Origin of the sequence: Enterovibrio norvegicus FF-33 (genome assembly GCF_000286835.2) — a bacterium.
Lineage (GTDB): Bacteria > Pseudomonadota > Gammaproteobacteria > Enterobacterales > Vibrionaceae > Enterovibrio > Enterovibrio norvegicus_A.
The window spans coordinates 2543735-2585060 of the sequence record NZ_AJYD02000038.1; the positions used below are offsets into that span (position 1 = coordinate 2543735).

The 41326-nt window shown below is 47.4% G+C and carries 39 protein-coding genes, 1 tRNA gene, 1 pseudogene and 1 other annotated feature (1 of these 42 only partly in view); of the genes and pseudogenes, 24 read left to right on the plus strand and 17 right to left on the minus strand.

Annotated features, from left to right (window positions below; genetic code table 11):
- The 4 genes from A1OO_RS19270 to A1OO_RS19285 form a co-directional block, all read left to right on the plus strand.
- A protein-coding gene (locus A1OO_RS19270; protein WP_017004132.1) for a class II fructose-bisphosphate aldolase crosses the window boundary here: on the plus strand, positions 1-100 show its 3' end. Its footprint begins 752 nt before the window's first position; the window shows 100 of its 852 coding nt (coding positions 753-852); its start codon lies beyond the left edge, outside the window; it ends in the stop codon at positions 98-100.
- 52 nt (positions 101-152) lie between these two features.
- The gene (locus tag A1OO_RS19275; protein WP_017004133.1) at positions 153-1322 is read left to right on the plus strand and encodes a Gfo/Idh/MocA family protein; all 1170 of its coding nucleotides are present in this window, start codon (positions 153-155) and stop codon (positions 1320-1322) included.
- A gap of 237 nt (positions 1323-1559) precedes the next feature.
- Positions 1560-1931 (plus strand): hypothetical protein, encoded by a 372-nt coding sequence (locus A1OO_RS19280; protein ID WP_016961337.1) that lies wholly within the window; start codon positions 1560-1562, stop codon positions 1929-1931.
- Positions 1932-2008: 77 nt separating this feature from the next.
- The gene (locus tag A1OO_RS19285; protein WP_017004134.1) at positions 2009-2350 is read left to right on the plus strand and encodes a thioredoxin family protein; all 342 of its coding nucleotides are present in this window, start codon (positions 2009-2011) and stop codon (positions 2348-2350) included.
- Between the two features lie 30 nt (positions 2351-2380).
- Here A1OO_RS19285 and A1OO_RS19290 read toward each other — a convergent pair whose 3' ends face one another.
- The gene (locus A1OO_RS19290; protein ID WP_017004135.1) at positions 2381-2815 is read right to left on the minus strand and encodes a VOC family protein; all 435 of its coding nucleotides are present in this window, start codon (positions 2813-2815) and stop codon (positions 2381-2383) included.
- 262 nt (positions 2816-3077) lie between these two features.
- Here A1OO_RS19290 and A1OO_RS19295 point away from each other — a divergent pair, with 262 nt between their 5' ends.
- Positions 3078-3698: a LysE family translocator gene (locus tag A1OO_RS19295; protein WP_016961334.1), complete on the plus strand. Its 621-nt coding sequence runs from the start codon at positions 3078-3080 to the stop codon at positions 3696-3698.
- Between the two features lie 40 nt (positions 3699-3738).
- Here A1OO_RS19295 and A1OO_RS19300 read toward each other — a convergent pair whose 3' ends face one another.
- From A1OO_RS19300 to cobA, 5 genes are all read right to left on the minus strand, one after another.
- A complete protein-coding gene (locus A1OO_RS19300) occupies positions 3739-5538 on the minus strand; it encodes a bifunctional protein-serine/threonine kinase/phosphatase (RefSeq protein ID WP_017004136.1) in 1800 nt (599 codons plus the stop codon).
- A gap of 3 nt (positions 5539-5541) precedes the next feature.
- Entirely contained in the window at positions 5542-7017 is a 1476-nt protein-coding gene (locus A1OO_RS19305; protein WP_016961332.1) for a NarK family nitrate/nitrite MFS transporter, read from the minus strand.
- Between the two features lie 182 nt (positions 7018-7199).
- A complete protein-coding gene (gene nirD, locus A1OO_RS19310) occupies positions 7200-7532 on the minus strand; it encodes a nitrite reductase small subunit NirD (protein ID WP_016961331.1) in 333 nt (110 codons plus the stop codon).
- 10 nt (positions 7533-7542) lie between these two features.
- Positions 7543-10128, minus strand: a complete 2586-nt coding sequence (nirB, locus tag A1OO_RS19315; protein ID WP_017004137.1) for a nitrite reductase large subunit NirB — start codon at positions 10126-10128, stop codon at positions 7543-7545.
- A 10-nt stretch (positions 10129-10138) separates the two neighbouring features.
- Positions 10139-10927: a uroporphyrinogen-III C-methyltransferase gene (gene cobA, locus A1OO_RS19320; RefSeq protein WP_083248053.1), complete on the minus strand. Its 789-nt coding sequence runs from the start codon at positions 10925-10927 to the stop codon at positions 10139-10141.
- A 471-nt stretch (positions 10928-11398) separates the two neighbouring features.
- Between cobA and A1OO_RS19325 the strand changes: the two genes are divergently transcribed.
- A complete protein-coding gene (locus A1OO_RS19325) occupies positions 11399-14092 on the plus strand; it encodes a nitrate reductase (RefSeq protein WP_017004139.1) in 2694 nt (897 codons plus the stop codon).
- A gap of 58 nt (positions 14093-14150) precedes the next feature.
- Here the strand turns inward: A1OO_RS19325 and topA are convergent, their stop codons facing one another.
- Positions 14151-16772, minus strand: a complete 2622-nt coding sequence (gene topA, locus A1OO_RS19330) for a type I DNA topoisomerase (RefSeq protein WP_016961327.1) — start codon at positions 16770-16772, stop codon at positions 14151-14153.
- A 404-nt stretch (positions 16773-17176) separates the two neighbouring features.
- On the opposite strand from topA, the gene A1OO_RS19335 reads away from it, so the two are divergent.
- Positions 17177-17422 (plus strand): YciN family protein, encoded by a 246-nt coding sequence (locus tag A1OO_RS19335; protein WP_017004140.1) that lies wholly within the window; start codon positions 17177-17179, stop codon positions 17420-17422.
- Positions 17423-17492: 70 nt separating this feature from the next.
- Here A1OO_RS19335 and A1OO_RS19340 read toward each other — a convergent pair whose 3' ends face one another.
- Both A1OO_RS19340 and sohB read right to left on the minus strand, forming a co-directional pair.
- A complete protein-coding gene (locus A1OO_RS19340; RefSeq protein ID WP_016961324.1) occupies positions 17493-17906 on the minus strand; it encodes a DUF805 domain-containing protein in 414 nt (137 codons plus the stop codon).
- 8 nt (positions 17907-17914) lie between these two features.
- On the minus strand, positions 17915-18973 hold the full coding sequence (gene sohB / locus A1OO_RS19345; protein ID WP_016961323.1) for a protease SohB: 1059 nt from the start codon (positions 18971-18973) through the stop codon (positions 17915-17917).
- Between the two features lie 217 nt (positions 18974-19190).
- Between sohB and A1OO_RS19350 the strand changes: the two genes are divergently transcribed.
- A complete protein-coding gene (locus tag A1OO_RS19350; RefSeq protein ID WP_017004141.1) occupies positions 19191-19931 on the plus strand; it encodes a YciK family oxidoreductase in 741 nt (246 codons plus the stop codon).
- A gap of 68 nt (positions 19932-19999) precedes the next feature.
- Here the strand turns inward: A1OO_RS19350 and rluB are convergent, their stop codons facing one another.
- The 3 genes from rluB to rnm form a co-directional block, all read right to left on the minus strand.
- Complete coding sequence (rluB, locus tag A1OO_RS19355) at positions 20000-21097, minus strand: 23S rRNA pseudouridine(2605) synthase RluB (RefSeq protein ID WP_016961321.1); 1098 nt, start codon at positions 21095-21097, stop codon at positions 20000-20002.
- Between the two features lie 195 nt (positions 21098-21292).
- Positions 21293-21913, minus strand: a complete 621-nt coding sequence (locus A1OO_RS19360; protein ID WP_017004142.1) for an L-threonylcarbamoyladenylate synthase — start codon at positions 21911-21913, stop codon at positions 21293-21295.
- Positions 21910-22776 carry an RNase RNM gene (gene rnm, locus A1OO_RS19365; protein WP_016961319.1) on the minus strand — a complete coding sequence of 289 codons (867 nt, stop codon included), beginning with the start codon at positions 22774-22776 and terminating at the stop codon, positions 21910-21912. Before rnm ends, A1OO_RS19360 begins: the two co-directional genes overlap by 4 nt.
- Positions 22777-22898: 122 nt before the next feature.
- Positions 22899-22993 (plus strand) — a sequence feature (Trp leader region).
- 70 nt (positions 22994-23063) lie between these two features.
- On the opposite strand from rnm, the gene A1OO_RS23905 reads away from it, so the two are divergent.
- The 12 genes and pseudogenes from A1OO_RS23905 to gspS2 all read left to right on the plus strand — a co-directional run bounded on the left by A1OO_RS23905 (position 23064) and on the right by gspS2 (position 32107).
- On the plus strand, positions 23064-23192 hold the full coding sequence (locus tag A1OO_RS23905) for a hypothetical protein (RefSeq protein WP_017004143.1): 129 nt from the start codon (positions 23064-23066) through the stop codon (positions 23190-23192).
- A 31-nt stretch (positions 23193-23223) separates the two neighbouring features.
- A pseudogene (locus A1OO_RS19370) lies at positions 23224-23499 on the plus strand (3-deoxy-7-phosphoheptulonate synthase); the annotation flags it as partial.
- A complete protein-coding gene (locus A1OO_RS19375) occupies positions 23496-25079 on the plus strand; it encodes an anthranilate synthase component 1 (protein ID WP_016961316.1) in 1584 nt (527 codons plus the stop codon). The pseudogene A1OO_RS19370 and the gene A1OO_RS19375, both read left to right, overlap by 4 nt.
- A complete protein-coding gene (locus tag A1OO_RS19380) occupies positions 25076-25675 on the plus strand; it encodes an aminodeoxychorismate/anthranilate synthase component II (RefSeq protein ID WP_017004145.1) in 600 nt (199 codons plus the stop codon). Before A1OO_RS19375 ends, A1OO_RS19380 begins: the two co-directional genes overlap by 4 nt.
- Before the next feature lie 26 nt (positions 25676-25701).
- Positions 25702-26703, plus strand: a complete 1002-nt coding sequence (trpD, locus tag A1OO_RS19385) for an anthranilate phosphoribosyltransferase (RefSeq protein WP_017004146.1) — start codon at positions 25702-25704, stop codon at positions 26701-26703.
- Positions 26703-28070 carry a bifunctional indole-3-glycerol-phosphate synthase TrpC/phosphoribosylanthranilate isomerase TrpF gene (trpCF, locus tag A1OO_RS19390; protein WP_017004147.1) on the plus strand — a complete coding sequence of 456 codons (1368 nt, stop codon included), beginning with the start codon at positions 26703-26705 and terminating at the stop codon, positions 28068-28070. The genes trpD and trpCF overlap by 1 nt, the downstream gene beginning before the upstream one ends.
- A 9-nt stretch (positions 28071-28079) precedes the next feature.
- Positions 28080-29270 (plus strand): tryptophan synthase subunit beta, encoded by a 1191-nt coding sequence (gene trpB / locus A1OO_RS19395; RefSeq protein WP_016961312.1) that lies wholly within the window; start codon positions 28080-28082, stop codon positions 29268-29270.
- Positions 29270-30091, plus strand: a complete 822-nt coding sequence (gene trpA / locus A1OO_RS19400; RefSeq protein ID WP_016961311.1) for a tryptophan synthase subunit alpha — start codon at positions 29270-29272, stop codon at positions 30089-30091. Before trpB ends, trpA begins: the two co-directional genes overlap by 1 nt.
- A 178-nt stretch (positions 30092-30269) precedes the next feature.
- Complete coding sequence (locus A1OO_RS19405; RefSeq protein ID WP_016961310.1) at positions 30270-30818, plus strand: septation protein A; 549 nt, start codon at positions 30270-30272, stop codon at positions 30816-30818.
- A gap of 64 nt (positions 30819-30882) precedes the next feature.
- Positions 30883-31281 (plus strand): acyl-CoA thioester hydrolase YciA, encoded by a 399-nt coding sequence (yciA, locus tag A1OO_RS19410; protein ID WP_016961309.1) that lies wholly within the window; start codon positions 30883-30885, stop codon positions 31279-31281.
- 90 nt (positions 31282-31371) lie between these two features.
- Positions 31372-31674, plus strand: coding sequence for a YciI family protein (locus A1OO_RS19415; RefSeq protein WP_016961308.1), 303 nt, complete (start codon positions 31372-31374; stop codon positions 31672-31674).
- A 31-nt stretch (positions 31675-31705) separates the two neighbouring features.
- The gene (gspS2, locus tag A1OO_RS19420) at positions 31706-32107 is read left to right on the plus strand and encodes a type II secretion system pilot lipoprotein GspS-beta (RefSeq protein ID WP_016961307.1); all 402 of its coding nucleotides are present in this window, start codon (positions 31706-31708) and stop codon (positions 32105-32107) included.
- Between the two features lie 242 nt (positions 32108-32349).
- Here gspS2 and A1OO_RS19425 read toward each other — a convergent pair whose 3' ends face one another.
- The 4 genes from A1OO_RS19425 to A1OO_RS19445 form a co-directional block, all read right to left on the minus strand.
- Entirely contained in the window at positions 32350-32607 is a 258-nt protein-coding gene (locus A1OO_RS19425) for a hypothetical protein (protein WP_016961306.1), read from the minus strand.
- A 16-nt stretch (positions 32608-32623) separates the two neighbouring features.
- Positions 32624-33571: a class I SAM-dependent methyltransferase gene (locus tag A1OO_RS19430; RefSeq protein ID WP_016961305.1), complete on the minus strand. Its 948-nt coding sequence runs from the start codon at positions 33569-33571 to the stop codon at positions 32624-32626.
- A gap of 258 nt (positions 33572-33829) precedes the next feature.
- Positions 33830-34501, minus strand: a complete 672-nt coding sequence (locus A1OO_RS19440) for a TIGR01621 family pseudouridine synthase (RefSeq protein WP_017004148.1) — start codon at positions 34499-34501, stop codon at positions 33830-33832.
- Between the two features lie 157 nt (positions 34502-34658).
- Positions 34659-36005, minus strand: coding sequence for a sodium-dependent transporter (locus A1OO_RS19445; protein ID WP_026023958.1), 1347 nt, complete (start codon positions 36003-36005; stop codon positions 34659-34661).
- A 389-nt stretch (positions 36006-36394) separates the two neighbouring features.
- On the opposite strand from A1OO_RS19445, the gene cls reads away from it, so the two are divergent.
- The 4 genes from cls to A1OO_RS19465 all read left to right on the plus strand — a co-directional run bounded on the left by cls (position 36395) and on the right by A1OO_RS19465 (position 40413).
- Positions 36395-37855, plus strand: a complete 1461-nt coding sequence (cls, locus tag A1OO_RS19450) for a cardiolipin synthase (RefSeq protein ID WP_016961301.1) — start codon at positions 36395-36397, stop codon at positions 37853-37855.
- A 379-nt stretch (positions 37856-38234) separates the two neighbouring features.
- The gene (locus A1OO_RS19455; RefSeq protein ID WP_017004149.1) at positions 38235-38663 is read left to right on the plus strand and encodes a MarR family winged helix-turn-helix transcriptional regulator; all 429 of its coding nucleotides are present in this window, start codon (positions 38235-38237) and stop codon (positions 38661-38663) included.
- A gap of 335 nt (positions 38664-38998) precedes the next feature.
- On the plus strand, positions 38999-39301 hold the full coding sequence (locus A1OO_RS19460) for a hypothetical protein (protein WP_017004150.1): 303 nt from the start codon (positions 38999-39001) through the stop codon (positions 39299-39301).
- Positions 39302-39492: 191 nt separating this feature from the next.
- Positions 39493-40413, plus strand: a complete 921-nt coding sequence (locus A1OO_RS19465) for a manganese-dependent inorganic pyrophosphatase (protein ID WP_017004151.1) — start codon at positions 39493-39495, stop codon at positions 40411-40413.
- A 537-nt stretch (positions 40414-40950) separates the two neighbouring features.
- Here A1OO_RS19465 and A1OO_RS19470 read toward each other — a convergent pair.
- Positions 40951-41038 (minus strand) — tRNA-Ser (locus tag A1OO_RS19470).
- Positions 41039-41326 lie beyond the last annotated feature (288 nt).

Below are 41326 nucleotides of genomic sequence, written 5' to 3' on the forward strand. Positions count from 1 at the left end.
CCGTCAGTATTTCGCAGGAAAAGCCATGCCAGCGCTGCAGAACGAAGCAGCCAGAGTGATCGCATTATTGGCTTCCTCTCGCCAGCCACTACTCAAATAACAAACGCTATCGATTAACCATCGCGGTGATACCCATTCAAAAGGACGTAAGAATGAGCAAGGCATATCAGAAGTTGGGAAGAAAGTTGAGATTAGGCGTGATTGGCGGTGGGCCGGATTCATTTATCGGCTCCATTCACCGATCAGCCGCCACCATGCATGAAGAATTTGAAGTTGTCGCTGGGGTATTTTCATCCAATCCTGAACGCTCCTTGCTCGCGGGCAAAGAAATGGGTATCGCTCGCCCTTATGCCGATCCCGACGCTTTATTCGCGGGTGAAGCAAATGCAGATGATCCCATTGATGCACTGGCGATCATGACGCCCAATAACAGCCACTATGACCTTTCTTGTCGTGCGCTGGATGCTGGTTTCAACGTATTTTGTGAAAAGCCACTGACCATGACCGAAGAAGAATCTGCGGATTTGGTCAAGCGAGTCAATGCGGCTGGAAAGCGCTACTGCGTGGCCTATGGTTACAGTGGCTACGCGATGGTAAGACAAGCCAGAGACCTTGTCGCGCAAGGTGTTATTGGTAACATCACCATGGTGCAAAGTAACTATGTGCAGGGGCATCTTGCCACGCTAACCGAATCGGAGCTGTCGGGTGCGAACTGGCACATGAAACCGGACCTCGCAGGCCCATCGTTGATCCTTGGCGATATTGCGACCCACAGTTATCACCTCGCCAGTTATGTGATGAGCATGGAGGCGGCCTCTTTAAGTGCCGACGTCACCGCTTTGGTTGATGGACGTGATGCCGATGACTACTGCGGAATTTTGCTGCGTTATCCCAACAAGGCGCGTGGCGTGTTTTGGGTCACCCAAGCTGCCGCCGGTGGCGTACATGGTCTGAATCTCACCCTTTACGGCACCAAAGGCGGCCTGGAGTGGCATCAAGAACAGCCAAACGAATTGCTCGTTCGCCCTATCGACAAGCCCGCTTATATTCTCACTAAAGGTGGAACAGGACTGACTGGCGCAGGCTCGCGCGTGTCTCATGTGGCGATTGGTCACCCTGAAGGCTACCGAGAAGCGTTTGCCAACCTGTACTACGATTTCGCTTCCAATATCGTGGATGATTTACGTAACGAGACCCCCGATCCGTTGAGCCTCTGGAACCCAACCGTTGAGGAAGGCGCACAAGGTATGGCTTTTGTTTACGCCGCCGTCCGCTCTCGTGATAACGACGGCAAGTGGGAACCCGTAAAAGATCTCACCTAACCTTCTAGTTTATCGATTTACATGCTTGCGAGCAGGTAGCCCGTCGTCGGTCTGCTCGCCTTTTTCTCCTCACCTTGCTGCCTATTCATTCCGTTCTCTCTTTCCTCTCCCGCTCCCACATGCGCTTTTCCTCACTTTGCTCCTCAAAAGAATTAATATTCAGGCTTATAACTCAGACAACCTCATCGTCGCCACCAGTCTATATTAACAAGCAATATTGAATGCTCAGGAGGAGCTATGTCAGACAAAAAAATCGCACTTTTTGGTTGGCACCCAGATGTGGTGAACTACGAAAAATGGCCAGGAATGAGCGCAGAAAAGCTTCGCGCCATGCTTGAAGGTGACAGAGATAAGCTTGTTGCCCTTGGATACGCGGTTACATTGCACTATATCCGAGATGGTGAAACCGCCTATGACGCTGCAACAGAGGCACTTCAAGGTCAACCCTATGATTGCGTGCTGATCGGCGCAGGCGTGCGTCGTGATGACGACCATTTTCTTGTGTTTGAAAAACTGGTTAACGCGGTACACAAAGCCGCACCGCAAGCGACCATTTGCTTCAACACCAATCCCAGCGACACGGCCGATGCAATTAAGCGTTGGACCTAATAAACATTAAAGGCGACCAAGGTCGCCTTTAATGTTTAGCATTTAGACATTCGAATCACTGTCACGGAGGACACCCGATGATCCAAGCTGCCACAACGGGCTTCAACCCAGACTATGCAGAAGACGGCCCGACGATCGAAGAGGTTCAAGCCTTGCAAGGTATTGCCATTATCGAGTTTGGCGCACCTTGGTGTGGATACTGCCAAGCGGCAGAGCCTGCGGTGAAGGAAGCCTTAGCTGGGCTTTCAATTCCACACATTAAAGTTTATGACGGCAAGGGAAAACGACTGGGGCGATACTTTAACGTTAAGCTGTGGCCTACGTTGATACTGCTTAACGACGGTGTCGACATTGAGCGCGTCGTGCGCCCCATTCACCCCGATGAAATCGGAGATTTACTCACCGACGTTGATACCTAACTCGCGTTTAGGCGGTTGGCGACCCATCACCTATTTCGCAAACAATTGACCATCAATATCTTTGAACGATTTAAATTCCAACGCATTGCCGGTCGGATCGAGAAAAAACATGGTGGCTTGTTCGCCCGGTTGACCAACAAAACGAATATAAGGTTCGATGACAAACTCAACCCCTTTTTCTTTTAACCTGCCAGCCAGTAATTGCCAATCTTCCATCTCAAGCACAACACCAATGTGTGGAACCGGAACGGCTTTGGCATCGACAGCATTGTGATGCAGATTTAGCGTATTGTTTTCGCCTATATTGGGGTCGCAATGAATGACAAGTTGATGCCCATAGAGGTTGAAATCAACCCAATCGTCACTGCTTCGCCCTTCCCCACAATTCAACACATCAGCATAAAATCGGCGTGACTCTTCTAGATTTCTTACCGGAATCGCGACGTGAAAAGGTGTCAATGTCATGGGCTCTCTCCCTAGAGGCTTAGTTTCGTGATTGAGTATCCTGATTGAATTTGCTGACTAAATCATAGTTTGCCCGTCACTAAAGGTTGAATGATTTATAAGAATGGTACGTTGGCATGCCACGGCATTGACGATAAAACTGTGTTTGTCTCAGTTATAAATAAACATAACAACACGTCACTATTTCAATTTCTCCCGAACAATGATGTGATGGATTAACAGCGCATCTCACGCTCAGAAAATATAACAAGGATGGAACAAAATGACGGTTGAAACCTGGCTCGCGTTTCTCTCTATTGCCTTCCTCGCAGCCCTTTCTCCAGGCCCTGCTATCTTATTGGTGATGACGCATTCGCTGCGTTCTGGGCTAGGAAAAGCCTTGTTCACTGTCGCTGGTAATATTACTGGTTTGTTTATCATGTCGTCATTTTCAGTGCTGGGCTTGAGCGCACTCGTTCTCAGTTCTGCCACCGCGTTTATGGTCATCAAACTGCTGGGCGCCTGCTACTTGGTTTACCTTGGCATCAAAGTTTGGCGAAATGGCATCGAGATTTCACTCTCCGATGCGCCTGACACAAACAAGACACGCAGCTATTATCTCCAAGGCGTGTTGGTTGCATTAACGAACCCTAAAGCTATCGTGTTTACCACGGCACTCTTTCCGCAGTTCATTGAAATAAGCCAGCCTTTGATCCCACAGTTTTCAATTTTGGTGGTGACCTTGATGTGTTGTTCAATCACCTGTTTATCTGGCTACGGATATTGGGGAGTAAAAGCCTTAAAACGATCGAAAAGCCTTACCACATCTAAGTGGTTACCGAGAACATTTGGAGGCACTTTCATCGGCATTGGCGCGATGCTCGCGCTGACAGCACAGCGTTAATGCGTGAGAAGATTTGACGATAAGTATTGGATGTTATGTGTTAACTGATCAATAGACCAAATTGCAGTAACACCAGCACAAACAACATCACCGATAACCCTTTCCAAAATCGGAGCGGGTTTTTCTCCAACAAAGACCGCGATTGGTTAGCCTTTTCCAATTTGCGGTTTGGCTTCAACAGATCTTGCTCAAACTCAGACAGCACCTGATAACGAGCCGCAGGGATCGGATGACACGCTTTTTTTAACGCGGCATCAAACCAATCAGGAATATCAGGCCGGTATACTGTCGCTGGCACATAGTCGTTCTGCTGCGCCGCACGAGGGTTTGCCGCATTAACAGGCTTGTATGGCAAATGTCCAGTGAGCAGTTCATAAATCGTCATTCCAAGCGAGAACACATCAGACGCTAATGTCGCATTCTGTCCTTTGATATATTCCGGCGCTGCGTAATTTAGATCGCCGACTGGATAGCCTTCTTCGATGTTCTCACCCAATTCGTTTAACCCATCAGCCTGCGCGGTGCCGTAATCAATTAGCGTCACATTCATGTCTTTGTCGACCATGAGGTTATCTGGCTTGATATCACGATGCACCACCGACATTCTCTGCAACACACGCATGGCACGAATTGCTCCTTTCGCCAAAGTGCGCACCTGAGACAACGTGGGTGATGGGAAATCTACCATCCACTCTCGAAACGTCATGCCATCAAGGTATTGGCAAACATGGTAGAGAAACGGTGAGTGTTGAGATGGCGGATGGATTTTCATCACACCGGGTTGCTTGATTTGCTCACCAATCCATCCTTCTCGGATAAATCCAGCGAGATAAACCGCATCATCGGCAAAGTTTTGCGACGGCATTTTCAACACGTACTGTTTACCATCCAGATCACTGCGTGCCAGATAAATGTGGCTTCGACTGCCGCTGTAAAGTACACGGACAACCTCATAGTGATCGATCTTCACTCCTTCACGCAAAACAGGCGGAATGACGCGTTCCGACAACTCTCTTATTGCTTCATCAAATGTCGCAGAAGGCAAAGCATCAATGGTCAGCACTAAGCAGGTAACGTTGTCATCACTGCCTGCTGCCAGCGCATCTGAGACTAAATTTTCCGCGACTAACTGAAGATCACTATTTTCTTCGATACCCTCTAAGCGATCAGCGATCTGCTTATCAGGCAACACATCATGCAGGCCATCACTCGACATCATCACAATATCGCCCCGCTCAACCGCTACTGACCGATAATCGACGTTGAGATGGCTATCGATGCCTAACGCGCGGGTCAAATGATGTTGTGTCTTTCCAGTGTAATGGCGATGATCTTGTGTCAGAGGAGTAAGCGTGTGATGACGAAACAGATAGGCGCGACAATCTCCCACATGAAAAACATGGGCAGTGTTAGATTTCACCACAGCGCCGCAAAATGCGGCAACCATGGCACTGGAGGATGTTCCAGCTTGTTGAGCATGATGATATAACCAATGGTTGAGCGATTTGAGCACCTTGCTCGCAGAGGCTTTTGCCGTCCATGTCACCGGCGTGCCGAGGTAATCATCAATAAATTCCGTCACGCTCATTTCGCTGGCTTTTTGGCTGATATCGCTACAACTCACGCCATCTGCAATCGCTGCAACCACACCTTTATGTTTAAGCTCACTGAGTTTGTTAGGGATGCTAACCGCAAAGGCATCTTGATTAGGTACTTTGATGCCCGCGACTGAACAACCACCCGCGCGAACCACAAGCTGGGAAGCAGGCTGACCCTGCTTCCCAGCGAGTGAAATGGCAGCACTGCAATCCGCTGCCGTTGAATGACTTTCTGGTTTCATCGCTTACGCTTTTGCTACGTCGATCATGGTAATACTGCCATCGTCATTCACTTCTGCAATTTGCCCTGACGGCTCTTCCATAAAGAGTAGCGTGATAAATCCAACCACTGCTGTACCAGCAATAATCAGGAAGAAGGTGCTGTAGTCCACCAGCGATAAAACGGTTAGATATACCACTGCACCAACGTTACCGTAAGCGCCTGTCATACCCGCGATTTGGCCTGTCATTCGACGCTTGATCAAAGGCACAGCGGCAAACACGGCACCTTCGCCAGATTGAACAAAGAAAGAACACCCCATCGCCGCAACCACGGCCAACCAGACAGGCCATGTACCGTCAACCTGTCCCATCACTAAGTAGCCTAACGCTAAGCCCGCAGTAAGAATAAGCAGTGTTGGTTTGCGTCCAAATTTATCAGATAGCCACCCGCCACCCGGGCGCGACATCAAATTCATAAAGGCGTAAGCAGAAGCCACCATGCCAGCGATCACAGGTGTGAGCTCAAACGTTTCTAAGAAGAACAGGGGCAGCATTGATACCACCGCAAGCTCTGAACCAAACGTCGCAAAGTACAAGATGTTCAAGACTGCGACTTGTTTGAATTTGTATTGATGAATTTCAGGCACGGCCTCTTTGAAAATATGCTTGTTTACCTTCCACACTTGCAGTGAATCGAACACATAGATCAGCGCGAGACCGACGTAAATCATGGTGACGACTGTCGTAGAGAACATACCAATACCTGATGGCGAAAGCTTCCATGCAAGTAGCGCTAGCGCGCCATACATCGGCATTTTCATCAACAGCAACAAGTAGAAGTCAGCTTTTGATGTGACTTCCATTGCACCCGCGTTCTTCGGTTTGTAATAGGTCGCACCTTTTGGTGTATCCGTTACGCTGCGATAAAACACAAAGGAAAACAGCAGACTCATCAAGCCTGTGATACCCATGGCATAGCGCCAACCATCTTCGCCACCAAACATTAGAGCGACAGTCGGCAACGTGAAGGCTGCTGCGGCAGAACCAAAGTTACCCCAGCCCCCATAAATACCCTCAGCGGTACCAAGTTCATTGTGCGGGAACCACTCAGACACAAGACGAATACCAACAACAAAACCGGCGCCGATTAAGCCAAGTGCAAAACGTGCAATCGCCGCTTGTACGAAGTTGTCGGATAGGGCAAAAACGAAGCAGGGAATCGAACAAATGGCGAGTAAAAGTGAATAAACAATACGAGGGCCATATTTATCCGTTAGCATACCAACGACCACCCGAGCCGGAATAGTAAATGCCACGTTTAAAATAAGCAGGGTTTTGATCTCGGCGGTGGTGAGTCCCAATGATTCTTTTACAGACTGAAGCAATGGTGCGAAATTAAACCACACCATAAACGTAATAAAAAATGCAAACCAACTTAAATGGAGTATTTTCATTTTCCCTGTAAATGAAAATAGGTTGAATTTCTCACTTCCTGACATTTCGACATCCTCATCAATTAATAATCCCTGGCATTGCGGAATTTAATTTCCGCAATCAAAATCTCTATTCCTATTTCTGGGACACAGTTAGCCCGTCGCGATAAGGCGCTGATTGAACAACGCCATCACGGCAATATTTTTTATTCCTTGATTAATCGGCTAAGTGGTCACGTTTTCAGCTATTAACCCATCGCAGCCAGCTGCACATCTCCTTCATGGCATCTCACTGAATACGTACCAACGGAGATCGAGTCATCTTCAATGCACACACCGCTTTCGAGGCAGAAATGCTGTTTATAAAGCGGTGACGCAATCACGGTTTTATCACCCGATGAGCCAAGCATTCCTCGAGACAAAACATTGGCTTTACCAATTGGGTCGAAATTGTCGATGGCGTACAAGGTATCTGTTTGACCGCAGAGAAAAATCGCCACTTGTTTTTCATCAAATAACGCGCAAACACCCGTGTTTTTAACCAAATCTTGCTTACGACAAATCGTTTGCCATTGTGTCATTTCCGTCTCCCTAACCTTGTATCTCAACAACATCAATACGTTGGACTTTCTCAGCCTGTTGAACGCCGACGCCATCTGCCAATGTTTCTTTTTCAGCTGGCGCGGGTACTCTTTGCCCCCGCTCAGTGATGTATTTCAACCCACTGTCGGCTTGCTCGCTATTAATGAAGTGCTTAAAGCGTTTGAGCCTTTCTGGCGATTCAATGGTGGTTTTCCACTCGCATTGATATTGCCCGAGGCTTTCAGCCATTTCTTTTTCTAGCTCGTCGGCAATCGAAAGTTTGTCTTCAATGACCACCTGCTTGAGGTAATCCAACCCACCTTCGAGGTTTTCGAGCCAAACGGACGTGCGCTGTAAACGGTCAGCGGTGCGGATGTAGAACATCAAAATGCGGTCGATGTATTTGATCAAATCAACACGATCAAGATCGGAGGCAAATAAATCACCATGGCGAGGACGCATGCCGCCGTTTCCGCAGACATAGAGGTTCCAGCCATTTTCAGTGGCGATGATACCGATGTCTTTTGATTGCGCTTCCGCACACTCACGCGTACAGCCTGACACAGCGAATTTGAGCTTGTGCGGCGATCTGAGGCCTTTGTAGCGGTCTTCGATGTTGATGGCGAAACCGACACTGTCATCGATGCCATAGCGACACCAAGTCGAGCCCACACATGATTTCACTGTTCGTACGGATTTACCGTAGGCGTGACCAGTTTCAAACCCCGCATCAACCAAAATTTTCCAAATGTCAGGCAATTCGTGCAATTGCGCACCAAACAAGTCGATACGCTGACCGCCCGTGACTTTGGTATACAGATCATATTGTTTGGCGACCTGTCCCAATACAATCAGCTTGTCTGGTGTAATTTCGCCACCCGCAACACGTGGCACGACGGAATATGTACCGTCTTTTTGCATATTACCGAGGTAGTTATCATTGGTGTCTTGCAAACCGATGTGCTCGTCTTTTAGCACATAGTCATTCCAAAATGACGCCAGAATCGACCCTACGGTGGGTTTACAAATGTCACAACCAAGACCTGACCCGTGACTTTCAAGCAAGTCATCGAAAGTTTTCACTTTCTTGATGCGAACAATGTCCGCCAATTCTTGGCGTGTGTAGTGAAAATGCTCACAAAGGTCGTTGTTCACTTCATGGCCTAACGCGGCCAGTTCTGTGTCCATGACTTGCTTGGTTAACGCTGCACAGCCGCCGCAACCGGTAGATGCTTTGGTTTCTGCTTTCAATTCCGCCATGGACGAACAACCTGCAGCCACAGCCGCTTTTATGGTCCCTTTGGTAACGTCATAACATGAACATATCTGCGCAGTATCCGGCAAGCTTGCAAGCCCTGCCGACCCAGTATCAGAGTCAGCGGCTCCGTCGGAAAGCAAAAGTACTGATGGGAATTCAGGTAACGGCAAATCGTTGAGCATGGTTTGCAATAAGTGGGAATAGCTCTCTACATCGCCAACCAGCACCGCACCCAACAGTTTGGTTCCATCTTCAGACACAATCACACGCTTGTAGACTTGCTCAATGCCGTCAGAGAAGGTGTAAGACTGTGCTCCCGGCGTATTGCCATGCGCGTCACCAATACTGGCAACATCAACACCCAATAACTTCAACTTAGTGCTCATGTCAGCGCCTTTAAACGCAGCCTCTTCTCCGCACAGTTTCGCTGCAACAACCCTCGCCATTTGATAACCCGGGGCGACCAATCCGAAAATGCGTCCTTCCCATAAGGCACACTCACCAATGGCATAAATATCACTGTCACTGGTTTGGCAGCTATCGTTGACGACAATGCCGCCACGTTCACCAAGCGCTAGGTCATGAGCCTTAGCCAATGCATCTTGAGGACGAATACCGGCCGAAAACACAACGACATCGGTTTCCAATTCACTGCCATCGGCAAATTCCAGTTTGTAGCGAGACGCATTGCCAGCCGAGATTGCCTTAGTCGCCTTTTCCGTGTGAATAGTCACGCCAAGCGAGGTGATTTTTTGCTTAAGTAATTCACCGCCGCCATCATCAAGCTGTACCGCCATTAGACGCGGTGCGAACTCAACCACATGGGTTTCAAGACCCATATTCTGTATCGCGTTCGCGGCCTCTAGGCCTAACAATCCCCCGCCCACAACCACACCAACCTGACTTGTGTCACCGGATGCTCGGATGGCTTCCAAGTCTTCTATCGTTCGGTAAACATGGCAATGCGCTTGATCGTTACCTTGGATTGGCGGAACAAATGGATATGAGCCCGTTGCAAGCACGAGTTTGTCGTAAACAACTTCGCGCCCTTTGTCAGTCACTACACATTTATTTTCTCGTTGAATGGCGACCACTTTTTCATTCAAGTAATAGTGGACGCCTTTGTCGTCATACGCTTCTTCACTGGTTAGCATCAGATCATTGGCTGTTTTACCGCTAAAAAAGCTGCTTAGCTGCACCCTGTCGTAAGCAAGACGAGGTTCTTCCGAAAACGTGATGATCTCAAATTCGTTGTTATTGTTTCTGTCGCACAGTTCCTCGATGAACCTGTGCCCTACCATGCCATTCCCAACAACGACAATGCGTTTCTTGTCCATAATCCTTTCCCTATGCTGAAAGCTTTTCAATGTGTTCTTGCGATTGGACGACAAACCAATCCAGTTCGGAGGCAAGCGATACCACATGACCGACCACGATGAGTGCCGGTGACTGAACACCTTTATTTGCGATATAAGCGTGAATGTCTGAAAGTGTTTTGATGAAAACACGCTGATCTGAGGTGCAGCCTTTTTCGATAACGGCGACAGGTGTTGTGGCGGAGAGACCCTCGGCAAGAAGCTCATGACAGATGAATTCAAGCTTGGATAGACCCATGTAAAACACCAATGTTTGGTTGAGTGATGCGAGGGCAGACCAATTCACTTCGAGGTCATGTTCTGAATGTGCGGTGACAAATGTGCAACCCTGTGAAACGCCCCGATGTGTTAAAGGAATACCCGCATAGCTAGTACAACCGCTCGCCGCGGTAATACCCGGAACGACTTCAACAGAGATACCTTCTCGATGAAGTACCTGCATCTCCTCTCCGCCACGACCAAATACAAAGACGTCGCCGCCTTTAAGTCGGCAGACGGTTTTCCCTTTTTTTGCTTCTTCAACCAAAATGCAATTAATGTCAGCCTGAGAAACGCTGTGCTTATCTTTCGCTTTACCGACAAAAATATGTTTTTTCCCGAATGGGATTAATGCGATTATTTCGTCGCTAACCAAACGGTCATACACAATGACGTCTGATTGTTGAATACACCGAAGCGCCTTCACTGTCATGAGATCGGGATCGCCAGGCCCTGCGCCCACAAGATATACCTTGCCACTATTCTGATGTTTAGCGGTCATTAAAGAAGCTCGCCGTTTATCTGTTGAATTGTCGGACATCCTTGCCTCTCACTTTCTTTGCTAAAAGCCATCTTTTCAAAAAGACCTGCCGAATATATCTAGCTATCAGCAATTTAAGTGCCAGTAATTAAAATAGACATCATCACACCTTTCAATTTAATGATTTTACTAATGAATTAATAACACTCATAACACCCATGAGGGATATGAAAAATAAAAAACACTCACACACTCAACATCACTGCTCGTTAATAGTGCGCAATAGAAATATTCCGCACCAAAAAGAGAACCTTATATTGCACCAATACAAAGCATTTTATTCTCATTAAATGGAATGACGTTAAATATCATCATAAGAAACAATAAAAACACCGTTTAATCGATGTGAAAAAATAAAAACAAAGAGATGGTATTAATGGCGTGGTGATTGCTTATAGAGATCATTCAGAGGAAAAAAGGAATGAACTCGTCATGTCAAAGAATCAATCAGAATGGACAAAATCAACCTGCCCTTATTGTGGCGTAGGTTGTGGCATCGAGGCGAAAATACACACCTCTGGAAAGCTTGAAGTCAGGGGAGATAGCCAACACCCTGCCAACTATGGCCGATTGTGTTCAAAAGGATTGGCGCTAGGTGACACTGTCGCAACAGAAGGCCGAATGCTCTCCCCGTCCATTGAAGGACAAAATTGCAGTTGGGATGATGCCTTAAGCCATGTCGCTTCATCACTTTCATCAATCATTGAACAACATGGCCCAGATGCCGTGGCGTTTTATGTCTCTGGACAATTACTCACAGAAGATTACTACGTAGCAAATAAGTTGATGAAAGGGTTTATCGGTAGCGGAAACATCGACACCAATTCTCGCTTGTGTATGGCCTCTGCCGTAGCGGGTCACAAACGTGCATTTGGAGAAGACATTGTTCCCGGTAATTATGAAGATATTGAGTTAGCCGATCTCGTTGTACTCACGGGCTCTAACCTTGCTTGGTGTCACCCAGTGATATACCAACGATTGAAAGCAGCCAAAGAAAAACGCGGAACCAAAATCGTGGTTATTGACCCAAGAGAAACCCGTAGTTGCGAGATAGCCGACCTACATCTCCCCCTATTTTCTGGCAGCGATATTGCTTTGTTTAACGGCTTACTGGCATACCTTGTCAAACATCAGCATATCAACCAAACCTACATCGATTCTCATACTGTCGGATTTGAACAAACCCTTACCCAAGCACAACGTTTTTCCACAATAACGTCGGTGGCGTTAGAGACGGGCTTAAAAACAACGGACATAGAAACCTTCTATCAATGGTTTTGTTCAACACCGCTCACCACCACTGTGTTTTCTCAAGGCATCAACCAATCCACGAGTGGCACTGACAAAGCAAACAGTATCATTAATTGCCACCTAGCCACTGGCCGTATTGGGCTACCCGGTAGTACACCGTTTTCAATTACCGGCCAACCAAACGCCATGGGTGGGCGGGAAGTGGGTGGGCTGGCAAACACACTGGCCGCGCATCTTGAATTTGGTAACGACGAGCACTTTTCGCTGGTGAAAATTTTTTGGAAAGCGCCCACTCTAGCAACCAAACCAGGGCTAAAAGCCATCGATATGTTCGATGCGATTGAAAAAGGAAACGTGAAAGCCATTTGGGTGATGGCGACCAACCCAGCGGTAAGCCTACCTGACAGCGACAGGATCAATCGCATTTTATCTGACTGCCCACTCGTGATTGTTTCAGACTGTGTTGCTGATACAGAAACGCTTCGTCACGCAAACGTCTGCTTACCCGCTCAAGGCTGGAGCGAAAAATCAGGCACAGTGACTAACTCAGAGCGTCGCATCTCTCGACAGCGTCGATTGCTACCTACACCAGGCGAAGGCAAACCTGATTGGTGGATAGTCAGCGAGGTCGCCAAACGAATGGGTTTCCATGACGCCTTTAATTACCAGACAGAGGCCGATATTTTCAGGGAGTATGTTGCACAGACCAACATAGGAAATCGTCACGAAGACAGAAGTAAAAGAATGCTGAACCTGTCAGGGCTAAACGGCATGACCAATGAGGCGTATAACGACCTGTCTCCAATTCAATGGCCTGTTAACAGCACGACGGGCGAAAGTGAACGCTTGTTTAGTGATGGACAGTTTTCGACGCCGGATGGAAAAGCAAAGTTCATCACTGTTGATCATCAGCCTCCAGCCAATGCCATTAGCGAACGCTATGGACTTATCTTAAATACAGGTCGAATTAGGGATCAATGGCACACCATGACTCGCACAGGTTTATCGAGCATTCTCAACACTCATGACAGTGAACCCATGCTAGAGATCCACCCTTTTAATGCATCCGATCGGGGCATTAGAGATGGTCAGTTGGTAAAAGTCAGTAGCAATATCAGTACGCAAGTATTTCGAGCAAGCGTCACTCGTCACGTTCCGGTAGGACAATGCTTTGCTCCCATTCACTGGAGTCAAACTCACTGCTCAGGAGGTAAAACAGACGCACTCATTCCGGCGATTACCGATCCAATTTCAGGGCAACCTGAGTTGAAAGCTACACCGGTGATGGTTCAGCCAATGTTTGTAAAAACCAGCCTTCAAATCTGCCGTTCATCACCGTTTTCACAGAGGCAATTGAGTCAGTTTTGTGCCGAATATTGGGTAAAGCAGAAAGTCTCAGGGGGCTACGTTTATCAACTTCAATTTTTTAACGAAACCGACGAGGTATATGCCACGCTTTTGGACTCATTCGTAGGTGATGAGGATGCCATCATTCAAGGTGGACAGCCCGCGCAGAGAAGAGCGGTTGTTTTTCAGCAATTGAAACCAACAATGGCATTTTCCCTTTGCAATATTGATAGCGAGCTGCGTCAACCCGATATTGCACAGCTTTTAGCATCTCACTTTACGCATCAGGATATTCACGCTTTCTTAGCTGATTCCCTTGCAACGCGTTCTCCCATTATCTGCACCTGCAAGCAAGTCACGCAAAGTGATATCGAGAATCTCATTGCTGAAAATCCATCCATTGATACACAGACAATCAGCGAGTTAACGTTGGCGGGTACAGGCTGTGGCAGTTGTGCATCCGACATCGAACAATGCCTTTTGCGTGCTTGTACGAGTGCATTGTCAATGGTTCAGAAAGCGGGATAACAAAAAGGCAGCCTAGGCTGCCTTCTCAATTTTCACATTCAACGCTTAAACGCGAATACTACTTCTTCTTACGTTTATCCGTCACTTCCCACTTACCGTCTATCAGCAGACCGGTCCAACCTGATGGTTTACCCTCTTCTTCGGTTCGGACGTAGTTCTCTTTGCTCTTACGGCTAAAGCGAACAACGGCTTTGCGTCCATCTGGATCTTCAGCTGGGGCATCGGCCAGATACTGATATTTTTCTGGAATGCGATCTTTAAAGCGTGCAAGTTCTTCAACTAATGGCGCTCGAGTTTCACGCGATTTAGGGAAGTTACTTGCCGCGAAGAACAAACCTGATGCACCGTCACGAAGCACAAAGTATGCGTCTGAGTTTTCACACGGCAGTTCAGGGAAATGCACCGGATCTTCTTTCGGTGGTGCGATTTCGCCGTTCTTCAAAATCTTACGGGTATTCTTACAGGTCTCGTTGGTACAACCCATGTACTTACCGAAGCGGCCGTTTTTCAGCACCATGTCGGAACCACACTTGTCACACTCAACCAGTGGGCCTTCATAACCCTTGAGCTTAAACTCACCCTTCTCGACAATGTAGCCATCACAGCTTGGGTTGTTACCACAAACATGTAACTTGCGATCTTTGTCAATCAAGTACGCGTCCATCGCCGTTTCGCACTTAGGGCAACGTTTTTTGGCGCGAAGCGCAGCGGTTTCAACGTCTTCTTCCAGTACGTTAACAATGCCTTCTTCATCCATCAGGTTGATGGTGGTTTTGCAACGCTCTTTCGGAGGCAACTGATAGCCTGAACAACCAAGGAATACGCCTGTCGATGCGGTACGAATACCCATCTTGCGACCACAGGTTGGACAATCGATGTCAGTCATGACGATGCTGTTAGGCTTCATGCCGCCTTCAGCTTCTTCCAATTCTGCTTTACCCAAATCATCCGTAAATGCTTTGAAGAAGTTGTTCAGTACCTGTTTCCAGTCTTCACTGCCCATGGCGATTTTATCGAGGTTCCCCTCCATTCGCGCAGTGAAGTCGTAATCCATCAAATCAGCAAAGCTGTCATCAAGACGGTCGGTAACAATCTCACCCATCTTTTCAGCATAGAAACGACGTTGTTCAGTACGCACGTAACCACGGTCTTGAATGGTTGAAATGATCGATGCATAAGTAGAAGGACGACCAATGCCACGCTTCTCAAGCTCTTTAACCAATGCGGCTTCTGTAAAGCGTGCAGGCGGCTTGGTGAAGTGTTGCTTAGGGTCAACCTTATCTAGCGTCAAGATCTCGCCTACATCAACGTGTGGAAGCGTTGTATCTTCGGTTTTACCCATAGGACGCTGTACACGTGTCCAACCATCAAAACGTAAGGTGCGACCTTTCGCTTTTAGGGTAAATTCGCCTGCTTGAACGCTAATGGTGCCCGAATCATATTTTGCTGGTGTCATTTGGCACGCAACGAACTGTCGCCAGATCAAGTCATACAGACGATGAGCATCTGGGTCCATGCCCTGCAAATCATCGGCATTCACGTCAACGCTTGAAGGACGAATCGCTTCGTGCGCTTCCTGAGCATTACCTTTAGAACCATATTTAAGTGGTGCGGATGGCAGATACTTATCGCCGTATTCGCTACCAATAAATTCACGTGCTGATTCAACAGCCTCTTGGCTCAAGTTGGTCGAGTCGGTACGCATGTAGGTAATATAACCCCCTTCGTACAGACGTTGAGCCAACATCATGGTCTTCTTAACGCCAAAGCCCATGCGGGTACTTGCCGCTTGTTGCAGCGTCGAAGTAATAAACGGCGCAGACGGCTTACTGCTGGTTGGACGGTCTTCACGGTCCACCACTTTGTACGTCGCTTTTTGCAATGCGTCTGTTGCCGCCATCGCTTGCGCTTCGTTCAATGGCTTGAACGCTTCACGGTTTTGCTGAGCAACAACTAGGCGCAACACATTTTGGCTAGCGGTTGTGGTATCGGCGTGAATATCCCAATACTCTTGCGGCACAAATGCTTTGATTTCGTGCTCACGCTCAACGAGCAGCTTAACCGCTACCGATTGAACACGGCCTGCAGACAAACCACGTGCCACTTTCTTCCAAAGAAGCGGCGACACCATAAAGCCCACAACGCGATCCAGGAAGCGGCGTGCTTGCTGTGCATTCACGCCATCCATGTTCAGTTCACCAGGCGCTTGGAACGCTTGCTGGATAGCATTTTGGGTAATTTCGTTGAAGACAACGCGTTTAAAACGGCTTTCATCACCACCGATCAGTTCCCGCAGGTGCCAAGCAATGGCCTCCCCTTCGCGGTCCAAATCCGTCGCGAGATAAACAAAATCTGCTTTTTCAGCCAACGCTTGAAGTTCAGAAACCACTTTTTCCTTACCTGGAAGCACTTGATAGTTCGCTTTCCAATTGCGGTAAGGATCAACACCCATTTTGTTGATCAGCGAATTCTTCTCTTTGTCTTTCTTAATTCGCTCTTTTTCTTCCGGACTCAACCCTTTGGTTGAGATAGGCGTCGCTTTTTTGCCGCCTTGAGCAGCACCGGTAGGCAGATCCCGAACATGACCTACACTCGATTTAACGATGAAGTCTTTGCCCAGGTATTTATTAATCGTTTTTGCCTTTGCCGGGGACTCCACGATAACGAGAGATTTACCCATAGTGACCAATACGCCCTCGCGTTAAAAATTCAATCTATCAGTCCAAATCGCATGAAAACCTTGATGCCATGCTGACTGACGCTATTTACAATATTGAGCGAGTCGATCTGAATATCAACCAGTTTCTTTCTAAAATCCCCCGATTGGTCGCAGCTTCCGCACTTGTTACCGACTTGTAACCAATAAACCTACTTTATCGGAGGGTTAGCGTAGTCTCACTTTTGCAAGCGCGCTAATCATTACCATTGACGCCAACCCATTTACCATTTCACTTCGAATTTTTCTGGCTTGGCTCACACAATGCGTTCTAGAAACATATCAATTCGACGCTTTCGTAAGCATGTCCTCTTTTAAGACTGCTCACGCTATAATAGGCGCTCTTTTTCCCTTTACTCGAGAAAATTATGTCTGAGAAAACACCGATTAGCACTGAAGATCTGCTAATCATGGCAAACAAGATGATCCGAGAACACGATGCTTACCTGGATGGTATGCACACCAATTCAGTGGAAGAAAAAGCAGGTGTAATGGTTTTTAAAGGCGAATATTTTTTGGACGACAACGGATTGCCTACGCCTAAAACCACTGCAGTTTTCAACATGTTCAAATATCTCGCTCACCAACTATCAAAACAGTACACGCTGCAATAAGTTAGCGCGTTTGAGCTTGACCAGAAAAATGCCACCTATCAGGTGGCATTTTTTCGTCTAGACGATGAGGTTAACCCTCAAATACCGCCGTATCTTTTTCTTTGTCTTCTCGGACAGAATTACCGCCCTGATCGGATTTATCACCGCGACCTTTCGGATCGGGACCGAACTGATTCGGGCCCGGAGTGCCATCTAGAATACCCAGTTCGACCAAGGCGAAGATAGGACCAATTAACGGCAAAAAAGTCACAACAAGCCACCAAGGACTTTTATTTCTGTCTTTCAAGCGTTTGATATTGAGCGCAACTGATGCATAAATCGCAAATAACGAAATCGCGATTGAAAGTGCATCTAGCACTACATGACCGCCTTGATAAAAGAAAGTTGGCAACACCATGACAAGTACAGGCACACTGTATAGCCAATAATCACGGCGTCTCATTCGGCCTTCGAACGAAAACAACGCCCACTTTTGGTTGTTCATTTCAACTCCTAAACGATTGGTCGCTGACCACGACTGATCCACTTCAGCAGCAGACGATCTGCCGCTTCTGCTGAGGCTCCAGCCAGTTTCTCAGCGAGCTTTTTACGTTGAACGTAACGCACGCTCAAAACGTCTTTCTCTTTTACTGCAGACACCAGATAGTCATCACTGGTTCCAATGCTATCAATCAAGCCTAAAGGCAATGCTTGATTACCAAACCAGTGTTCACCTGTCGCCACTTTTTCTAGCTCAAGTGATGGGCGGTGATCAGCAATGAAATCTTTAAATAGCGTGTGGGTTTCTTCCAGCTCGCCCATGAATTTCTCGCGCGCTTTGTCTGTGTTTTCACCAAACATGGTGAGGGTGCGCTTAAACTCACCCGCCGTCAGTTGTTCAAATTCAATATCATGTTTTTTAAGTAGTTTATTAAAATTTGGCAACTGTGCAATAACACCAATTGAACCGACAACAGCAAACGGTGCGGCAATAATTTTATCCGCTACACATGCCATCATATAACCGCCACTCGCCGCCACTTTATCAACAGATGCAGTAAGAGAAATACCCGCTTGTTTAATGCGATCAAGCTGAGAAGACGCCAAGCCATAAGCATGCACCATGCCGCCGCCACTTTCGAGACGCACCAGCACTTCATCACCTTCTTTGGCGACAGACAAAATGGCCGTGACCTCTTCACGCAATGCCGTGACTTCGCGAGCATCAATACTGCCCTTGAAATCCAGCACGAATACATGCGGTTTACGGCTTGATTCCAATGACACGGAATCGGTCATTTTCTTTGCTTCTGCTTTCGCTTCTTTTGCTTTCGCTTTTTCCGCTTTTTTATCCGCTTTATCTCGCGCTTTCAGTGCCGTTTCATCATAAAGATAAGACTCCATAGAATGGATTAAATCTTTATGCTTTTCAGTCAGGTTCGTAATTTCTAGCTCCCCTTTCTGACCCTGTTTGCCACCAGCGCTTTTTGCGATAATCAGCACCACGATGACTGCAACGACAAACGTCAGTATCTTTGCTAAAAACAGGCCGTAATCAAGCAAGAATTCCAAACTGTATTCCTCATTTATAGTTATATGTTCCCATTCTACTAAACAACTACCCGCAAAGTGCAAGTTCGGTGTCGTTTTCTTTGTATTCGAGTGTTGTTTATTACAGGTTTGCCATCTTACAATGCAGTTTAGCCGAAGCGAAACGCGGTCGCGGATCGAGTAACAGGCATTGAGATTAACAGGCAGCAACGCCGAAGATAAAAAGGAATATTGTAACGTGGAGTATCAAGTAGCAGCCAACGCATTAGACGGTAAAGTCATTCTGGTGACTGGCGCAGGTGATGGCATAGGCCGACAAGCCGCACTCAGTTACGCGCAACATGGTGCAACCGTTATTCTGCTAGGACGCACAGTAAAGAAGCTAGAGAGCGTCTATGACGAAATTGAGACCGCAGGCTTCCCTCAACCCGCGATTATCCCGCTAGATATGCTAGGAGCCACTCGTCAGCATTATCTGGATATGGTTGACACCATTGAGCAGCAATTCGGCCGTATTGACGGTGTGCTCCACAATGCAGGCATGCTAGGTGTATTGAGTCCTTTCGATCAGATCGAAGAAAAAGCCTTTGATGAAGTGATGCAGGTGAATGTTAAAGCCACTTTTCTGATGACCCAAGCATTAATGCCTTTGCTGCAAAAATCAGACGACGCGCGCCTGGTGTTTACAACATCTACCGTGGGACACGCTGGGCGAGCATTCTGGGGCGCATACGCAATGTCGAAGTTTGCCACCGAAGGCATGATGCAAGTGTTGGCGGATGAGTTGAGCAACACCAGTGTGAAAGTGAATGCGATAAACCCAGGTGGTACACGCACAAAAATGCGCGCCTCTGCGTTTCCTGCGGAAGAAGCAAGCAAACTGAAATCACCACTGGATATTATGCCTCTGTACCTTTACCTAATGGCGCCAGAAGGCATTGACGTTAACGGTCAGTGCATCGACGCGCAGCCTAAGTAATCGGGCTAGAAAACAGGCACAAAAAAGCCAGCATCTCTGCTGGCTTTTTAATATCAATATTTTCTTGCTTAACGCCCTTGGCGTTTTCCGCCCTGAGGCTTCTGGCGAGAAGACGATTGACCACCACGGTTCGGAGTTGCATTCCCCCCCGGACGACCGTTGCCGCGTTTACCTTGAGCTGGTTTACCTTGGCCTGGCTTACCCTGAGCAGGCTTACCTGACGCTGGTCGACCTTGACCCTGTGCTGGCTTTCCGCCTTGAGCAGGTTTATTACCTTGCACCGGTTTCGCTGACGGACCACCACGACGAGGCTTACGTGTTTCATTTGATTCAACACGCTCTTCGTGACGACGCACTGCACGACGGATCTTCTGACCACGTGCTTTACGCTTCTGCGCTTCTACCGTGATCATGGTTTCTTTCTCTGGACGCAATTCCACCATTTCACGCAGGTAGTTAACGTTATCCAGTTCAAGTTCCATCCAGCCGCCGCGAGGTAGCTCTTTGTTCAAGTAGATGTCACCGTAGCGTACACGCTTCAGGCGGCTTACCGTCACACCTTGTGTTTCCCAAAGACGACGAACCTCGCGGTTACGGCCTTCAGTGATCACAACATAGAATGTGTGGTTGGAACCTTCGCCACCTGCGTATTGAATATCTTCAAAACGCGCTTCGCCATCCTCAAGCTGAACACCACGAACCAGATTCTTCACCATCTGCTCGTTGACGTCGCCAAACACGCGAACCATGTATTCACGTTGTACTTGACGGCTTGGGTGCATCAAACGGTTCGCCAATTCACCATCAGTGGTGAACAGCATCAAGCCTGATGTATTCGCATCCAAACGACCCACGGCCACCCAACGGGCACCATTTAGTTTCGGGAGACGATCAAAAACGGTACGACGACCTTCAGGGTCGCTGCGTGTGCACAACTCACCTTCTGGTTTGTTGTATGCCATTACACGGCACACAAGTTCAGAAGGCGCAGCTACCTGTACACTGTGCCCGTCAACACGAATGTTAGCGTTGACGTCATCGAGACGATCACCCAGCTTGGCAACAAGACCATTAATGCTGACGCGACCTTCTTGAATCAGGGTTTCGATCTCACGACGAGAACCGAGACCTGCACGGGCTAACACCTTCTGTAATTTTTCACTCATTTACGTTTACCTTACTGTCGCCTTCACAGGCGTCGATGTCGGAAAGAAACGCCTCAAAAAAGAGGCAACGGCGTATTATGCCAAAATAGGCACAAATACACCACGGGATTTCGTTACTACTCTCCGCCATCACTGGAAATATTGCGTTGCAGTGTGACCGATTGACCTCCACCGCTTAGAAGTAGAGATACAAGCTTATTCGAATGGACTGGTATCACCTGTACCACGACGGAGAATTTCAGGCTTATCATCACTGAAATCAATCACCGTAGTCGGTTGCTCACCCATAAATCCGCCGTTCAAGATGCAATCAACGGCATGCTCAAGCTGATCGCGAATAGCTTCAGGATCTGACTCCGTAAAATCATTGCCCGGCAGAATAAGCGAGGTGGACATAATCGGTTCACCCATGGCTTCCAACAGATCCAACGCAATTTGGTTATCCGGCACGCGAATACCAATGGTTTTACGTTTCGGATTCATTAAACGGCGCGGCACTTCCTTGGTCGCCTTCAAAATGAAGGTATAACGACCAGGCGTATTATTACGAATCAATCGATATGCAGTGTTATCAACACGCGCATAGAGCGAAAGTTCTGACAGATCCCGACACAGCAAGGTGAAGTTGTGCTTATCATCCAAACGACGAATTCGGCAAATACGCTCCAACGCCATCTTGTTTTCCAACTGACAGCCCAAGGCATAACCAGAATCGGTCGGATAAACAATGACACCGCCATTGCGAACAATAGCGACGGCTTGAGTGATCAAGCGCGCTTGTGGATTTTCAGGATGCACATAAAAAAATTGGCTCATACTTCCTCCTTTACGGGCACTTCTAACGTCGGCAACGTCCAAGATTCCCAGATTTCCGAACAACCTTTCGGTAAGTATAAGTTACGCCCTAATTCTAGCCATGGAGAAGGGTAATGGAAATCAGAACCTTGGGAGCCAGCAAGCCCAAATTGAATGGCATAATCACCCAATAGGCGACGTTCATTCGGTGATTGTTGCGGTTGAGCGATTTCCATTCCATCTCCGCCAGCATCAGCAAAGGTTTGAAGTAGACGTTTCAACCATTTGGCCGAGAGTTTATACCGACCTGGATGCGCAATCACGGCCTGACCACCCGCTTTGTGAATAACGTCAACCGCTTCGTCTATCGTGCACCAGTTCGGTGGCACATAACCGGGGTTACCACGCGTAAGATACTTCTTGAATACCGCCTGCATGGTTTTTACGTGTCCTTGCTCAACCATCCAGCGTGCAAAATGAGCACGAGTCAGTGATACATCACCCGCTAACGCTTTCGAACCTGCCAGTGCACCGGGCATACCTTGCTTGTCGAGACGATCCGCGATTAATTCCGCGCGCGCTTCACGACGAATGGCTTGAGCATTAATCAAAGCAACCAATTCTGGCGCTTCAGGGTCGATATTTAAGCCCACAACATGGATATCTTTGTTTTCCCAAACGGTCGATATCTCGATGCCATTGACGATATGCAAAGGGAGCCCATGCTTTGCCACGGCAGCTTTCGCAGGAGCCAAACCCGCAGTGGTATCGTGATCAGTTATTGCGAGCACATTGACACGAAAATCAACAGCGCGTTTCACGAGATCTTCAGGGCTGAAGCGTCCGTCGGACGCAGTGGTGTGGCTGTGTAGATCAAATAGCATGACTTTTCTTCAATTCGTTGCTTGACTTTACCGTCATACACTAGTTAACTAGTACACGATTACTTATTCAAATGGATTACGTCTTCATGGTACAGCATAACCTCATTCAACAAACAGCACTGATTAACTGGTGGTGGCACTCCTATTAACAGGCGGTGTGATGAGTGATAACCAAAAGAAAGACGTCACCAAACCCGCCTAACGCGGGTTTTTTTGTCCCTTTTTTTGACCACCCAGCATGAATTGAGCACCTTACCGAAGGTGGCGGCACAGAAAGGACTTTTAGCATGATCATCGTATTAAAACCCCAAGCCACTGAGCCAGAACCAAAAACGGCGCTCGGTAAGAATGAACAAAGTAACCTAAAGACGCCTTTCATGCTGAGCGTCGCACTGATGGTAAAAAGCAGTGAGTAAAAATGGCAACCCAGCCTTGTTAATACGTTGACTTTCCGCCACTATCGAGGGATTGATGCAAGCCACTAATTATATCTATGACACTGGTAACACAAACATTATTTTGCATGGGCGCGGCATTCGAACGTTTGAAACGACAACCCGCAACATCGTTGATATCAATACAATCGCTGATATCCAGCATTGTCGTCACCTCAACTCAGCGGAAGCGCTGTCAGACGGACATCAAGCGCTCACCGAAAGCATGTTTGCGCAACTTATGCAGGAACTAAAACCTTTTGTAGAAGCAGCAGGGAGAACGCTGTGAAAAATCACGCTTTAAAACAAGGCGAACTCGATGTATTGAGCCTGGATGTGCCATACGTCGCCGCTCCAACTGAATTGTATGCGACAGTCTGCCAAGATCGTCCCTATAGCCTATTACTCGAATCCGCCGAGGTTGATTCCAAGCAAGACCTGAAAAGCCTTATGCTGATCGATGCCGCTGTGCGCATTGTCTGCCGTGGACGAACGGTTGAGTTAGAAGCTAAAACCAAAAATGGCAGAAATGTACTGAGCGCCGTTGAGGCTGAGCTTTCCAAGCAAGGTCTCGACATTGAATCGTCACGTACTGATGATTTACTCTTGCTTCACTTCGCGCAAGAGAACCGCACGTTAGATGAAGACGCACGTTTGCGCCAGCCTTCACCGTTTGATGCACTGCGTATCGTACAACACGCCTTTAATCTTGATGGACATCCAGACCAAGCATTAATGATTGGCGGTCTGTTTGCCTACGATCTCGTTGCTCAGTTCGAGCCACTGCCTAAGGTAGAACGCGGAAACAACTGCCCTGACTATCTGTTTTATGTAGCAGAAACCTTATTGGTTATTGACCACCAGCGACGTCATGCCACACTTCAAGGCACGCAGTTTGGTGGCAGTGAAAACGCCGAAACCTATTACGATTTAAGCCGACGACTTCAAGCCATCAAAGAAAGCTGCATCAATCCGTCACCGATGCCAAAAGCCGAGGTATTAGAAACCTCAAACCTCACCGTATCCGTCAGTGATAAAGATTTCTGCGCTGCGGTTGATGAACTAAAACAATATGTGATCAAAGGTGACGTGTTTCAGGTGGTGCCAAGCCGTCGTTTCACCCTGCCTTGCCCTTCCCCACTCAATGCATATTTGAAACTCAAACAAGGTAACCCAAGTCCTTACATGTTCTACATGCATGACACCGACTTCACCTTGTTTGGCGCTTCGCCTGAGAGTGCACTGAAATACAGCAAAGACACGAACCAAGTCGAGATCTACCCGATTGCAGGGACTCGCCCGCGTGGCAAAAATACTGATGGCTCAATCAATCTTGATCTTGATGGCCGTATAGAGCTTGAGCTTCGTAACGACATCAAAGAAAACGCCGAGCACATGATGTTGGTTGATTTGGCACGAAATGACGTTGCACGTATCAGCGAGCCAGGAACCCGCTATGTGGCAGACCTGCTAAAAGTCGACCGCTATAGCCATGTGATGCATCTGGTCTCACGTGTTGTGGGACAACTGCGTAACGATTTGGATGCCCTGCATGCCTATCAAGCCTGCATGAACATGGGCACGCTCACAGGCGCTCCGAAAATTCGCGCGATGCAATTAATTCGCCAGTTCGAGAAAAGCCGTCGCGGCAGTTACGGTGGCGCAGTCGGCTATCTTACCGGTCATGGTGACATGGATACCTGCATCGTGATCCGCTCAGCCTATGTTGAAGATGGCATCGCACAGGTTCAAGCAGGCGCAGGCGTGGTATTTGACTCCATTCCTCAAGCAGAAGCCGATGAAACCAGAGGTAAAGCGCAAGCAGTACTCACTGCGATTCAAGTCGCCCACCAAGGAGAGCAGGCATGAGTCAGCCCGTTAACGCACACATCGTGCTGGTCGATAATTTCGACTCTTTCACTTACAACTTGGTGGATCAATTCCGCTCACTCGGTTACCCGGTCACTATTTACCGCAATAGCCTGTCGGCTGATCAGATAGAACAAGCTCTGTCAGAGCTAGAGAATCCGGTTGTTGTGTTGTCACCCGGCCCAGGCGCACCATCAGAAGCAGGTTGTATGCCCGCTCTTATTTTGAAGCTCAAAGGCCGTGTGCCAATGATAGGCATATGCCTAGGACAGCAAGCTATCACTGAAGCCTATGGCGGCGTAGTTGCTGGCGCTGGTGACATTGTTCACGGTAAAGCATCCCAGATGACACATAACGCACATGCCGTGTTTGGTAACATTGAGAGCCCATTGACCATTGCGCGTTACCACTCACTGGTCGCGACCAAGGTGCCTGATTCGCTCGATGTTATCGCGGATGTGGAAGGCTTAGTCATGGCGGTTGTGAACGACGCTGATCGCGTGGTGGGTTTTCAATTCCACCCAGAATCAATTTTGACAACAAAAGGCGCAGACCTTCTGACAAATACAATCAACTGGGCGACACAACCGCGCTGATGGACGACAACACAAGGAGAGTAAACATGGACGCAATTATTAATAAGCTTTACGAACAAGAATCTCTGTCTCGTGAAGAAAGCCATCAGCTGTTCGACACCATTATCAAAGGTGAAATGGACCCTATCCTGTTGGCCGCGACATTAACGTCGCTAAAAATTAAAGGCGAAACACCAGACGAAATCGCGGGCGCGGCTTCTGCACTAACCGAAAATGCAAACCCATTCCCATCGCCAGAATATGATTTCGCTGACATCGTTGGCACAGGTGGTGACGGTTCAAATTCTATCAACATTTCCACCACAGCCGCCTTTGTTGCGGCAGCCTGTGGGGTGAAAGTCGCCAAGCATGGTAACCGCGGCGTATCCAGTAAATCAGGTTCTTCTGACTTGCTTGCAGCTTTTGGCATTGATTTGGCCATGCGCCCCGAGACGGCACGTGGCGCATTAGATGATTTGGGCGTGTGCTTCTTGTTCGCACCGCAATACCATAGCGGTGTTCGTCACGCGATGCCTGTTCGTCAAACCATGAAAACACGCACCATCTTTAATTTGTTAGGCCCATTGATTAACCCTGCAAAACCAACGCTGGAGTTAATGGGTGTGTATGACAAAGCCCTCGTAAGACCGATTGCTGAAACCATCAAAACCCTTGGTCTGAAACGCGCAGCCGTTGTTCATGGCAGCGGGCTTGATGAAGTCGCGATTCACGGTGAAACCACCGTGGCAGAAATTAAAGATGGCGTTATCACCGAATACACACTGACACCGGAAGATTTTGGCGTTAACACTCACCCTCTCAAATCCATTGAAGGGGGTACGCCAGAAGAAAACCGAGAAATCATCACACAGATCCTTCAAGGCAAAGGTACCGAAGCACAACAAAGTGCTGTTGCCGTTAACGTGGCAATGTTACTGCGCCTCTTCGGACATGAAGATCTGAAAGCCAACACGCAAAAAGCACTGGATGTGATGCGCAGCGGAAAACCTTTCGAACTTGTTCAGCAACTTGCGTCACGGAGCAGCTAATGGAAACGGTACTAGCAAAAATTGTTGCGGATAAACGTATTTGGATTGAGGCGCGCAAGGCGGTACAGCCACTTGAGAGCTTCATCAATGATGTGGTTCCCAGTGATCGCAGCTTTTATGATGCACTGTCAGGAAAACCAGCAAAGTTCATCTTGGAGTGCAAAAAAGCCTCGCCGTCAAAAGGCCTGATCCGCGATGATTTCGACTTGGATTACATCGCCAGCGTATACGGCAATCATGCCGCAGCGATTTCTGTCCTGACAGACGAAAAGTACTTTCAAGGTAACTTCGACTTTCTGCCACAAGTCCGCGGTCAGGTGCCTTGCCCTGTTTTGTGTAAAGATTTCATGGTAGACGCTTACCAAGTTTACCTTGCACGCTTCCATCAAGCCGATGCCATTTTGTTAATGCTGTCTGTGCTGAATGACAACGAATACCGCGAACTGTCAGCACTCGCTCATAAACTTAAACTGGGTGTGTTAACGGAAGTCAGCAACGAAGAAGAACTGGAACGTGCCATTGCGCTAAAAGCGAAAGTGGTTGGCATTAACAATCGCAACTTGCGCGATCTAAGCATCGATTTAAACCGTACCAAAGAACTGGCGCCTCGCCTGCCAGAAGATTGCATTGTGATTTCTGAATCCGGTATCTACACCCACCAGCAAGTACGTGAATTGGCACCGTTTGCAAACGGCTTTTTGATTGGCAGTTCGCTGATGAGTGAAGACGATGTTGAACAAGCCGTTCGACGCGTACTGTACGGCGACAACAAAGTCTGCGGCCTGACTCGACCAGAAGATGCCAAAGCGGCTTATGACTCGTTCGCCAATTATGGCGGCCTGATATTCGTCGAGAAATCTCCGCGTTACGTTGACCTTGACGCTGCACGCAAAGTCATAGACGGCGCACCGTTAGATTACGTTGGTGTTTTCCAAAATCACGACGTTGACCATGTGGCAGACACAGCGAAAGCGTTGAATTTAGCCGCTGTGCAGCTTCATGGTGAAGAAAACAGCGACTACATCGACAAGCTGCGCGAGAAATTGCCGCAAGAAACACAAATTTGGAAAGCCCATGGCGTCAGCGACAAAGCGCCGACGCTAGAAGCAGGTGCAGACCGCAATCTGTTGGACAGCCGTATTGGCACACAAAGCGGCGGCACCGGTAAGCAGTTTGATTGGTCGCTGATCCCACAAGATCAACGTGAAACTCTGATGATCGCTGGCGGTCTGTCAGGTGACAACGCCAAAGAAGCCGCAGCACTAGGCTGCGCAGGACTCGACTTCAACTCAGGTGTAGAAAGTACGCCGGGTGTTAAAGATCAACAAAAATTGGACGCTGCATTTTCAGCGCTTAGAGATTACTAAAGGACTGTTATGACTAAGTTGAATGCCTACTTCGGCGAATTTGGTGGTCAGTATGTACCACAGATCCTGGTACCCGCGCTGGACCAGCTAGAACAAGCGTTTATCGACGCACAAAGCGACCCTGAATTTCAGGAAGAATTTATCGGTCTTTTGGAAGAGTATGCAGGTCGCCCTACAGCGCTAACCCTAACGCGTAACTTGACCAAAGGCACCAAAACCAAGCTTTACCTCAAGCGTGAAGACCTTCTTCACGGTGGTGCGCACAAAACCAATCAGGTGCTTGGTCAGGCCTTGCTTGCAAAGCGCATGGGTAAGAAAGAAATCATCGCTGAAACAGGCGCAGGTCAGCACGGTGTGGCAACAGCACTTGCATGTGCTCTGCTTGATTTGAAATGCCGTGTATACATGGGCGCAAAAGACGTTGAACGTCAAAGTCCAAACGTGTTTCGCATGAAGCTGATGGGTGCGGAAGTGATTCCAGTACATTCTGGCTCTTCAACACTCAAAGATGCCTGTAACGAAGCATTGCGTGATTGGTCTGCAAGTTATGAAGACGCTCACTACCTGCTCGGCACCGCAGCTGGCCCTCACCCTTTTCCGACTATCGTGCGTGAATTTCAGAAGATGATTGGTGAAGAAACCAAGCAGCAAATTCTAGAAAGAGAAGGTCGTCTGCCTGACCACTTGATCGCCTGTGTCGGTGGCGGCTCAAATGCCATCGGCATGTTCGCTGATTTTATCGAAGATACAGATGTCGGCCTGATTGGCGTGGAACCTGCAGGCTTAGGGCTTGATACAGACCAACATGGCGCTCCACTCAAACACGGCAAGTTGGGCATTTTCTTCGGAATGAAATCCCCGTTGATGCAAGATCCAAACGGTCAGGTTGAAGAGTCTTATTCCATCTCTGCGGGTCTCGACTTTCCATCCGTTGGCCCTCAGCACGCCCATTTGAACGCAATTGGTCGTGCTAACTATGTTGCCATCACCGATGACGAAGCGATGGACGCATTCCAAGAATTGGCGCGTCACGAAGGGATAATTCCTGCGCTGGAATCCGCTCACGCCTTAGCCTATGCGCTAAAAATGGCTCGCGAAAACCCAGAAAAAGAACAATTGCTCGTGGTTAACTTGTCCGGTCGTGGTGACAAGGACATCTTTACCGTGCACGACATTTTGAAAGAAAAAGGAGTGATGTAATGGCTGCCACCTTGTCTCACCGCTATGAAGCGATGTTTGAAAAATTAGATGCCAAGGGTGAAGGCGCTTTCGTTCCTTTCGTGACCATTGGCGATCCAACCCCTGAGCAGTCTTTAAAAGTGATTGAAACACTGGTTGCAAACGGCGCAGACGCACTTGAATTGGGTATTCCCTTCTCAGACCCACTGGCTGATGGCCCAACCATTCAAGGCGCAGCGATTCGCGCATTGGAGTCAGGCACAACACCTGACAACTGTTTTGATATTCTTCGCCAAGTTCGTGCAAAACACCCAGACATTCCGATGGGTTTGTTGATGTATGCCAACCTCGTGTTCGCAAACGGTATCGACAACTTCTATGCAAAATGTGCCGATTCAGGTGTGGATTCAGTGTTGATTGCTGATGTGCCAGCGGGTGAATCTGAAGAGTTTCGTGTGTCTGCTGCCAAGTATGGCGTTCACGCGATTTTCATCGCACCGCCTAACGCCAACGAAGAAACGCTGAAAACCATTTCTGAGCTAGGTGGTGGTTATACCTACCTACTTTCTCGTGCTGGTGTCACTGGCGCAGAAACCAAAGCAGGCAAGCCTATTGATCACCTGATTGATCAGCTATCAGCCTTTGGTGCGCCACGCCCTCTGCTTGGTTTCGGTATTTCCGAACCCGCACAAGTCAAAGAAGCGATTTCTAACGGCGCAGCGGGTGCAATTTCAGGCTCTGCCGTGGTCAAAATTATCGAACGTAATGTTGATGACCATGACAATATGCTTAAAGAATTGGGCGAGTTTGTGGTTAGCATGAAAGCCGCTACCGTTAAATAACCAAACCAAGTACCCACGTTTACTCCCAAGGCCAGCGTTACGCTGGCTTTTTTCTATGTAGAGGCCTTACTCAACACCATTCACGTTTTATCTGCTGTAAGATTTGGGTAAACTTCAAGGTCATATTGAAAGCCCCCTCGCGATTTGCTTTGGGAGGCAAACAAGGACACGTATCTAAATGAAACAGCTCCTCGACTTTATCCCATTAATTATCTTCTTTGCGCTCTATAAGATGTACGACATCTACACGGCAACGGGCGCATTGATTGTGGCGACTATCATCCAAGTACTCTTGACGTGGGTGCTCTATAAGAAAGTAGAGAAAATGCAGATCGTCACGGCAACACTGGTCGCGGTTTTTGGTGGTATGACACTATTTTTCCAAGATGACAATTTCATCAAATGGAAGGTCACCATCGTGTATGTCTTGTTTGCCGCTGGTCTGCTCGTTTCTCAGATCATGGGGAAACCGCTTATCAAAAGCATGCTGGGTAAAGAAATCACCTTACCCGATGCAGTTTGGCGAAATATCAACAGTGCATGGGTGGCCTTTTTCACTGTACTGGCGGTACTCAATGTCTACGTCGCCTACACCATGCCACTAGATGTGTGGGTGAACTTCAAAGTGTTTGGCCTGATGGCTATTACTTTGATTTATACGTTGGTGACAGGCGTGTATATATACAAACACATGCCAAAAGAAACAGATTCTACCGATTCAAAATAGTTGATCTGGGCGGTGCCTATACGCCCTATTTAGTGAATAAAAACCTCATCTCGGAAGTAGTAAGATGTCGGAAACAAACAATTGCCCACGCGGCCAATTATTGCTGCGAACGTTGGCGATGCCAGCTGACACCAATGCCAATGGTGACATTTTTGGTGGCTGGATCATGTCTCAATTAGACTTGGCTGGCGCCATTTTGGCAAAAGAAGTGTCCCATGGGCGTGTCGTCACCGTCTCTGTAGAAGAGATCGTGTTCAAGACACCCGTTTCCGTCGGTGACGTAGTATGTTGCTACGGCGAATGCACACGTATTGGGCGTACTTCGATGAGTGTTGGACTAGAAGTATGGGTTAAACCCGTTGCAACAGACGGGGTTGGCCAACGCAGAAAAGTCTGCGAGGCAACGTTTAATTATGTGGCGATTGACGGTGAAGGCCGTCCAAGAGCGATAAATAAGTCATAAATCAGACAACATCGTCAGCACGATCCTTTAGCCTTGCATACAATAAGCCGAAGAAAAGTGAAGACGAATTAACACGGGAGAGAAACAAGGATGTGGTACGTCATTTTTTCACAAGATGTTGAAAACAGTTTGCCATTGCGCCTTCAAGTTAGAGAGCAACACTTGGCAAGACTGCGAGATCTTGAATCTCAAGACCGTTTGCTGGTTGCAGGTCCAAACCCTGCTATCGACAGTGAAGACCCAGGCGAAGCAGGTTTTACTGGCTCTACCGTCATCGCAAAGTTCGATAGCCTTGATGATGCAAAAGCTTGGGCAGACGCTGATCCATATATCGAAGCTGGCGTTTATAAAGACGTTATCGTTAAACCTTTCAAGAAAGTGCTGCCAGCCTGATTTTCTGACAGCTAACGCACAGGATCCCGTAATGCGACAATTTTCTACAACAGGACGATTGGCCCTAGCTGGCGCAATGGCTCTGATATTAACGGCTTGTTCTAGCACTTCAGATCTAGAAATTGCTGAGACATTCGCCGAGCAGAGAGCTGATGTTTTGAGCAAAATCGTGCCCGTTACAATGAACGGTTACAATTTGGTTCGCGCAACATCAAACAGCACGGCGATTGAACTGACCTTACTCTATTCAGGCAGTGGCGATGTTGCACCCGAAGCATTGGTCGACAAATTGCTAAAAACCTACTGTGTCGATAATGAAATCTATTCACTATTGGAAATGGGTGTGAGCTATAACCTTTTGTTTCGTGACGCACGTGGGCGTCCAGTATTAGAGCGCTCCATTACGCTTAACGACTGCGCCAAGTCGTCATGATGCTGGTATTATAAGCACACTGATGAATACAAAAAATCCCGCAAAATGCGGGATTTTTTATTGCGCCTAGAGGCTAAAGTTATACCAATCGGATTAAGTAAGCGGTCATAAATTTGCGCAGGGAAAATCGTCAAGAGCCAAGAAGAAATTGCAGCAACTGGTTATTCTACTTACAAAATCTCTGACGCAGTTATTGCCGATTTTAACCAGCAAAAATGCCTGAATACTAATTCTGATTGGTATTATTCATCTATCAACGTAAATCCCAAAATGAAAGACATCACCTTCTCTCTTGGCATTTCGCAAGGTTTGAGTGACCAAACATCATCAATCAGATACAGATTTCCACTGATAAAATCTCCACCAGATAACGCTTCCGCAAACACTTTCACCGCATGACCGTTACTGTAGCGCTTTACCGTCAGTCCCCATCGCTCATCATGATAAATCACCTTATGATGACCTGAATCCAATGCGTCTATTCGTTGAAATGCGTCCATGATGCCGCTCCGTCATTTAGTCCTGACGTTTAAAATGCATCACTTTTAGCGCGCTGTCTGTATCAATATCTTCAAATTCAGGTGGATTCTCAAGCCGAGAGACAAACACAAACTGTGGCGCAAACTCTGCCATCTGTTCTTCCAAGAAGCTTGGTTTTACATCTGGTGCATTCACGCAAGCCAACACATCACCACCTTCAGACACTAACTCCGGCAGGCGACGTAAGATTTTGGCGTAATCTTTGGTGAGAACAAAGCTGCCTTTCTGGAACGACGGTGGGTCAATAATCACAAGATCATAAGGCCCATTCTTCTTCACTTTACCCCACGACTTGAAAAGTTCATGACCCAGAAAACTCACCTTGTTCAGATTATGCTGATTCAATTGATGATTTTCTCGGCCTCGGGAAAGCGATGATCTCGCCATGTCCAGATTCACCACTTTATCAGCGCCGCCGTCAACAGCAGCAACGGAAAACCCACAGGTATAAGCAAAAAGGTTCAGCACGCACTTATGCGCTGCATTTTCCTGCACCCACTGACGGCCAAGACGCATATCCAAGAATAAACCGTTGTTCTGACGTTTACCCAGATCAAGCGTATAGCTCAAGCCATTCTCGACCACATTGATTTGAAACGGCATCTCACCCATCAAGGTTTCCGTTTCGGCCCCTTCACGGTCTCGGTGTTGCACAACGACTGTTTTACCACCTACTTTTCGCCACACATCACTTTGGCAAAATTGGCTCACGCCATCGCGAAGCGCGGTATAAAACTCAGGTTCGTCTTCTTTAAAGATAGCGATTTGCAGAACACCGTTACCAAGCCAATCCGCGGTAATTTGTTCTAAGCCTTCATAGCATCGCCCACGACCATGGAACACGCGTCTAACTTCATCGCCACACGCTGCAATACGATCAGCGATCACTTCAAAAAAGATCTTTAGCGCATCAGGCTTCATCATGGTTTGTTTCCTTTATTTCTTCTGTTGAGATGTTGGAAAGTTCAACAGGAACACCGCTCATCTGAAGGTTATAGAATTCACAGTTACGTCGCGTGCGTGTGCGTGCGACCTTCTTCTTATGCTGACGCCTAATGTTGGCCAGCGCCCAAAGACGTGACTGTTTCAAACTGCGATTTTTATTGCGGGTGTGCTGCATGCATCTCTCCAACGCTCTCCTTCCTTGGAGATCAATGACCTGCTAGTGACAGATCAACTCGATTATTTTTGATTCGGTAATTTAGGCCACAAAAGCGATGATGGCTGTTGCCATTCTTCAGGCAGCGTTGGCCATTGTTCACCCATTGATGGCGGTAACAGAAATTCAAACGCCTCACCTGAATGACTAAATTGCAACGCATAGGCATGCAGATAGCCGCGGTCGGCACTGGCTCCACCGTAGGTGTCATCACCTAAAATTGTTGCACCCACACTCTTTAACGCCACGCGTATTTGATGGGTTTTTCCAGTGTGTGGCTTGCAAAGAAACAAGCGGCGACCTTCGCCACCCGCAGTCGAAAAAAACTGGGTGACGGCAGGGTTATTTTTACTGGTCAGCAGTTTCCACATTGAGCGACGACTTTTCATCATGTCGCCAATAATGGTCCCTTGCTTTTTCGTTGGCTTTTTCGCTGAAACCGCCACATAGAATTTACGCACGGTTTTTTCTGCAAACATCAGCGAAAGTTCAGCGGCTGATTTTTGATGACGACCAAGCAGTAAAAGACCTGATGTCATTTTGTCGAGGCGATGAATCAAATAGAGTTGCTTGTCACCCGTATGCTTCGCCACTTCGGCGAGTAAGGGTTGCTCATTGTCATCTTTGTGGACACTGATCCCTGGGTGCTTATCGATGACCAAAAAGTCTTCATTCTGAAAGACCAGAGTAAACATGCCTAACCCTATAGTTGTGAGTTCGAAAGTCATTGCGAACAAAAAAAACAGCGCCGAGTGTAAACGGAATGGCGGCTAGGGAGAAGTCACGCATCGTATAAAGCCAAAATCCCCAGCAAGGCTAGGGATTTTTTTTAGCTTTATGCTCGAGTAACCTTTATTTAAATAGCGGCCAGAAGAACACAAGCGCCATCAAGATAGGACAAACGACACGTACATAGGTTGGCCATACTTTCCAGAACGTGCTGTTTGCCAGTTCTGGATTGCCGTGGCTTAACTCTTCCAACACTTCGTTTCGCTTCCAAATCCATCCTGCAATAAGCGCCATGATCACACCGAGGATTGGTTGCACGTATTCGGTAGTCACGCTGATGACTGTGCCAAACATGCTGCCAAAGTTGAAAATAATCAGGGAGGAGAACAATGCAATTGCACCGCCAACCCACCACACGACGGTTTTACGATCTTTGTCCAACTCTTCTGAGATACAGGCAACGGGGACTTCAAGCATTGAAATTGAAGAAGTCAGCGCTGCGATCACCATCAAAGCAAAGAATGCGACGCCCACAATCAAGCCTGCGCTGCCCATGGTGTCAAACATGGCTGGAAGTACGCTGAATACCAAGGTATCACCATCCAACAACGCACCGCTTTCGCTGTATATCTGCACGCCGTTTTTCTGCGCCACGAACATCGCTGGCAAAATCAATAGACCCGCGACGAAGGCAACACCCGTGTCCAACAGCGCAACCTGTGCAGCCGTTTTTGGTAAGTTCGCATCTTTACGCAGGTACGAACCATAGACCATCATGGTGCACACACCGATGGACAGAGAGAAGAACGCCTGACCCATTGCGCTCACCATTAAATCTGGTGAGAAATGCGACATATCAGGGACGAGGAACATTTTCAGGCCTTCCATCGCACCGGGTTGAAGCAGGGTGTAGCCCACCATGGCGATAAACAAAACGAAAAGCACTGGCATTAGGCGGGTTGACCACTTTTCAATACCATCCGCAACGCCGTTACGCACGACCAAAACGGTCAACAGCATAAACACGCCCATCAATACCAAGTTACGTGCAATGCCAAACCCTTCTAGCCAAGCCGCTGCGCTATCAAAACCGAAGGCGCTGAGTAACGGGCCAATCAAGAAGCCAAAAAACCAACCGGCAACAATGGCGTAGAAACTCAATATGCCACTCACACCTAGCATGCCTGCAATACCAACGGCAGAACCCAGCAGTTTGTGTTTTGGTGCAACTGAAATAAGGGAGCGTATAGGGTTAGATGCACCGAATCGGCCAATTGTCAGCTCTGCCACCAGCAGTGGATAAGCCAAAATAAAGACCATGACCAAGTATGTGATTAAAAAAACAGCGCCACCATTACTGGCTGCCTGTGTGGGGAAACCCCAAATATTACCGAGACCTACGGCAGAACCTGCCGCTGCCAGAATGAATCCTAATCGGGAGGAAAACTGGGCTCTATTACTGCTTGCCATACACACTCTCTCACTACAAACGATGATGTTGATATCCATACCCAGCGTCTTCTGCCATTCCATGGCACCTCCCCTGCTGGATTGTAAACTTATTTTTACAGGAGACAGTTGGCCCGTTTTCAATACAGGCATGGCAAGTAAACCAGTTTAGGAATAAAATTTGAAGCGATAGCGTTATATTTTTCATTTAGCCGACATAAATCTCCAATTTACCCCTCATTTCGATTACTTTATAACCACACTTCGGATACAAAAAATCATCAACCCGCCATCTTTCGTTGACGAGCAGTGCGCAATACTTCGCGTTTGCTAATTCGAGACACTAAATACAGTGCATACTGTGTGCGTTCACTCTATATTGGAAGTCGAGTTGGGCTAACTAGATTGATATGGAACAGATTTATCAGATCCTTGTTTGGGCAAGTGTTTTTCTTTATTGGCTGCTAATTGCCGGTGTCACCATACGTGTAGTGTTAAAACGCAGAGCGCTGGGTGTTTCTATCGCCTGGCTGATGATCATCTACATCATTCCTATCGTCGGCGTTATCCTCTATTTATTGTTTGGTGAACTCAACCTTGGCAGGAAGCGGGCTGAACGAGCCAAAGCCATGTTTACCCCTTACCTTAGCTGGCTTGAGACCCTCAATGAATGCGAAGCACATCGCCCGCATCATCATAGTTTTCTCGCTCGGCCTGTTCACGATCTGTGTTTGCGTCGGGCAGGCATCCCTGCGCTGGCTGGCAACCAACTCTCTTTGCTTAGTGAAACCGCTGACATTCTGCGAAATATTGCCTTAGACGTTCAAAAAGCTGAGTCTTCCATCAATATGGTTTTCTACATCTGGCACCCTGGCGGGCATGCTGATGATGTGGCAAATGCCGTGTGTGCTGCGGCAAGACGCGGCGTTACCGTGCGAATATTGCTTGATTCAGCAGGCAGCAAAGCGTTTTTCCGAAGCCACTGGCCGGATGCGATGCGTCAAGCTGGCGTTGAATTGATCGAAGCCTTGGCGGTCAGTCCCGCGCGTATGTTCTTGCGTCGTTTAGACATTCGTCAGCACCGTAAAGTGGTTATCATCGATAACAAGATTGGGTATACCGGCTCAATGAACTTGGTCGATCCTCGTTTTTTCAAACAAAACGCAGGTGTTGGTCAGTGGGTCGATATTATGGTCAAGGTCGATGGCCCTTCTGTTCCGATCCTGAATAGTATTTTTGCGTGGGATTGGGAGTTTGAAACCGGTCTGCGCTACTTGCCTGATTTACCAGAATGTAGCCTCATTGAGCAGCACCAGCATGCAAACCATTCCGTTCAGGTTGCGCCGTCAGGTCCAGGTATGCCGGATGGTATCATTCAGCAAGTGCTTATGCTGGCCATTCATCAGGCAAAAAAGAGCCTGACAATTACGACGCCTTATCTTGTCCCTAGCGAAAGCTTGTTGAGTGCACTTCAAACAACGGCGCAACGCGGCGTTACCGTGAATATCATTATTCCGGCAAAGAATGACAGCTTAATGGTGGATTGGGCGAGCCGATCTTTCTTCAATGACCTGCTTCGTACGGGAATCAATATCTATCGATTCAATGGCGGTTTGCTGCACACAAAATCAGTCATGGTTGATGATAACTTCTGCCTGATGGGTACAGTCAATCTAGACATGCGCAGCCTTTGGCTGAATTTTGAATTAACACTCTGTGTTGACGACCCTGACTTCTGTGAAGACATGTTGGCTTTACAGCAATCTTATATTGAAGACTCTACCAGTGTCAGTTTGGCGGAGTGGTCAAAGCGCTCTATTATCAATCGTCCTATCGAGCAGTTTTTCTACATGTTTAGCCCTTTGCTATAGTAAAAGTTTGATCTTCGTTCAGGTTTAATTGTGCTTTTCACCTAACTTAGCCACGCATAAATGATAACTTAATCATGTTTTTACATTTATTTACAAAGTTTCAGCCGTCGCTATTCTTTGTCTCATGGTTTACATTCGCTTGCCATTCGTTCGCCATCGGCGGAAATGTAGACAAACTCCCTTTACCCCAGTATCAATAATAAGACACTCGTTCACTGTTCTTAAGTATAAATTCTTATATTTCAATCTATTACTTTTAAATAAACCTAAAGCCCCAAGCTGGACCTTCTCAATGAGAGAGTGTCTAGCAGGTTAGACTTATTCTGATTGGCAGAGTTAATATGCTGCCTCTTTCAAAATAATTAAAACAGTGATAATCGTGTATATTCAATCGGAACTCAGTTCTCTATGCCGACTTGTTGCTTTGAAGTCCGAAAAGCGAGCACAAGACTGGCTGGAAAACAAAGGCATTATTTTAAGTTCTGAGCAAGCAATCACCATCATGGCTATTTCGAAGGGAGTCGAATTCCGCCAAGGTGATTTGATGGGCATGCCCTATCTTGCGAGCGAAAAGTCAAAAGTGAGCCGCGTCGTTCAAAGTCTTGTTATGGATGGCTACATTCACCGTCGGGATGACATTCATGACCGACGGTCGAAAGTATTGACCCTGACAGAAAAAGGCCAATCCATGGCTGATCTGTTAAACCAAACAGAAGAGATGAACAAAGAACTGATGAGCGCGCTCTTATCACAAGAAGAGATGTACACCATTCAGATGTCATTGCAGAGAATCGCCAACGCAATGTAGATACCTCAAGCCTGATTACCAATCAGGCTTTTTTTGTTCACACCCACTTATTGACTTTATTTATCAGAGCATTAACACCACTCAGCGATTCATCAGAAACGGATTAACTCCTACCTTTCATCCTAAACCCGAGTAAGCGCGATACATTTATAAGCGCATACTCGACACCATCATATGTGACTAATTACCGCATTTTATACGTGAAAATAGTTTTATTTATGCATCATAGCGTTGCTGACTTTCAGGCTTTTTCTCATGCTTTTCACCTGACTTTTATGCACTCTGTTGTCTACAATAAAATTGCAATTAGGGGATGACGCGCTGAGGGACAACATATGTTGGCAAGACATAGAAATTATCTGTTAAAAGACACCAAACAGCTCCATGCACATGTTCAGGTGATTCCAACTGGGAAGATTGAAGTGGAGATAGTAGAAAAGCACCAACGTCACGCGGCGGAGTTCGAGCACCTGCGCTTTGAACGAAGTGGTAGAGTGACAAAGTTGGTCGGCAAACATACGTCAAATGGCAAACCCATTCATTGGCAATTACCTCTTGCTAATGATGATGCCAAAGAGCTAGAACACCTCATCGAAGAAGCGGCAGAAGAGCTCGAGATACTGATGAGAGACCTGTAATTTTTGTAGTAGCAACTATGCCTTTCCACGCTGCTCATGCAGCGTTTTTTTTGTCTATCCATCACACAAATTTTGAAAGCACCATACATTAATCATTTGTTGCACCTTGTCAGCCTAAGGGTGAATGTACATTTCGAGACACTCTGGTAAAATGCGCAAAAATTCAAATATGAGCATGACGAGAGCCTACTATGCCAATGTATGTTGTGGGACATAAGATCCCCGATTCAGATTCAATCTGCGGTGCCATTGCACTTGCGTACCTGAAAAACCAAATCGATGAGCCAGCAATCGCAGCACGTCTTGGTGAACTGTCTCCCGAGACTGCGTTCATTCTGGAGCGTTTCGGCTTCGAAGCCCCTGAACTGAAGCTTAGCTACGCTGGCGAAGAAGTTTACATCGTCGACCACTCTGAGTTGACTCAAGCGCCAGATGACATCGCTGAAGCAACCATCGTTGGTATTGTTGACCACCACAAACTGGGGGACTTGACGACGTCTACGCCTCTGGAATGCTGGATCCGCCCTGTCGGTTGTTCTAACACTGTCATCAAAATGATGTACGATTTCTTCGGCGTTGCTATCCCGAAAGATATCGCAGGCATCATGCTTTGCGCTATCTTGAGCGACACCGTTATTTTCAAATCGCCAACTTGTACCACAGCAGATATTCGCTGTGTTGAAGATTTGGCTGAGATTGCTGGCATTGAAGATGTTCAAGCGCTGGGCATGGAAATGTTCAACGTGAAATCTGCCGTTGCTGGCACACCTGCACGTGATCTTGTTATGCGTGATTTTAAAGACTTCAACATGAACGGTAACCTGGTTGGTATCGGCCAGTTGGAAGTGGTCGATCTGGCAGTATTTGATGAGATTAAAGCTGAGCTAGAAGCTGATATTGCGGCGCTGAAAGAAGAAGGCGAACGCCACTCTGTGATGCTGCTTCTGACGGACATCATGAAAGAAGGTTCTGAGCTGCTGGTTGTTTCTGATGACATCACCATTATCGAACGTGCATATAGCATCGAAACCGAAAATGGCCGCGTATGGCTTGAAGGTGTTCTTAGCCGCAAGAAACAAGTCGTTCCGCCACTTCAAGACAGCTTTATCTAATTTTTTTAAGATAAAACATCAAAGGGCGAATCTCGCCCTTTTTTAACACCCTAATTTTGAACGATGTTTTTTATTGTGCATTTCTCTTTCCACTTTTCTGTTAAACATTCAAAGAATCACCATTGATCCGTGTCACATAAAAATGCATAATCTGCGCAAATATTCACCAATAGGATAACACTGTGTCAAAAAAGATCATCGCTAAACTGTCGAAGTACACGCCACTTTTCGTTCTTATGAGCGTAACCATTGCATTTACCATGTTCAATGCAATGTACTGGAGCGGCGCATTCTAAGACGCAGTAGCTATATTACTATTGGCCTGAGCGCTCAGTCGTTTAGCGCAATCGCATTGAATATCTGAATTCAAAACCCAAGCCTTGTGCTTGGGTTTTTGTTTTTATGTGTTGAGTACAGAACATCCAATATCAAATTTCAGAAATGAATATTTGGTCGTCCCTTCCTTTTCTCCGATACATCAGATTCCCAGCACCCAGAAACAAAAAAACCCGAGCATTTCTGCTCGGGTTTTGAATGTGGCGGTGAGTGAGAGATTCGAACTCTCGATACGTTGCCGTATACACACTTTCCAGGCGTGCTCCTTCAGCCACTCGGACAACTCACCAAATTGTGGTTGGACGTATTCGTCTCAACGGAGCGCTACTATAAATATTTACCCTTTCAGCGTCAATGCTTTGGGCTTTCCGAATCGTTCAAATGTTCAGGGTTTAGACAAAGCGCTGTTTTAACGTTGGTTTAGGCATCACTCTCGGCTCTGTCATCGCCTAACGGAAGCGAAAATCAAGCATGATATTAAATCTTGGCTTCTCTAAACGAGAAAACCCGAGCATTTCTGCTCGGGTTTCAAATGTGGCGGTGAGTGAGAGATTCGAACTCTCGATACGTTGCCGTA

Bases quoted from the DNA above. Each gene is read 5' to 3' on its own strand.
- A1OO_RS19275 (WP_017004133.1), top strand. From the start codon at position 153: ATGAGCAAGGCATATCAGAAGTTGGGAAGAAAGTTGAGATTAGGCGTG.
- A1OO_RS19280 (WP_016961337.1), top strand. From the start codon at position 1,560: ATGTCAGACAAAAAAATCGCACTTTTTGGTTGGCACCCAGATGTGGTG.
- A1OO_RS19285 (WP_017004134.1), top strand. From the start codon at position 2,009: ATGATCCAAGCTGCCACAACGGGCTTCAACCCAGACTATGCAGAAGAC.
- A1OO_RS19290 (WP_017004135.1), bottom strand. From the start codon at position 2,815: ATGACATTGACACCTTTTCACGTCGCGATTCCGGTAAGAAATCTAGAA.
- A1OO_RS19295 (WP_016961334.1), top strand. From the start codon at position 3,078: ATGACGGTTGAAACCTGGCTCGCGTTTCTCTCTATTGCCTTCCTCGCA.
- A1OO_RS19300 (WP_017004136.1), bottom strand. From the start codon at position 5,538: ATGAAACCAGAAAGTCATTCAACGGCAGCGGATTGCAGTGCTGCCATT.
- A1OO_RS19305 (WP_016961332.1), bottom strand. From the start codon at position 7,017: ATGTCAGGAAGTGAGAAATTCAACCTATTTTCATTTACAGGGAAAATG.
- nirD (WP_016961331.1), bottom strand. From the start codon at position 7,532: ATGACACAATGGCAAACGATTTGTCGTAAGCAAGATTTGGTTAAAAAC.
- nirB (WP_017004137.1), bottom strand. From the start codon at position 10,128: ATGGACAAGAAACGCATTGTCGTTGTTGGGAATGGCATGGTAGGGCAC.
- cobA (WP_083248053.1), bottom strand. From the start codon at position 10,927: ATGACCGCTAAACATCAGAATAGTGGCAAGGTATATCTTGTGGGCGCA.
- A1OO_RS19325 (WP_017004139.1), top strand. From the start codon at position 11,399: ATGTCAAAGAATCAATCAGAATGGACAAAATCAACCTGCCCTTATTGT.
- topA (WP_016961327.1), bottom strand. From the start codon at position 16,772: ATGGGTAAATCTCTCGTTATCGTGGAGTCCCCGGCAAAGGCAAAAACG.
- A1OO_RS19335 (WP_017004140.1), top strand. From the start codon at position 17,177: ATGTCTGAGAAAACACCGATTAGCACTGAAGATCTGCTAATCATGGCA.
- A1OO_RS19340 (WP_016961324.1), bottom strand. From the start codon at position 17,906: ATGAACAACCAAAAGTGGGCGTTGTTTTCGTTCGAAGGCCGAATGAGA.
- rluB (WP_016961321.1), bottom strand. From the start codon at position 21,097: ATGAGTGAAAAATTACAGAAGGTGTTAGCCCGTGCAGGTCTCGGTTCT.
- A1OO_RS19360 (WP_017004142.1), bottom strand. From the start codon at position 21,913: ATGAGCCAATTTTTTTATGTGCATCCTGAAAATCCACAAGCGCGCTTG.
- rnm (WP_016961319.1), bottom strand. From the start codon at position 22,776: ATGCTATTTGATCTACACAGCCACACCACTGCGTCCGACGGACGCTTC.
- A1OO_RS23905 (WP_017004143.1), top strand. From the start codon at position 23,064: ATGATCATCGTATTAAAACCCCAAGCCACTGAGCCAGAACCAAAAACG.
- A1OO_RS19380 (WP_017004145.1), top strand. From the start codon at position 25,076: ATGAGTCAGCCCGTTAACGCACACATCGTGCTGGTCGATAATTTCGAC.
- trpD (WP_017004146.1), top strand. From the start codon at position 25,702: ATGGACGCAATTATTAATAAGCTTTACGAACAAGAATCTCTGTCTCGT.
- trpCF (WP_017004147.1), top strand. From the start codon at position 26,703: ATGGAAACGGTACTAGCAAAAATTGTTGCGGATAAACGTATTTGGATT.
- trpB (WP_016961312.1), top strand. From the start codon at position 28,080: ATGACTAAGTTGAATGCCTACTTCGGCGAATTTGGTGGTCAGTATGTA.
- trpA (WP_016961311.1), top strand. From the start codon at position 29,270: ATGGCTGCCACCTTGTCTCACCGCTATGAAGCGATGTTTGAAAAATTA.
- A1OO_RS19405 (WP_016961310.1), top strand. From the start codon at position 30,270: ATGAAACAGCTCCTCGACTTTATCCCATTAATTATCTTCTTTGCGCTC.
- yciA (WP_016961309.1), top strand. From the start codon at position 30,883: ATGTCGGAAACAAACAATTGCCCACGCGGCCAATTATTGCTGCGAACG.
- A1OO_RS19415 (WP_016961308.1), top strand. From the start codon at position 31,372: ATGTGGTACGTCATTTTTTCACAAGATGTTGAAAACAGTTTGCCATTG.
- gspS2 (WP_016961307.1), top strand. From the start codon at position 31,706: ATGCGACAATTTTCTACAACAGGACGATTGGCCCTAGCTGGCGCAATG.
- A1OO_RS19425 (WP_016961306.1), bottom strand. From the start codon at position 32,607: ATGGACGCATTTCAACGAATAGACGCATTGGATTCAGGTCATCATAAG.
- A1OO_RS19430 (WP_016961305.1), bottom strand. From the start codon at position 33,571: ATGATGAAGCCTGATGCGCTAAAGATCTTTTTTGAAGTGATCGCTGAT.
- A1OO_RS19440 (WP_017004148.1), bottom strand. From the start codon at position 34,501: ATGTTTACTCTGGTCTTTCAGAATGAAGACTTTTTGGTCATCGATAAG.
- A1OO_RS19445 (WP_026023958.1), bottom strand. From the start codon at position 36,005: ATGGCAAGCAGTAATAGAGCCCAGTTTTCCTCCCGATTAGGATTCATT.
- cls (WP_016961301.1), top strand. From the start codon at position 36,395: ATGGAACAGATTTATCAGATCCTTGTTTGGGCAAGTGTTTTTCTTTAT.
- A1OO_RS19460 (WP_017004150.1), top strand. From the start codon at position 38,999: ATGTTGGCAAGACATAGAAATTATCTGTTAAAAGACACCAAACAGCTC.
- A1OO_RS19465 (WP_017004151.1), top strand. From the start codon at position 39,493: ATGCCAATGTATGTTGTGGGACATAAGATCCCCGATTCAGATTCAATC.